This is a genomic window from Salinisphaera sp. Q1T1-3 (genome assembly GCF_003602005.1).
Taxonomy (GTDB): domain Bacteria; phylum Pseudomonadota; class Gammaproteobacteria; order Nevskiales; family Salinisphaeraceae; genus Salinisphaera.
Window position 1 is genome coordinate 1 of record NZ_QZWD01000021.1, and the last position, 56,651, is coordinate 56,651.

The window sequence follows — 56,651 nt, forward strand, 5'->3', positions numbered from 1 at the left end:
CGACCAGTTCGGCCAGCTCCGCCCAGAACACTTCCGAGCTCACCCCGGTGCCCGACAGCGCTGTCTCCATCAGCTCGTAAAGCGGCCGGCCGATCGCCAGCCCGGCCTTGTCGATTCGATCCGTCATTGCCTTGCCTTTTCGTTGGTCACGCATCCTGCGCGACAAAATATCCACACACGCAGTCGCTTGGTGAAATTCGAATTTTTCAGACAGCACCGGAATATAACGAAAGCCCGGTTGGGCGCAAACATGGGACCGGTTCGTCGTTGGCGCTTCAACCGGCCTCGGGCCGTGTTCGAGCCTCCAGCCGCGCGAGAAATGCGCTCATGATCGTGCGATAGAGTGTTTGACCGGCCACGGCATCCTCGATCCCGGCATCGATGCTCGGGTTGTCGTTGATCTCGATGACGCGCAGACCGTCGGCTGTCTGCTTGATATCCACCCCGTACAGCCCGTTGCCGATCAGGCCGGCCGCCCGCACCGCGATCTCGACCACGTCGGTGGGGGCATCGACGACATCGAGCGTACGCGAGTCGCCTTCGGCGATACCGTCTTGCGAACTGTAGTCCACGATCTGCCAGTGGCCGCCGGCCATCAGATACTGGCAGACATAGAGCGGCCGGCCGTCGAGCACGCCGACCCGCCAGTCGAACTCCGTGGGCATGAACTCCTGGGCCAGCGCCAGCTCAGAGTCGTCGAACAGCCGGGCCGCGATCTCGTCGAGTGCGTGCCGGTCATCCGCCTTGAAGACACCCTTGGAGAAAGCGCCCTCGGGAGCCTTGAGCACCATGGGGAATCCGAGCAGCTCGGGCAGCTGATCGACCTCGTCTTCACCGAAGATGTGCGCCCGCGGCGCTGCCACTCGGTGACGTGCCAGAAGCTCGGCGAGATAGACCTTGTTGCTGCAGCGCAGGATCGAGACCGGGTCATCGATGACCACGAGCCCGAGCTGCTCGGCGCGGCGCGCGAATGCATACGTGTGATGATTCAGGCGCGTCGTCTCGCGGATGAACAGCGCATCGAACTCCGCCAGCCGCCCGAAATCCCGCCGTGTGATGCGCTCCACCGCCAGCCCGAGCGCCTGACCGGCCTCGACGAAGGCGTTCAGCGCGGCCGCATTCGACGGGGGCTGTGTCTCGTCCGGATCAACCAGAATCGCCAGATCAAAGCGGGCCTGTCGCCGTCGCTTCGGCGACACCCAGCCGCGTGCCACATAGCCGGCCACGGCTTCGGCCATGAACGTTGCATCCTCGGCCGACAGACTCTTCAGGCCGAGCGCGCGAACCTCGGTGACACGCAGCGCGGCATCGCGCCGGCTCAGCCCGACCTCCATCAACGGCACTGCGAGCTGCTCGAACAGCTTGCGCGCCACCGGCGCGAGCGCTTCGATACGTGCCCGGCCCATGAAGACCCGGAACGTATTCGGCAACGCGGCCTGAGTGGTGGCATCCAGCCGCACGAGATCGTGCGCCAACGCCGGAATCTCGGCGCCATAGAGCATCTTGCGTGACAGATCGGCGAGCGTGGTCACCGACGGCAGCACGCGATGGCCCCGGGCTTCGGCGAGCAACGAGACGTAATACCCCAGACTCTGGTATCGCAGCGAGCGACACAGGTTGATGACCCGAAACTCGTCGTCGCCGTATTTCGGATCGGACAGATAATCATCGGCCAGCACCATCGCGACCGGCGTGGCCTCCGAAGTCCAGTCGCGCCGGGACTCCACCACAATGATCGGCTCAGCCATGCGTATCGTCTTCCTCGAGAGATCGTTGCATCCGGACCCCGTCGGCCGGCCCCGGATAATATGCGACAAGCCGCTGTGTTTCGGTAAAACCCGCCGCCGCGAACAGGCCGCGAGAGGCTGTGTTGGAGACACGTGCCTCGGCGCGCATGACACGACAGCCGCGATTTGCGGCCCGCCGGATCGCATCATGCAACAGGCGGCCGGCCATCCCCTGTCCGCGCGCCTGCGCGGCCACGGCGATCGAGTAAAGACGAGCCACCCGGCTGTTTGCGCGAAACAGGGTGATGCTGCAGGCCGCGATCGGGTCGTCCGCCGCCGGGGTGGCAATGACGCGCAGATCGGCGTTCGCGCGCATCAATAACCAGCGCAGACTGCGACGCGACTGGGCATCGACATCGAAGACAGCCTGCTCGAGTGCCCAGAGGTGATCCAGATCGGCCGGCACGGCACTGCGAATAGCGGAACCGGGACCCGCCGGCGATACGACCGTCACGGATCGATCGCCCATGACAAGACGCACCACCGGTCCGTGGACCGGGCATTCGAGCCCGCAAGCAGCCGGGATGGGCACGCGACTGCCTGTGTGGAACGACGCGTATCGACGCCGCGGATCGTGACAGGCACGTCGGCCTTCGTATTCGTGATCAGAATCCGGACTGTAGCCTAATCGCGCCTCGTCGGCCGGCACGCGGCGGTCGAGCCGGCCCGTGCCGAGGACGAACGCGCGGCCGGCATGATCCGCGCAAACGCCGGTTCGAGACGCGCGACGATTCGACCGCCGAGCGGCGTATGCACGACCCAGGGCACGGTGACCAGCGCCGTGCCGAGTCCGCCGACCAGGTCGTCGGTCAGCCAGTGCGCCCCGGCCACCAGGCGCGGCAGGCAGGCAACGATCGCGATGAGTCCGGCCACGCGGCCGTAATGGCGCCCGGCGAAACACCAGAGGAGATAAACGAATGTGGCAACGACCGTGGCGTGATCGCCGGGAAAACTCGTGTGCGAGGCGTCCTTGGCGCCGAGCCCGTTCGTGTTGTCGAGCAACGTGAACGCAGGCAGCACCAGCGACGGGCTGTCATGCGCCATGCCCTTGAAGATCAGATCGCGTGTGATCGATACGAGACCCACCAGCGCGATACAGACGATGAACGAGGCGGCTGCCCGCCAGGCCGAAGTGCCTCGGCGACCGTAGACAACGAAATGAACAAGCACGCCCAGCATCAATAGTCCGACAAGATAATCGAAGACCTTGAGATTGCCGAACGACCACAGCAGCTGCTGGGTGGGGCTTTGAGCAACCAGTCCGTTCAGGGCATACGCGGTATGGATATCGAGCACGCGCCATAACGCATCGGTCCCGGGTGCGAGATAAGTAGCGAACAACAGAACAGCCAACCCGAGGCTTAGCCCCAGCGCCCGCGGCTGCCATCTTGGCATCACGTCTTTCATGATCGAGAACACCGGCGCCGCCGGCGCATTGCAAAATCGTAATTTAATCTTAATTTTTATTAATGCGATGCACAATACACAATCTAGCCCAGGGCCGTTCCTGTTGACGCATCGGGGCCTGGCCGAAAGTCCGCCCCGCTGCCCCAGACGCGGACCGGGACAGCGCCATCGTCGGCGATGCCGGTCATGCATGCCCGAGTGCGCCCATCGCACACTCGCAATGCCGTGTCACGGTATGTCGCTCGATACGCGAGCCCGGCGGAAACGGGTTATTCTGGACACCGCACTCTCGATCGCGGCCTGCTGCCTGATGTCATTCGCCCGCTCGCTCACTGCCGGCCTGCTCCTGGCTACCATGCTGGTGCTCGCAGGCTGTGCCGGTACGCCGAAAACGCCGACACCGAAACCGACGACGCCAAGCGGCCCGCCGCCGGCGGCCACCGTGATCGTGCCGAGCGACGACAGCGTCCTGGCTCAGGCGGCCATGCAGGCGCTACGCCAGCGCGGCTTCCATCTGACCCGCTATAGCGCCGCGATGACGCGTGGCAGCGACGACTACCGCCTGATGGCTCGCAAGGCCCGATATCGCCTCACCCTGCGTTCGGAATCCATCGGCCGGTGTCGCAACGGCCAGACCAGTCTTCGATACCGGCTGGCGCTGATCGAGAACGCGAACGGCAACGTACCGGTTTCGTTGTCGGGTGCCGATTGCCTGGATGCGATTCGACAGGCACTGACGACCGAACTGGATCGGGACCGAATCCGTGCCGGCCGGGCAACAGCCGGGCCACGCTGACCGACCACAACCACCGCACCGCGCGCCATGCCATGTCGGGACATGCTGCGGAAACGCTCTGAACAACCACCTGCAGCTCGCGCTCGCCAACGACACGGCCAGATCGAATGCCTCGATCAAGGGCCGCCGAGCGCGGCATCCGCGCCAGATGTGGTGAACCCGGTATGACGCTGGCTGATCGTTCGGATGGAAAGCGCGCATACGAGCAGGCATGTGGCCACGACGGCTGAAGACCGCAACGCCATCGAAAATGGACGAAACACAGTTGGCCGCGTCGCAGACAGCCGATGGGGGCATCTGTTCTGGCCCCGGATGAATCCAGATCGGCCGGTCATATGCGGCAACGCAGTATTCGCGCTCTTGAGGCCGCCCCGGATCCGGCGCCGGAGACCACGCGTCGGCAGATCGCTTCCACGCCGGCACAGCGGGCCGACCACATCACGGCTTGGGCGCTCAGCAGGCCGACGCCCCGGGCCTCTCCCTTGTCCGCTCGTGTGTGTCGCGTCAGGCCGTGACTGTTTCACCACGCAGGCTGGACAACAGACCGTCGCGGTAATCCGGGAAGATGAAACGATACGCCGTATCGGTCACGAGACGGGCATTCGACAGGCGACGCGACTCCGACAGGAACGACAGACGCATCGCCGAGAATCGTGTCCGGGCCTCGGCCCAGTCGATACGTGGAGGCGCAGCCACACCGAGTAACTCGGCCAGCGTGTCGTAATACGCGGTGCGCGCGGTGGGCACCCCGTCGCAGACGTTGTAGATTCGATGCGGCCACTGCTCGGTCAGCGCACGCCAGGCGATCGCGGCCAGATCGTCGATATGAATCCGATTGGTCCAGCCGTTCTCGTCAGCGAGTACCGGCTCACCGGCCCGAACCCGATCGACCGGCAGCCGATTCGGGCCGTAGATGCCCGGCGCGCGCAATATCGTCGCACGCGACACCGCTGCCAAGAGGCGCTGTTCGGCGTCCAGACGACGCTGCGCCCGATCGGTGGCCGGCGCGGCCGGCGTGTCCTCGTCGACCCAGGCCCCACCGTGGTCACCGTAGACGCCGGTGGTGCCGATATAGACCCAGTCAGCCGGCGGTGTCTCGGCGAGCCCCAGCACGCGGGCCAGCCGCGTATCGGCCTCACCGGCGCGCGGCGGCGGCGCACTGTAGAGCAGGCGATCCGCAGCGCCGACAAGCGCTGCAAGTTGGTCGTCATCGGTATCGTGATCGAGATCCAGCCGGAAACTCGCCGCACCAACGGCACGCGCCCGCGCCGCGGACTCGGCGCTGCGCACCACGGCACTGACGCGATGGCCGGCGCCAATGGCGCGCGCGGCCACGCGTACTCCCGTATCGCCGCAGCCGATGATCAGCAGATGCGGCGTTGCCACCGTCATGCGCCGTAGGTCACGGTCTCGAGCCCACGGCGATAGACGAGCCGAGCGCGCTCGGCTTCCTGCAGGCGCTCCAGCAGACGACCGAGATCGAGCAGACCGGTCGCACCGAGCTGGCTGGCATACTCGCTGGTCAGATAGTCCCGGGCCTCGTCCAGCTGCTGCCGGGCCAGAAACAGCCGGCCGGCGGCAAGCATCAGCTCGGGCTCGCGACCGTGTTGCGAGATCCAGTCCTGAACGCTGGCCAGCTGGCCCGACTCGTCGCGCGGATTGAGCCGGCCGAACGTCCGCACGAGCTGGCCATCGTAGTGTTTCTTGAGCGTGGCCCGAATCACGTTCGCGGCCTCGTCGTCTTCGCCCATCTGTGACAACGCCCGCGCATAGTGCTCGACAATCTCGGGCCGTGCCCGCAGATCCTTGGGCACGTCGCGCCATGCCGAGGTCAGCGCACCGACATCGGCAGGCTGGGACAGATGATGTCGATAGGCCGCGATCGTCATGACACTCAGCCGTTCCGACGACAGCGAATCGGCGCGCTTGAGCTCGGGCAGCAAGCCGTAAAGCACGCCGTAATCGCCGGTTGCCAGCGCGTGTTCGGCGTAGAGACGGAGCACCCAGGGGTGTTTCGGCTCGAGCTCATGCAAACGTGACAACGTGGCGGACGCTTCGACGTCCTCGCCGGCCGCGATCTGCAGTTCGGCCTGTGTCATCAACACGGCAAGCTCACTGATCGACCGGCTCGCCGAGGCTTTCTGCAGATACGCATCCCGTGCGCTCACATCGTCGCGATAATGCGCCGCTCGGGCTGCGAACAGATGATTCAGGCCGGGCGATTCATTGGCCTCGGCCTTGGCTTCGAGCTCTTTTTCGGCCGTCGACCAGCGGGCCTCGGCCAGATGCACCAGCCCCGTCTGCCAGGCATGCCGGGCCTTGGTGCGCTGGCGCCGATTGCGCAAGCGACGCAGGGTTCGCGGCGCGAACAGGATCGCGACCAGCAGCTGCCAGGCCAGGGCCAGCAGCCACACACCGAGCAGTACGCCGGCGACGGCGAACAGTACGGAGGTCTCGATCTGCCAGCCATTGAAAGAGATCAGGACATAACCCTGATGCTCGTGAAAGACGAGCGACAGGGCGATGCCGATGACGAGAAATACGACGACTCCGAGCAACAGGCGGCGCATTAGCGATCCTCCTGCCCGTCGGCGGTCGTCGACGCATCGGGCGACGCCGTGTCATCAGCCGACGTATCGTCGTTCTGGTCGGAAGCGCTGTCGCTCTTATCCGGTGCGTCGCCGCCCTGGCTGTCGTTGGCGTTGTCGGACGCCCCGTTTTCCGTCGTGCCGGTATTGTCGGCGCCCTCGTTGCCGGCATCACCACGCTGATCGCCGCCCTGCGCATCATCCGGGGCCTGACCTTCACCCGAGTCCGATGCGGCGTTTTCGACGTCCGCCGCCGACGTGCTCTGATCGGATGCGCCCGCGGCGTTCGCGATCCGGCGCATATGCGTCAGGCTGGGCGTGATATCAGGCGCCTGCCAGTCGAGCTGGACATCGGAGAGCGTCTTGAGCGAGGACAACACGGCCTGGGTCGCGCTGTCGTCGGTATCGAAATACTGCCCGATCCAGTCACGGGCCTCCGACAGGCTCTCGTGATAGACCTCACCGTTATGTTCGAGCAGTGCCAGCCGTGCCATGCGCAGTTCGAGCTGTAGATTCTGCACCAGGAAAAACGACTGGTCCGGCGCGATCAGGGCCGGCGCGTTCTGAGTGCCGTTGGCACTGCGCACGGTCACCATGTGCGATAGCGCATTGCCCAGCCGGTCGACCATCCGGTGCCAGTGCCCCTGCCAGTCGATGCCGGCGAAACCAGCCTGGCCACGGCTGCCGTCATCTCCCGCACGGTCGCCGGCCTGACCGGTATTGCCGTTGTGATAGGTCGACGGTACGTCACTATCGGTCGGCAGTTTCGGCACGCGGGCCGCCAGTTGCGACAGCTGTAGTGCGATGCCCTCGATATCCGGATCGGGCAGGGCTTCGAGCGATGCAACCTCGTTGGCAATATCGGCCCGCACCGGGTGCAGCTGTGGATAGCCGGCGTGGGCGATGGCCTGGTCCGCCAGCTTGAGCGCCTGCATGGCGCCCTTGGGATCGTGATAGATGACCAGGCGCTGATTGGCGGCCTCGAGCAACGCCAGAATGCGCTGCTCCACGAACTGTTCGTGGTTGCCGCCAAGCGCTTGCTGGAGCTTGTTGTTCTGGGTCTGGACCTGGTTGAGCGTGTCAGACAGCGACGACAGCTTCTGGCCGCGATCGTCCAGCGTGTTGTCGACCCGGCCGAGCTTTTGCGTCAACTGATCGACCTGATCGTTCATCTGCGAGACCCGCGGGCCAAGCTGCTGCTGCAGATTGTGCTGAACGTTGTCGGTCGCGCTGCCGATTTCGGCATTCAGGGCTGCCATGCGCTGCTGGCTCGCATACCACAGATAACCGGCACCGGCGATGGCCAGCACGGCGACCACCAGTGCGACGGCAGCCACGATGAGCGCGATACGGCTGTTGCCGCGACCACCGCCACTGCCCTGGCCGCCACGCTGGCCGCCACGGCCACCGTGGCCGCCCGTTGCCGCGTCGGACGACGCCGGCTTGCTCGCGGGCTTCGCACCGGCGCCGCTTGTCGCGCTGTCGCTGGCCGCCGGGCTCGTTTGGGTGCCAGACGCCGACGACGTTTTGCGCGAAGCGCTGCCTGAGTGTTCCGAGCCACTGCGCACCGATCCGTTCCCGCTCGACTGCGGGCTCGACGCCGGCTTTTCAGGCTGTTTTTTACCGGCTCCGGCCTTGCTCTGGTCAGGCTTGCTCTGGTCGGTCTTGCTCTGGTCGGTCTTGCTCTGGTCGGTCTTGCTCTGGTCGGTCTTGCTCTGGTCGGTCTTGCTCTGGTCGGTCTTGCTCTGGTCGGTCTTGCCCTGGTCGGTCTTGGCGGGGCTCGCTGCGGGCTTGTTGTCGGCACCTCCCGCGGCCTTCGACGACGATGTCTGCGCCGATGACGACTGCGCCTGCGTGGATGACGTCCCGGCCGGTTTGGCCGCCGGGGTCGTCTTTTGCGAGGCGTCTTCGTTTTTCGATTGGCGGTTGCTGTCCGTGGACTTGTCCTGGCTCATGCGCTTGCGCTTCCCCCGAATGGCGTGGGCTGATCATCGACGAGCCAACCAGGCACGCGTCACCGCGGCCTGCGCACCCGCTGCATCCATGGCATCGATGACGACCGGCGGGTACTGCCAGTCGATGTCACGATCCGTGTGTTGTACCACACGCAGGCTGGGCGCCACGAGCGAAAGCCCGGAAAGACGCTGTTTCCGGGCGCTATCGCAGGCCGATACCAGCGCCTGCCAGGCCGCGCTACTCGTGACGACCAGCACGGTGTGCTCATGCAACAACGCATCCAGTCGGTCGGTATCCAGCGCCACGGCCGCACGCCGATAGAGGGCGACACGCGCGACACGCGCACCGCGTGCCACGAGTCCGTCGGCCAGCGCTTCGCGCCCGCCCTCGCCGGCCAGAATGGCAATTCGTCGCCCGGTCGGCGGCGTTCGATCCAACAGGGCCAGCAATCCTTCGCTGTCGCTGGTCTGCGGGACTTCGACTCGGGTGCCTACGAACGCCGTCAAGGCCGCGGCCGTAGCCTGGCCGACCGCGATCAGCCGGCCCGACGGCGCCCAATCGGGCGCGAGCGCACGCGCACCGGCCACGGCATTCGCAGAGGTGGCAATGACAACGTCGGCCGTTGCGGCCTCGGCCAACCCTTGTTGTGCGGCATCCGCATCGGACGGCGCCCGGATCTCGAGCAGCGGCGCAATCGTGACTCGGGCACCCGCGGCCATCAGCCCATCGGCCCAGGCACTGGCCTGACCGGCCGGACGCGTCAGCCAGACCGCGCAGCCTGTCAGCACATCGCCCACGCGGTTCGATCAGCCCAGTTCGGCGAGGATTCGGTCGGCGCCGGCGGCGAGCAGTCTTTCGGCCAGTCGGTGCCCGATTTCGGCGGCCTCGTCGACCGGTCCGCTGATGGCGTCGCGTACCATCACCGAGCCGTCCGGCTTGCCGACGCACGCGGTCAGGGACAGTGTGCGGCCGTCGTGGGTCGCATGGGCGGCGATCGGTAGATGACAGCTGCCCTCCAGCCGCGCGTTGACCGCACGTTCGGCATCGATACGAATATGCGTGTATTCGTCGTCGAGCCGGGCGATGCGTTCGGCGGTTTCGGTGTCGTCGGCCCGGATCTCGATACCGAGCACCCCCTGGCCGATCGCCGGCAGGCTCTGCTCCGGGGACAACTCGCAGCGGATACGACCCGCCATTTCGAGCCGTTCCAGTCCGGCACAGGCCAGCAGGATGGCGTCGTAATCGCCGGCATCCAGTTTGGCCAGGCGGGTCTGAACATTGCCACGCAGGCTCTGGATTTCCACATCAGGCCGCAGATGCTTGATCATCGCTGCCCGGCGCAGACTGGAGGTGCCCACGACCGCGCCGGCGGGCAACGCCTCCGGGCTGTCGTAATCGTTGGAGACGAACGCATCGAGCGGGCTGGCCGGCGCCAGCACGACGGGCAGCGCGAATCCCGGCGGCAGTTCGGCCGGCACATCCTTCATCGAATGCACGGCCAGATCGGCCTCACCGGCCTCCAGGGCGGCCTCGAGCTCCTTGAGGAAGAGGCCCTTGCCGCCGATCGCCGAGAGCGGCCGATCGGTCACGCGGTCCCCTTCGGTGGTAATCGGCAGCAACACCACCTCGACGTCGGGCAACGCCGTGGCCAGACGGGCCTTGACGTGCTCGGCCTGCCAGAGCGCCAGCTGTGACTGACGCGTGGCGATGCGCAGCGTGCGCGGCTTTCCTGTTTCGGTCATTGAACGCTGTCCCGGTTCGTGAGTTCGTCGGCCAGCAGCGCGCGCACGTCGGCCAGCCGCCGGCGGGAGACCGGAACGGTGTGATGATGGTGTGCGATCGTCAGCGCGGCGCTGCCGTCGTCATTGTATTTGAGACCGGTCACATGTGCCCGGGCGACCAGTGCCTTGCGGTGCACCCGAACGAAGGTTTCGGCCAGCGATTGCTCGAGCTGGGCCAGCGACTGTTCGATGAGCAGTTCGCCGTGCAGATGGAATACCGACGTGTACTTGTGGTCGGCCCAGAAATACATGATGTCGCGAATGGCCACACGTTCGATGCCCTCGCGTGTGCGGGCGCTGACATAGCCACTGGCGGTGCCGATATCGACCTGATCGGCAAGTGCGGCGAACTGCGCACGGCTGGGCTGGCGGGCCCGCATCAAGGCTGCGGCCAGATCGTCGCGACGTACCGGCTTGAGCAGATAACCGGCACAGGCACTGTTATGCGCCGACAGCGCGTGCTCGCTGTGGGCCGTGACGAAGATCACCGCCGGCGGCAGCTCGTTACGGGACAGCTCCCCGGCGATCTCCAGCCCGTCGACGCCGGGCATGTGGACATCGAGCAATACGGCGTCGGGCTTGAGATCCCCGACTTCGGCCAGGGCATCGCGGGCGTTGCCGATCTCGCCGATCACGGAATAGCCCGGAAAGGTTTCCACCATTCGACGCAACCGTTCCCGGGCCAACGGCTCGTCATCCACGATCACCACATTCATGTCATTCATCTCGTCGCTGCGGCACGATCAACAGCACGGTGAACCAGCCTTCATCCTGCACAAAGTCGAGCTGTGCTGCATCGCCGTAAGTCAATGCCAGTCGATTCCGGATATTGGCGATCGCCTGGCGGTGCCCGGGTACGTCCGGCACGCCATACGCCATCGGATTACGCACGCGTACGTGAAGCATGTCGTTGTCCAGCCAGGCCGTCAGCGACACGGTGCCCCCCTCCGGCAACCGTGCCACCCCGTGTCCGATGGCGTTTTCCACCAGCGGCTGGATCGACAACGACGGCAGCCGTGCACGGCGCGCGGCCTCGGAAATGTCTCGCTCGAGGGTCAGACGCTCGCTCAGCCGCAGTTTCTCGATACGGACATAGGCCTCGATCAGCGTCATCTCGTCGGCCAGCGTCACCAACCCCGGCGCGTCGCCGCCCGACAGCCGCGCACGCAGCAGCGCGGCCAGATCCTCGAGCGCGGTCTCGGCCTCAACCGGGCGAACCGCCGTCAGGGCCGCCGCGCTGTTGAGCGCGTTGAACAGGAAATGAGGTTCGATCCGGGCCTGCAAGGCCTCGAGCCGGGCCTGGGTCTCGGTCTCGGCACGCGCCTGCCAGGAAGCGCGCAACCAGAAATAGCGCAGTCCGAGCGCGCCCACCACGCCGCTGATGCCCAGACTCCGCATCACGAACGCCATCGGACTGACGCCTTCGAGCAGGACCCAGAACCCGGTATAGGGCCCGGCCAGGAGCGTGATTTCCGTGATCACGAACGTGATCAGCAACAGACTGATGTAGGACACCAGCATGACCTGCCGGGTACTGAGGTTGGCGGCCTGGCGCCGAATCAGACACAGCGCGGCCGCGCTGACGATGCCGATCCACTGCAGGTAGACCGACAGCAGGAACAGCAGCCGCCACACATCGGCCGAGCGCGAACTGCCGAGCGCGAGAATGATAGCCACCGCTTCGCAGACCGCCAGCACACGCAGGATACGGGCACCGGTACAGAAATCCGGCAGGATCGTGCGGGTGTCGGGAGAAAGCGGCATTGCCGACAGTAATGAAACCGCAACCGTCCGGCGTCAACTCCGGCATTCCCCGGATCCGGGCCATTGCTATACTCGCAAGCCCTTTTTCCATGCACGGTCCGCGCACCGATGAGCACGCAATCGAGCCACCAGACCTGGGGCGGGCGCTTCGCCGAAGGCCCGGATGCCCGCGTCGCCGCATTCACCGAATCGATCTCTTTCGAAGCCCGACTCGCGCCCTACGATATCCAGGGTTCGATCGCCCATGCGCGCATGCTCTCGCACGTGGGTGTTCTGCAGTCGGACGAGTTCGAAACGATTCGTGGCGGCCTCGAGGCCATCGGCGAGCGCATCGCCGTCGGCGACTTCACGTGGGACCCGGCGCTCGAAGACGTGCACATGAATATCGAGGCCCGCCTGACCGAGGACATCGGCGCGCTCGGCAAGAAACTGCACACCGCGCGCTCGCGCAACGACCAGGTGGCCACCGATGTTCGCCTGTGGCTGCGCGCGACGATCGACTCGCTGATCGGCGAGGTCAACCGCCTGCGGCGCGGCCTCATCGGCCTGGCCGACCATCACGCCGAGACCGTCATGCCGGGCTTTACGCATCTGCAGGTCGCCCAGCCGGTCACGTTCGGCCACCACATGCTGGCCTGGCAGGCGATGCTCGCGCGCGACGCAGAGCGGCTCGGCCAGATTCGCGCCCGCGCCAACAAGCTGCCGCTCGGGGCTGCTGCACTGGCCGGCACCACGTTCGCGATCGATCGCGAGATGGTCGCGCAGGAGCTCGGCTTCGACGATGTGATCGACAATTCGCTGGACGCTGTCTCGGATCGCGATTTCGCTATCGACTTCGTCTCGGCGGCCACCACGATCATGATGCATCTGTCGCGTTTTTCCGAGGAACTGATCCTCTGGATGAGCCCGGCCTTCGGCTTCGTCGAGCTGCCGGATCGCTACTGCACGGGCAGTTCGATCATGCCGCAGAAGAAAAACCCCGATGTCGCCGAGCTCACGCGCGGCAAGACCGCCCGTGTCCAGGGTCATCTCACCGCCCTGGTCACCCTGATGAAAGGCCAGCCGCTGGCCTACAACCGGGATAATCAGGAAGACAAGGTGCCGATGTTCGACACCGCCGACACTGTCGGCGCGTGCGTGGCGCTGTTCGCGGATATGATGCCGCACGTCGCAGTCGATGCCGCGGCCTGTCGCAACGCGGCCCGGCGCGGTTTCGCGACCGCCACCGATCTGGCCGATTATCTGGTGCGGGCCGGCGTGGCCTTCCGCGATGCGCATGAAATCGTCGGCAACTGTGTTTCACGTGCGATCCACGAGGATTGCGACCTGGCCGAGCTGACGCTGGCCACGCTGCAGGAATACAGCACGGCAATCGGCGCGGATGTCTACGAGATTCTCACGCTCGACGGCTCGGTGGCCGCGCGCGACCATCTCGGCGGCACGGCCCCATCGCAGGTGCGGGCGGCCGCTGCCCGAGCGCGAGCGACGCTCGGCGACTGAGACCGCTCGACATGACGAACCGACTCCACGTGCTGCTGGCCGATACGGCCATCGCCGAACGCACGGTCATGGCCCTGCGCGAACAAGGTATCGCCGACGAGGCGCTGCACGCCGTTGCCCGTCATGACCCGGACCACCCCCTGCCCGACGCGGGCCTGCTGGAGACCACGGATATCGCCGGGGCGAGCGGCCGCGGCGCCATGGCCGGGGCCGCGACCGGCGCGCTGGCCGGCATGGCCGCATTGGTCTTTCCGCCGCTGGGGCTGATCCTCGGCGGCGCCGGGGTGGCGGCTTCGACGTTGGCCGGTGCCGGCGTCGGTGCATGGATCGCCTCGATGATCGGCGTCAGCGAGTCCTCGGACACGGTTGCCGCCTACGAACAGGCCATCGCCGACGGTCAGGTGCTGCTGTTGATCGACGTGCCCGACGACCAGCAGGCCGCCTTGATCGAGCGCCTCGAAGAGATTGCCCCCGACGCCGACGTCCAGGATGCCGGTGCCATCGACTAGGGCCTGTTGAGGTTTCGTTCGAGCGCCTTTTCGTCGAGAGACCGCCGTGTGTCCTGCAAGGCGCGCACCGTGGCGCGGGCCGGCACACGGCACGACGAAACGGCAGATGGCGAGCCGGTCCCATCCCGACGACCGAGCGCCGGACGCATTGCCAGGATGCGGCCGGCTTCGGCCCGCGAGCCTATCGATCGAACAGATCGGCTCGGCGTCGATACAACGCCGAAATGTCCTCGTCGCCGTGACCGTCGGCCATCAGCGCGTCGTATTCCTCGCGTGTCTGGGCCGCCAGCGGCAGCCGCCCACCGTTGTTCTCGGCCATGTGCAGACAGATGCCGAGGTCCTTGTGGTGATGCTTGAGCTTGAAGCCCGGCTCGTAGACGTCGGCGACCATGGTCTTGCCGCGATGATTGACGAACCAATTACCGGCCGCGCCAGCACCGACGACATCGACGACCTTGTCCAGCGGCAGCTCGACGGCGGCGGCGAAACGCATCGCCTCGCAAACGGCCTGGTTGATGCCGGCGACCATGATCTGGTTCACGGCCTTGGTGGCCTGGCCGGCCCCGACCGGCCCCATGTGCGTTACGCCGCTGCCCATGGCCGACAGCACGTCGTGCACGCGCGCAAAGACCGTTTCATCGGCCCCTACCATGATCGACAGGGTGGCGTTCTTGGCGCCTTCCGTGCCGCCGGAAACCGGCGCATCGACGAAAGCCGCGCCACGGTCGTTGACGCGACGCGCGGCCTCGCGTGCGGTATCGCTGGCAACCGTCGAACAATCGATGACGATGTGATCAGCGGTCAAGGCCGGCGCCAGCGCATCGATCATCTCCAGAACATCGGCATCGGCCGACACGCACAGCACCAGCACCTCGGCCTGCTCGGCGGCCATCGCCGGTTCGGCAACCGCGCTGACATCGTGTTCCTCGGCGAATGCCTCGGCCTTCGCGCCGGTGCGGTTGTAGACCGCGGCGAGCGAGCCGGCCGCCTTGAGATTCGCGGCCATGCCGTAGCCCATGCCACCCAGCCCCAGAAACGCAGTCTTCATGAAAATCGTCCGTCGTTGAGTACGGGCCGATGATAAGGTTTGTGGTCATCCCGCCCCAAGCCGGGCGCTCGATCCGTTCCCGCGTATGACGCGCCTCATCGCTGATCCACTGCCAGGGCCGATGGCTCCGTCGGGGCTCGTCTGAGCCGTGACGCGACGACGCCCTCGCAAGCGAAACGCTTTTCTTGGCACCGGCACGCTGATCGCGCTGGTGGGCGTGGCTGCGGCCGTTGCGCCGCCCTACATCGTGCGGTATGCGCTCGTCGACTATCTCGAATCCCAGGGCCTGAGCGTCGACATCGGTCAGGTCGAGGCCAATCTGCTGACCGGCCATGTCGCGATCGACAACGCCCGGGCGACCGATGGCCAGGGCCACGGCTTCGTCATCGGCCATCTCGGTCTGGATATTCGCTACAGCCCTCTTTTCGATCATCGCGTGGTCGTGCAATCGCTCACGCTATCGGGCGCTCGTCTCGATGTGACGCGGCTACCGGACAACGGCTTTCGCATCGCCGGCATGACATTCGGCAAGTCGTCGAGCAGCCAGACGACGAAGAACGACTGGCAGTTCGGGCTGAACGAGGTCTCGCTCGAGGCGCTGGCGATCCACTATCGGCAGCCGGCGCGCGGCCCGCAGGCCGCGATCGACCAGGTGATCACCCTCAATGCCTCGCAGGCATCCCACATCACCAGCTGGGACACGGATCGCGCGAGCCCGCTACAGGCGAACATCGGGGTCGACGGCGGCAGTATCGCGCTGTCCGGCCATGTCACGCCGTTCGGCAAGACACGCGGCGCCCGGATACACGTGGTAACCCACGATTTCCCGCTCGGGCTGGTCGCACCGCTGGCGCGCTCGGCGGGCATCGACCGGGCCCGCGGGCGTCTCGATACCGATCAGCGCATCACGGTCTCCTACACCGCCGACAAGTCGCTCCATGCCACGACCGAAGGCCGTGTGGCCCTGTCGAAACTCGCGATCGCGCGCGAACGCGGCCTGGATTTGAAAGCCGGCCAACTCGCCTGGCAGGGCCGAGCGCAAATGAACCTGCTGCGCGCCGACGGCAAGCCGGGCGAAATCGATACCACCGGTCGGTTCAGCCTCACCGATCTATCGATGCAGCAGGGCCAGACATTCGATCTGCGCGCGAAACACGCGACCTGGCAAGGCAAGGGCGAGACCACCCTGGACAATCCGTTCCGGCTTTCCACACATGGCACCTACGACGACAGCGGCGTGACACTGAAGGCCGCGCGGCAGATCGCCCTGTCGGCCGACAGCGAACATCTGTCGGGCGATATCGAGATCACGGTCGGCGACGCCAACACCACGATCGTCAGCAACGGCCAATACAATTCGCGCGCGCTGCGCTTCGCTGTGCCGGGCTCACTGTCCACGGCGACCGACAGTCTGGCCTGGGATGGCACCACACAGACCACGCTCACAACGGATGCGACGCGCATCAATACCTACGGCCGCCTCGACGGGAAGAAACTCGATTTCCGGATTCCGGCGACCAGTGACTTCACCGCCGACGATGTTACCTGGCGCGGCGAGACCCACATCGACAGCGGCCAGCTCTTTGTCCACGACGCCGCCGGGCATCTCGTGACCGAACACGCCCGACTGACCATTCCCGACGTGCCGATGGCGTTCAACGCAAAACGCTTCATCTTCGACGGCCGCTACGGCCAGCAGCCGACGGCCGGCGGCGACACGCTCAAGGTCGTGCTCGACGGCAATGCCGTGGCCAGCGCGCTGGATATCATGAACACCCGCATCGGGGCCTCCTGGCTGACGGCGATGGAAAACGATGCCACCGGCATTCACATCGACGGGCTGTCGAACATCCACGTCGATGCCCTCAAGACCAGCGGCATACGTCTGCTGGCCGATACCGACACCGATGCCTCGGTCGTCCAGGCGGTCTCGCTCGATGCCAAGCAGTTCCAGCTCGATGACCTGCTGCACTATTCGCTGAACTCGCTCACGCTCGGCGATGCCATCGTGCATCTACGTCGCGACGACAAGGGCATGGGCGTGATCAGCGAATATCTGGGCGCCACGGCCTCCAAGAAGAACGACACCGCCGCCAGCGACAAGACCGACGACGGCCAGAGCACGGGCGCGGCACCACAGGACGGCGATGGCGCCGACCAAGGCAGTGCCAACCGTGCGACCTATGCAATCAAGCATCTCGGCATCAGCGGCCCGGCCGTGTATTTCACCGATGTCTCGACCGAACCGACCGTGCGACTGCATGGCATGGATCTGAACTTCGTGCTTGACGGGCTCGATACGGCCAGGCCGGATCACGATGCGAATTATCGACTGTCGCTGGATATCGGCGCCTACGGCCATTTCGACAGCGTAGGCAGCATCGCGCCGATGGCATCCGGGGGCATGAACATGGATATCCGGGCCTGGCTGCGCTCGCTGGCCATGCCGCCCCTGTCGGGTTATCTCAATGCCGCGATGGGGCGCAAGATCGGGCGTGGGGCGATCGACGGCACGCTCGATCTGAAAGCCAAGAAAGGCCAGCTCAACGGCAAGCTCGATGCCACCGTGGCCAACTTTCGCCTGGCCAACGACGACGGCAAGACGACCGAGATCGCTCTCGGCATCAACATGGAAAGCGCGCTCGCCCTGATCCGCGGCGAGGATGACGAATTCCACTTCCAGACCAAGATTCTGGGCGATGTCACCAACCCGTACTTCTCGCTCGACAACCTGGTTCGCGAGGCGGTGTTGGCCGGACTGCGCACCGCGCTGCTGTCCACCTATTCGCCGGTCGGCATCCTCAACAAGGCGCGTAATGCCTTTCTGAACCTGTTCCGGTCAGTCGAGGGACGGCCGGCGAAATTCCGCGAGGGCAAGCACTATGTCCGCCCGGAGGACCGCCACTATCTCGGCTTGATCGCCCAGGGCATGGACCGGAATCCGGACTGGACGCTCACGATCCAGGGTCAGGCCACGCCGGCCGATGCCAAGGCGATGTCGCTTTTCCAGGACAGCACCCATCTGAACAGCGCGAACCGGCTGAAGCTGGAGCAACTCGCCCGCCAACGCGAGGAAGCCGTGCGCGATTATCTGGCCGCGCGCGGGGTGAGTCCGAAGCGCATCGTCGGACGCCCACCCCAGGTCATCGAGACAGAAGATGCTGAACCGTTGGTCCGCTTCACGCTCGACAAGCATGCCGATTGACTCCCGGCTCGGCGACACGCCCGGACGCGGTCAGGTGTCGAGAAGGTATGTATACCCGGCCAGACCGGCCTCGAGCAGCGTCTCGCATTCACGATAGTCGCGCGCGGACAGACCGGCGGCCGCCAGTTTGCGCCGATAGGCCGATCGCAGCGTCTCCGGCTCGAAATGCACGTATTCGAGCAGCTCGTCCGCCCGATCGCCGTGCTGGGCTTCGCTCAGATGCCAGCCGCTCGCATCGGTCTCGACGTTGACCACATCGGTATCGCCGAACAGGTTGTGCATGTCGCCGAGATTTTCCTGGTAGGCGCCGACCATGAAGATCCCGATGCGGTAGCTCTCGCCGGGCACCAGCCGATGCAAGGGCAACGTGGTGTCCAGGCCGGCGTCGTCCACGTAGCGGTCGAGACGCCCATCGGAGTCACAGGTCAGATCGCACAGACGCACGCGCTCGGTCGGCCGTTCGTCGAGTCGTGCCAGCGGCATGACCGGAAAGACCTGATCCAGGGCCCAGACATCGGGCACCGACTGGAAGACCGAGAAATTGACGAAATACTTGGTCGCCAGTTTCTCCCGCGCGACGGTCACGGCGGCCCGCTCATCGGCATCGGCAGGCTCGAGTGCGGCCAGCGCGCGATATATGGCGGCCACCTCGTGCTCGACGGCGGCCCGCTCGGCCAGGCCGATCTCTCCGGCGGCAAAGCGTGTCTGAGCGTCGGCGGCAAGTGCCGTCGCCCGGTCGAGCTGAGCGCTGGCCGAGCGCGTGTCGTCGAGCCCGGCCGGCGCGGTCTCGATCGGGGTCTCACTGTCGATGACCTGCGTCAGCAACACCGCGTGATGCGCCGTCAGCGCCCGGCCGGACTCGCTGATGATATCCGGCTCAGGCATATCGTGAGCGGCTGCAACGCGCGCCAGTGCGCCGACTACCAGCCGCGCGTAATCGGCCACGCCGTAGTTCATCGAACAGAACGATTTCGCGCCGCGACCCTCGTAGTCGACGGCCAGCCCGCCGCCGACATCGACGGTATCGATCGGAGCCCCGAGTTCGCGCAGCGAACGATACAGATGCGCGGTCTCGTCCATCGAGCGTGTCAGGGCGGCATGATCGGCGACCTGCGAGCCCATGTGGACGTGCAGCATGCGAACACAGTCCAGATGGCCGGATGCGGCGAGCGTCTCGATGGCGGAGACCGCCTGGCTGGCCGTGAGGCCGAACTTCGATTTCTCGCCGCCGGTGTTCTGCCAGTGCCCGGCGGCCACACTGGCCAGACGCAGACGCAGGCCGAGCTGCGGTCGCAGGCCCAGGGCATCGGCCATCTCGGCGATCGGCGCCAGTTCCGAGGGTTTCTCGACCACGATGAACACACGATGGCCCAGCTGCTGGCCGGCCATCGCCAGACGCAGAAACGCCCGATCCTTGTAGCCGTTGCACACGATGGTGCTGCCGGGACGGGCGAGCGCGAGTACCGCCATCAGTTCCGGCTTGCTGCCGGCTTCCAGGCCCGCCCGCTCGCCGCCAGCCGCCACCAGGCGTTCACACACACTGCGCTGCTGGTTGACCTTGACCGGATAGACGACCGTGTAATCGCCGCCATAATCGCGGGCCGCCCGAGCCGCGCCGAACGCATCCGCCAGGCGTGTGATCCGGTCGGCCAGGATATCGGTGAAGCGCACGAGCACCGGCAGACGCAGGCCCTGTCGCTCGATCTCGTCGGCCAGCGTGTCGAGATCGATCCCGGCGGCCTGATCGGTCGTGCGCATTTCGATGTGGCCGGCGTCGTTGAGGCCGAAATAACCGTCGCCCCAGGTGGCGATGCGATACAGACGACGCGCGTCGTCGAGCGTCCAGCCGGCATCGTCGGTCACGGGAGCGGTATCTGCAATCATCTATACTGTGGCCCTGAAAAAAACGCATGAGACGCAAGGGACGAAAACGCATGGTACGCGATGGCCAGTGGTACACCGAAGCCAGCGACGAGCTGGGCCTGGGCTTTTCGCTGAAGATCCGGGACAAGCTCCATGAGGAGCGCTCGAATTTTCAGACGATCGCGGTCTACGAGACCGAAACCTTCGGTCGGCTGCTGACCATCGACGGTCTGGTCATGCTGACCGACCGCGACAATTTCATCTACCACGAGATGATGACGCACCCGGCGTTGTTTTCCCACGGTCGGGCGCGTCGCGTGGTGATCATCGGCGGCGGCGATTGCGGCACCCTGCGCGAGGTTCTCAAGCACGCTACTGTCGAATCGGCCATGCAGATCGATATCGACGAACGCGTCACACGGGTGGCCGAGCAGTATTTTCCGCGGTTGACCGAGTCCAACGCCGATCCGCGGGCCGAACTTGCCTTCATCGACGGCGTGGCCTGGATGCGCGATGCGCCGGCCAACAGCGTGGACGTCATCATCATCGACAGCACGGATCCCATCGGTCCGGCCGAAGGCCTGTTCAACGCAGCCTTCTACGAACAGTGCCATCACGTGTTGGCCGACGACGGCCTGCTTGTCCAGCAGAGCGAGTCGCCGCTGGTGCACACCACGCTGATCGATGACATGCATGCTGCCATGCAGGGGGCCGGGTTCGCCGCCCCGCAACTCGTCGGTTTTCCGCAACCCAGTTATCCCAGCGGCTGGTGGTCGGCCTCGCTGGCGCCGGCGCGAGCGCGGGCGCTCGCCGAGCCCCCCGCCGCGATACCCTTTCACTGCGATTACTACACCGCCGACATCCATCGCGCAGCCTTTGCCAGGCCGGCGTTTCTCGCCCGCGGCTGAGCGTTGCGCCGTCCCGGCCTCGCTCAGTCGTCGTCCAGAGCCTTGTCGAAGGCCGGCGAGTCATAAAAGGCCCCGATCTGGTCGTCGACGAGACGCGCCAGCAGCCCGGTCTCGTCCAGACCCTCGATGAGGGTCGGCGCCAGCGCCTCGATCTCGTCGGCCAGCGTTTCCCGATCCAGGCCGACGTGACCGGCGAGTTCGGCCAGCGTGTGATCGCCATAGCGAGCGAAGAATTGCCGCACGCTGGTCTGAACCATGACGCCGAGATATTCGGTTTCACGCAGCGATCGCCACACGGCCAGACCGTAATCCACCAGTCGCTGCAGCTCATCGGTATCGATCAGCCCGGCGACGGAGAGCGGCTTGTCGGCGCTCGCGTTCCAGATCTCGTCGGCGATAGCGCGGATGCGCGCTTCATCGAGCGACTCGAGCAGATAGGCTTCACTGCGCGCCAGGGTCTTCGCGGTGTTGTTCTCGATATAGGCACGGACGCGTTTTTCCACCTGCGCCTCGAGCCCCGGCATCCGTCGCGACACCGCGCTCGATGACCCCTTGATCAAACGTGAGACGCCCGGAATCGAGCGGATCGCACCAGAATCCGAAAAAATATAGTCCTTGATGCCCTGGTAGAGCACGTCCGAGGCCAGCGCCGTGTAGACCGGACTGTTCAGGAGCCGCTTGATCAGGCGGCTGCGCAGCGCTTCGAGCGCCACGAACAGCGCCACGCCGTCGTCGTAGAGCGACTGGTCGACGACATCGCGCACCCGGGTGTCCTCGTTGATCTCGTGACGCACGAGATCGTCGGCAATCGCCCCGATCATGCCGGCCAGATGCGTCGGCAGCGGAAAATCGAGCGCCAGGCGGACGGCCGTCTCGCTGATCGTCTCGGCATCGACCACGGCATCCAGGCGGGTGACCTCCGCCCAGTCCCAGACTCGATCGCCGATCCGGCGCGCCCGGGCCGCACCCTCTTCGCCGCGCCACCAAGCGAGTTCAAAGGCCACGTGCGCGTCGCGCAGCCGGGCCCGCAGGCCGTGTCGCTTGCTTTCGTCTGCCTGGCCCATTGCTGACTCGCCGATCGATGATTCGCGGGCAGCTTACCGGGACCGTCGCCGCTTTGCAGCGGGGCTTGCGTAATAGAACGGATGGCGACGGGCAGCGGCGCTGATAGCGTAACGATCAAGGATCAGAAGCCGGACCGCTCTGTTCATCGGACCGGCCGAAACAGGCATTCGCACCAAGGTCAGGACAAACATGGCTACGCAGTGGATCATCGTCGCCGACGCGGCTGCCGCCCGTTTCTTCTCGCGCACGCCTGATGGCGCACTCGAGCGCATCGGCGCCGACTATCACGAGGAGAGCCGTCTTCATGAAGGCGACCTGCGTACCGGTGGCAAGGGCGAAGTGCACGACGCCGGCGGCGCGGGCCAGCGCCAGTCCGATCCGCAGACACGCACCAGTGAAAAGCACGCGGACATATTCGCCAAGCAAGTTGCCGAGAAACTCAAGTCGGCGAGCAACGACAACGCGTTCGACGAACTCGTGCTGGTTGCCGCGCCCTCGTTTCTCGGCCATCTTCGCGACAAGCTCGACAACACCGTCAGCAAGCGCATCGTCGACACGATCGACAAGGACTGGACGCAGCACGACGACGAACAGATCGCCAAGCAGCTGAACACCCAGATCAGAGACTAGTAGGGCGGTGCGGCTGTCGACAGACGGCTCGCACTTCATTCATGTGGCGTACAACAAACCACGTAATATCCAGAGTTGATCGACGCCGCGGTGTCAGACCGAGACCGAGTCGATCTCGCCAAAGTGCATCATAAAAAGGAGGCGCACCATGTTGGGTTGGGCAGTCGTATTCTTCGTTATCGCCATCATTGCCGCTGTGTTCGGCTTCGGTGGTATTGCCGCCGGTGCCGCAGGCATCGCCAAGATCCTGTTCTTCATCTTCCTCGTGCTGTTCGTGCTGGCGCTGATTTCCAACGCCGTACGCGGACGCGGTCCGAAGATATAACCGTCAGACCGCGGCTCGGCCCCAGCGACCGAGCCGCGACACGTCGGGCATGACGCCATGGCAATGCGCACGGTCCGGCCAACGATGCCTCAGCCCGCCGGGCTCAGGATGCTTCGGCGATCGGCTCCTTGCGGGCCGATGCCTCAAGCCAGATTCGAACCAGATGCGCCAGTGAATTGGCCTGCAGTTTCTGCATGATGTGAACGCGATGCGTTTCCACCGTGCGGGCACTGATACCCAGGTCAGCGGCGACTTCCTTGTTGGCCTGGCCCTCGACGATGCCTGAAAGCACCTGTTTTTCGCGTGGCGTCAACGTATCGATCAGGGCCGCGCGCTGTCGCGCATCCCGCTGCAGTCGACCGGCGGCATCAGCAGCGTGCGCCAAGTGATCGAGTCGATTGAGCAGCTGCTCCGGGTCGAAGGGTTTTTCAAGAAAATCCACTGCCCCCAGCCGCATGGATTCCACGGCATGTTCGATATCGCCGTAGGCACTGACAACGATGACATCCACTTCGGCCTGCTGTGTGATCAGCGCACGTTGCAGCGCCAATCCGTTCATATCGATGAGTTTCAGATCGATGATGACGCACCCGGAAACGCCATTCGAGTGGTCGAGAAAGTTCTGACCGCTCGCATAACAGGACACGCCGTAGCCTTCGCCGCCGATCAATGCCTTGAGCGACTCACGAACGCTCGCGTCGTCGTCGACGATATGTATATGAAAGTCTTTTTTCACCCTTTCCCTCAGTATCATTTCGGATCAGACGAACCGAATCACGATCATCCCATCATACTAGAGGCGACAATGCACCCCCGCCTTCCGTCGAGTACCGCATGTCCGAAGCTTCGCACCTGACTCCCGACGAATCGCCCGCCTGTCTCGAGGACGCGCTTGAGACTATCCGTGCCCTGCGTCGCGATAACGAACGCCTCGAACAGCGCGCGGAAACAGCCGAGGCGGATGCACGCGCTTTCCGCGAGCTGGCCGAGCATATTCACGAAGTCTTCTGGATGACCAATGCGCTCGGCGACAAGTTGATTTATATCAGCCCGGCCTACGAGGCGATCTGGGGCCAGACCTGCCAAAGTCTGTATTCCGATCCGGGCCGTCGGCTGGCTTGGGTTCACGACGACGACCGCGAACGGGTCTTGAAAGCCTTCAAGCGAGACGCCCGCGAGGGCCGCTACGACGAGACCTATCGCATTACCCGTCCGGACGGCGAGATCCGCTGGATCCGCGATCGTGCATGGCGTGTCTACGACGACGAACAGGCATTGTACCGGCTTGCCGGCTTCGCCAACGACATCACGAACGAGATCGCAGACAACGATCAACGAGCCGAGCTCGGCGATCGTCTGGCCGTGCGCGAACGCTTCAGCCTTTTTGCGGCAATCGGTGCCGGTGTCGCACACGACATCGGCCAGCCGCTGACCGCCGCCCGAACGCAGCTGGCCCGTACCCATCACGCCGGCCGCCACTCCGGGGCGACCTGGTATGACGCCGTCCTTCAAGCCGACGACGAGATCGAGCGCGCCAGCACGATCGTGCGACACCTGCGCGATTATGCGCGCCACGGTCAACCGAGCATCGATTGGCACCAACTGGATCGAATGCTGGCCGAGGTACAGCGGCTCTACGACAGCGCGCTACGCCGCGAACGTATTCAACTTCGATTGCATATCGCCGACGAGGCCGCCGAGAAACAGATCGCCGTCGATCGCATTTTCCTGCAACAGATACTGCGCAACCTCATTCAGAACGCGATCGATGCGCTTCTGATGGCCGATACTCCGGACCATCAACGGCGCATCGATGTATCCGTGCGCCTGCCGGATCCCTATCACGTAGAGATCTGTGTTTCTGACAACGGCACCGGCATCGAGGACGGCATCGACGCCTTCGCTGCCTTCGATAGCACCAAACTCGACGGCCTGGGCCTGGGACTGCATATCAGCCGCTCGCTCGCCCGCAGCCATGGCGGAGACCTCGAAATCAGTCGCGCCGTCGAGCCCGGCATGCAGACCAAGTTCGTGCTGAATCTGCCCTGTGACGGACGCTCGGCGCCAAGGATTCCGCCGGCCGGCGATATCAGCGTGGCGGATGCATTAGGCGCATGAACACTGCCACGCCCAGCCCGAACGAACCGTTGAGCGCCATGCCGATCGCGACCCGATTGACACTCAACCCGGATACGAGGTCCTCGAGGCTGGCGCCGTGAACGAGCGGCACGATCGACAACGCAACCGCGGTCGGCAGGATCGCGCCCAGGATGATGGCACCAACATAGTAGCCGGCCGCCTCGGCGCGTCGAATCAACAGCCAGAGCAATACCCCCCAAAGCGCTCCCCAGCACGCCATCGAGATGACCGCGGGGATCTCGAACGGCGGCACGGGCGACAGATCCCAGGCCCTGGCCTGCAGATAATCCAGTCGATCGAGCCCCCAGAGCATGCCCTGATGAAACGTCAGGACAGATAGAAAACCGGCGATCAGCGCCTTGATATACGCGAACATCCAACACTCCCGATGAGTCGAACGCGGCGCGCCGGACCGCAGTGCGGCCGCGCGATGCGGACCTGAAGGCTGCCGATTGTACAAACGCTGTCTTCTGCACGCGACGACTGCCTGACCTGGGGCCAGCGCGATCGGGACGATCGAAGCCGATCCGATGAATCTCGCGCCCACCCACCTGCCGACCGACCGGGCCCGGCACGGCGCTCCGTCCACCACGAGCGACCACATGATCGACCGAGTGGCAGACCGCTCGACTCGGATTCGATGCCATGAAAACGCGCCCGATCGGCCCGCCCGACAGCGCGACATCGTCCGATCGACGCGGCACTAAGCCGGTCGGCCGGATAGGCCTTGCTTGTTCAGAGATTGGAAAGGGTGGCTTTTTCTATAATCGGAAGGCTCGCATGGAACATCTGGCGTTTCGTGCCCTCACCGACCTATTTCTGGGAGATTACAATGAGCCATAAATTATCCGCGCTGCTGATCGCCGCCGTTCTCGGCGTGTCGACGCTCGGCCTGTCCGCCTGCGATAGCAACGACGGTCCGGCCGAAAAGGCCGGTGAGAAGGTCGACAACGCGACCGATAACGCCAGCGACGCCGTGGACGATGCCGCGGACAATGCATCGGATGCCATGGACGATGCGGCCGACCAGGCTGACGACGCAACCGACAACAACTGATCGGCGGACGATTTCGTCGCCATCTAGGCCCGGCCTCGTGCCGGGCTTTTTTGTGTCCGGCGAACGCGTCTCGATCGCACCGGACATCGCCATGCGCGACACGGGCCTGTTATTAATCCGGCACCCAAACAGCTGACGACGTCAGCTGTTTTCAACGCCATCGAAAGAAACGCCGGCACTTGTCCGTCTTTTTATCTTCAATGGCTTCACGGCCGTTGGCCGTGGCGCGCGTGCTGTCGCACACGCGCGTTATCAACCCGAAAAATCATCTATTTTTAGGCTGGGTCAATAACACTTCGCCCGTGACGGCGTTGCCGCCCAGAAACCGGCCAGCCAAGGCGTATGGCGCCGGCCTTGGTTATTCCAGGGCCAAGCCAGTGTGGGCCGGCAACGCGGGTGCCGCCTGGTCCGGCAGCCGACCGCATCCGCTGCCCGCGCCCAGGCCTCGCCCCACGGTGCCCGGCGTGCCGATCAGCTCTCGCCTGCCATTGTCTGCATACAGCCTGGATATCGTCGACGCCCAGGCTTGAAAGTGTCAGCACACAGTTGTCGTTCATAAAAAAGGCCGCCCGGGGGCGGCCTTTTCGCTGTCTACGTCCTATCTTGATCAGGCCGCGGGTGCCGGCTCGCGGGCGGGACCACCCCGACCCGAGTACTGGGCCTTCGAGCCCGGTAGCGGACGCCGTGCGGTCTCCGGAATCAGCATGATCGGCACGAGCGCGACCGCGGCGGCGGCCATCAGATAGAAGGCCGGCACCATCTTGCTGCCGGTCTCGCCGATCAGCCACTGGATGAGATAAGGCGCGGTACCGCCGAACAGGGACGTGGAGATGTTGTAGGCGATCGCGAAGCCGCCATAGCGTACCCGGGTCGGAAAGATCGCCGGCAGCGTCGCCGGCATGGTTCCGGCCAGTGAAACCGTCAACAGCCCCAGGATCGCGAGCGCGACCACCACACCGGCGACTGTCGTCGTGCCCATCAGCCAGAACGCCGGATACGACAACAGAATGAACCCGATACAGGTCCCGATCAGCACCGGCTTGCGGCCGACCGTATCCGATAGCCCGCCGAACAGGAAGATCACGCACATCATCACGATCATCGTGATGACAAGAAGACCGGTGGATTCGAGGGAACTCATGTTGAGAACTGACTCGAGATAGCTCGGCAGATATGTCAGGACCGTGTAGTAGGCCACGTTGAGAATGATCACGAGTCCGATGCACAACAGCAGCTGCCGCATGTGACTGGTCACCACTTCGGCGAGCGAGCCGTCGGCCTCACCGGATTCCTTGACCTGCTCGAAGGCCGGACTGTCTTCCAGCTTCAAACGCAGGTACAGGCCGAACAGGCCGAGCGGCGCAGCGATCAGAAACGGAATACGCCAGCCCCAGTCGGCGAATGCCGCATCGCCCATCCCGAGCTGGGTGCCGAGCACCACGATCGCGCCCAGCGAATAGCCGGCGAGCGTGCCGAACTCGAGGAAGCTGGCCAGAAACCCGCGTCGATCGTCCGGCGAGTACTCGCAGATGAAGGTGGCCGCACCACCGTATTCACCGCCGGTCGAAAATCCCTGAACCAGACGCGCGGCGATCAGAAGAATGGGCGCCCAGAGACCGATGGTGGCGAAGCTCGGCAACAGACCGACCACGAAGGTGCCGGCCGACATCATGATAATGGTGGTTGCCAGCACCTTGGAGCGGCCGATCTTGTCGCCGAGCGGACCGAAGAACAAGCCACCGAGCGGGCGCACGAGGAAGGCGACCGCGAACACCGCAAGCGCCGACAATAGCGACGCACTGTCGCTGTGTGAGGGGAAAAAGACCTTGCCGACCGTGCCGGCCATGTAGGCATACACGCTGAAATCGAACCACTCCAGCGCATTGCCCATGCCGGCAGCGGTAACCGCTTTCTTAACGGCATCGGAATCGACAGTGAAACTGTCGTCGGTCGTCGTACTCATTGCCCTTCCCCCGGGGAGACCGGTAACGGATGTTGTTGCATGAACCTAGCACATTGTGTGCCGACACGATGCTTGTCAGCCCGTCTGCAGAGCCTTATGTTGATTCGATCATCAACTCAATCGGGAGCGATCAATGCCCGTACGCAAGGCGAATGCGCAGTGGCAGGGTGATCTGAAGTCCGGCAAGGGCGACATGAAGCTCGAGAGCGGGGCCTATCAGGGTCAGTTCTCTTTCAAGACGCGTTTCGAGGAAGGCACGGGCACCAACCCGGAAGAACTGATCGGCGCGGCCCATGCCGGCTGTTTCTCGATGCAGTTCTCGGCCATGCTGGCCGAGGAAGGCCATGCACCGGATTCGGTGAAGACCGAAGCCAAGGTGCATTTCTCCGTGGACGGCACACCCACGATCGAGAAGATCGAACTGATCACGCGTGGCGTGGTCCCGGGCATGGACGATGCCCAGTTCAAGGAAATCGCCGGCAAGGCCAAGGATGCCTGTCCGGTATCCCGTCTCTACAAGGGCGCCGACATCGTCCTGGACGCCGCACTCGAGGGCTGACCCGACGCCGCGTCACGAACCGACAGAGCCGGGGCATGCCTCGGCTCTGTCGTTTTCAGCCCCGATTCGGGGGCTTTCGCCATCGATTGCAACGATTGCCATTGACTTTGCGATGATCGTCTCAAGGTTTAACGGCTCACAAACGCAAAACGTTGCAAAGAGGCCAACATGCAAGCCCAGCGCGATAACGTCGTCAGCATCCATTACGTCCTGCGCGACAACGACGGCGAGGTCATCGACCAGTCGGCTGAAGGTCAGCCGCTTTCCTACCTGCACGGCCACGACAACATCGTGCCGGGTCTGGAAAAGGCCATCGAAGGCCACGATGAAGGCGCCGAGGTCCAGACGACCGTCGAACCCGAGGAAGGCTACGGCCCCTATCGGGAAGAGCTCGTGCAGAAGGTCAACCGGGAAGCCTTCCAGGGCGTCGACGAGCTGGCGCCGGGCATGAGCTTCCGGGCCGAGTCCGATGCCGGGCCCATGATCGTGACCATCAAGGAAGTCGATGGCGACGAAGTCACGGTTGACGGCAACCACGTGCTCGCAGGCCAGACACTGAACTTCACGGTGAACATCGCCGGCGTGCGCGAAGCCAGCGCCACGGAACTCGAGCACGGCCACGTGCACGACGAGAACACCGACCACGGCTGATTTCGGTCACCCTGCCGGGTGACACGACGCGCGCCGGGCGTGCGTCAGGCGATACAAGCTGTGGGCTAATGGCGGGCGCCAAGGCGCACCGTCGTGGCCTCTGTCGCGCCGGTAACCACGTGCCGGCGCGGCATCGCTACTGATGTCATCGCATCCGGGCCGCCCTGTCGGGGCGGCTTTTTTGTGCCCGATCACCCCATACGTCGCGAGGTGCCGACGTGTCTACTCGCCGACCAGAAGATAAGCCGCAAGCCAGCCTTTTCGGTTATCAGCGGTCTGCACACGTGCCCAGCCATTCTTCGTCTCTTCGACGGTCACGACATCGTTTCGGTGAACCTGGCCAACCACCTTGCCGGCACGGCTCGGCCGTGAACGCAGATTGACGGTGCCCGCCCCCACGCGACGCTTGACCGACTTCGCGGCCGCGCCCTCATCCGAGCCGCCGGCGGTTGCCGTGGGCTGTTTCGAAACGGTCGCCGCGCCTGGCTTCTCGTTGTCCGCAGGCTCCGGTTTCGTTCCCGGCGACGTCTTATCCGCGGCGGCGGCCGAATCCGCGGCGGCAGCCGCAACCTTGGCCCCCGATCCGCTCTCCGTCGCTGAGCGCCTCACCGGGTCGTCATCGCGCGGCGAAGGCGCAGCCGCCTGCTTCGGGCGTGGCGCGGATTCCGTCGGCGCCCCACGCTCCGGCGATGTCGCCATGCGACTGTCGTCATCGCCGCCGCCGGCCAACGGGGCGAGGCTGTCGGCGAGCAGGAAATTGGCCACCCAGCCGATCTCGTAGGTCTTCGGGAACAGGACCTGTGTCCAATCGGCCTCGCGGGCCAGCACCACGACAACGCTGTCACTGTCGGCCTGACGCACGATACGGGCGTTACGATCCGGCTGGTCGCGTACATTTACGTCGTCGGCATTGACGTGTCGCTGCGGTAGATCCTCGACGATACGTGGCAGATTATCGATAGCCGCGCCGTTGCCCGCCGCAGCGGCGCGCGCGGTCCAGAAAGCCGCCTTGCCGGTATTCTGCGGGACCCCGTGCCCTTTCATGTAGAGCACCCCGAGATTGTTCTCCGAGGCTGCCTGCCCGTCCCCGGCGCCGCGCCGAAACCATTGCGCTGCCTTGACGAGATTCTTGTCCACGCCCTTGCCGGCCTCGTACATGATGCCGAGGTTGTGTTCGGCCCGACCGTAGTGTTGTGCCGCGGCTTTCTCGTACCAGCCCCGAGCGGTCGCATAATTCTGGGCGACGCCGATGCCACGGTCATACAGCACGCCCATATTGTACTGTGCCGCCGCATCGCCGCTTTCAGCACGCGGGCGCGTGTCCTCGAGCACCTTCGCGGCCTGTGCCGGCGCCATGGCGTCGGTCTCCGCGTCCGTCGACGATTGCTGTTGCTGTGCCAGCGCGCCGAGCGGCGTGCAGCAAACGACGGTGGCGAACAGCCAGACAACGGACCTGCGCGTCATGTTGATCCTTGATGACAAAGCGGAATAGGCAGCATCGCTACGTTAAACCCGACGCCGCTCGAACGCGAGCCCTGACCCGGCGGCATGACGGCATCGATCCTCCGGAGAGGCCAATAGTCCAGAGCCTGTTAACACGTCCCGCGTGCGCCGCGCCGGCGATCTTTTTTTGAAAGACAAGGCATCGGGCGCATACGGCCGTCATTCTGGCGTCGCGAACGACAACGCCGGATTGCGCAAAAAATGACCGCCGTCCCGTCAGGTTGCGCCCCAAAACCGACCAGGCAAGGCGCATCGCGCCGGCCTTGGTCATGCCAAGATCAAACCGTGCAACCCCGCATGGCCGGTTTTCGGGCGGCAACGCGATCACGTGTGAAGTATTATTAATCCGGCACCAAAACAGCTGACGACGTCAGCTGTTTTCAACGCCATCGAAAAATAAAAGCCGGCACTTGTCCGTCTTTTTATTTTCAATGGCTTCACGGCCGTTGGCCGTGGCGCGCGTGCTTTCGCACACGCGCGTCATCAACCCGAAAAATCATCTATTCTTATGCCGGGTTAATAAAAGGCCTTAAGGTTGCACGGCCCCGCCGATACCGCCGAGGCAGTCCGGGCCGATCTCGGGCGCCAAATTATATGCAATTGACAACGACCGACCTGGCACATAGATTGGCGCTCGTTTAACTGCATTCGGCAGTCATTTCCCAGCCGGCTCGGCCCGCCTCATGCGCAGCGTGTTTTCGACCCCCTATCGGCTCGCATCGACGACGGCGCTCGTCCTTGCCCTCAGTGCCTGCACCGTCGGACCGGATTATCACAAACCGGGCGCCCCCTCCGACGATGCATATCGCATCGATGATCGGACCGCCGGTGACGAGGACGGCCAGTCGGCAACCCGCTCCGACGATCAGGCGGTACCGAAACAGGCTTTCGTCCGCGCCCAGCGTGTGCGCGCGGACTGGTACCGGGTCTTTGAATCCGACAAGCTCGATGCATTGATCGGGCGCGCCATCGCCGATAGCCCGACGCTGGCGGCCGGCCGGGCACGCATCAAGGCCGCGAACGAGGTGGTCAAGCAGAACAAGGCCGCGCTCTATCCCCAGATCAATGTCGGCGCCGGTTATGACCGTCGTCGTGTGACGGGTGCCCAGTTCGGCATCAACGATCCGACGTTCACCAACGTATTCAACTTCTACGATGCCCAGGCGACGGCCAGCTACGATCTCGACCTGTTCGGCAAGACGCGACGTCGTATCGAGGCCGCGGATGCGGCCATGGACGAGCAGCAGTATCGGGTCATCGATACGTACGTCACGCTGATCAACAACATCGTGGCCACCGCCATCGCCGAGGCCGGCCTCAACGAGGCGATCCACACCACTGAACAACTCATCAAGAGCCAGTCTGACGCACTGGCCATCGTCAAGAAGCAGATCGGTTTCGGGGCCGCCATCGAAGCCGATGCGACCCAGATCCGTACGCAGCTGGCCCGCACCCGCGCATCGCTGGAGCCGCTCAAGAAACAGAAGACGCTGGCCACGAACCGTCTGGCGGTACTGGTCGGCAGTGCGCCCGGCACGTTCACGGATCCGGATTTCCGGCTGTCGCAGCTGACCCTACCCCAAACGCTGCCCGCCAGCCTACCCGGCCAGCTGGTGCGTCAGCGCCCGGATATTCTGGCTGCCGAAGCCGCGGTCCACGCCGCCAGCGCGCGTATCGGCGTGGCAACGGCCAATCTGCTGCCCGATCTGACCATCAGCGGCTCCTACAGCCGCCAGGCGCTGACGCCGGCCGATCTCGGTGACCCAGCCAATGCGCTCTACACCCTGGGTGCCCGGCTCGCCGCCCCGGTCTTTGCCGGGGGCCGTCTGCGTGCCGAACGACGCCAGGCCCAGGATCTCTACGTTGCGGCACTGGCTGACTACCGGGCCACGGCCCTGGCTGCATTCGGCGACGTGGCCAATGCGCTGCGTTCGATCGAGGCGGATGCCCGGGCGGTCGATGCACAGCGCACAGCGCTTGATGCAGCACGGGATAATTTGTCCATCGTGCAGACCCAGCTCGCCAATGGCGCCGCGGACTACGTGAACCTCTATACCGCACAGGCCCAGTATCAGAGTGCCGAACTGGATTTCACCGAGGCCCGGGTCACGCGTTATCGCGATACCGCGGATCTGTTTCGCGCACTCGGCGGCGGCTGGTCGCAGCAGTCGGCGGCATCACTGACCCAGGCCACCGGCGCGTCGACGCCGGCCGCGACGACGACAGGCAATTGACCCGCCGCCGGTCGTGGTCGCCGCGGCGCGCGACGCTTGCCGGGCCACGGGGTCGTCGCAACAGATCCGGTCGGCGCGGCGCCCGACCGCCATGCCCCATCAGAGTGCATCGCGACAGGCAGCGGCCAACCGCAGGGCCGATCACATCGGACTTTGGTGGCAAAACAACGCCGTCGACTGGACGACATGCGCCGTAGATTGCCATGATGCGCCTCGTTGTGGCGTCTGTTGCGCAGCCGGCACCGGATTCGAAACCGACGACAAGGCGTGTGCTGAGTACGCGTGTTCCTTTCAATGAAAGGATTTCGGCATTTCGTTTCAACGGCTTCGATAACGCGTTCGGCGACATTCGGCACGACGATTGCATCGGCGGCAGGGAGCCGGTCGGCGGGCGCCGGCCGGAGGAAGACGCCTTTTTGCGATGGGCTGGGAAACTTTTTGCGGTGTATGCCGGTCTAGATCCGGATTCACCACAGTGATCGACGTCGCCTGTGTATTGGAGACAGGGGGATGCGACGTTCATCGAGGGTTTTTGATGCAAGGTAATCGGATGTTGCGCGCGGGCGCGGCCAGTGCGCTGAGCCTGTCCTTATGTGTTTCGGTCGCCAGTGCCGCGCCACCAGCTGCGCAGCCGGGCGTCGGGCTCGGCTCCGCGCGCAGCAGCGCGATGACCGACAACGATCACGAAATGCGCATCGAACCCCTGCAGGACAACCAGATGCAGGCGGCCGCAGCCCTCGGCCTGACCACCACGCCGCAGATTACGCCCTGGGAACAGATCACCATCCATCGCGGCGACACGCTCTCCGGGGCGCTGGCCCGCATCGGCCTCGGGTCCAGTACATGGCGCCCACTGCTTTCGCTGCAGGACACGCGGGCGCTACGCCACCTGCGCCCGGGCGATACCCTCAACATCCGCAAGACTCCGACGGGCCAGCTCGCCGAACTCCGATACAAACTGGATTCCGTTCGCACCCTGACCGTGAACCGCGACGGCGATCGGCTGCAGGCCGCAATTGCCCACGTACCGACACAGACCCGTGAAATCACCGCGTCCGGCACGGTACAGGGATCGCTGGCCCACTCGTTGGCCGACAAGGGCGTGCCGTCGCGCGTGGCCGACGATATGGCCCGTATCTATCGGTATCGACACGACCTGCGTCAGTTGCACAAGGGTGATCAGTTCTCAGTGATCTACCAGGCGACCTATGCCAACGGCGAAGAAGTCGGCATCGGCCCCGTGGTCGCGGCCAGCATCACCTCGGATCACAAGATCTATCGAGCGTTTCGTGCCAAGGGCGCGGACGGCAAGTACGCATATTTCGACGGCGCCGGTCACTCGTTCAAACCCGCCTTCACCCGCAAGCCGGTGGCCTACACACGCATCAGCAGTCCCTTCAACCTGCATCGGATGAACCCGGTCACCCATCACATCCGGCCACACAAGGGCGTGGACATGGCCGCACCGATCGGTGCGCCGATTCATGCAGCCGCCGATGGCGTGGTCAAGTATTCCGGCTGGATGCACGGCTATGGTCGTCTGGTCGAATTGAAGAATATGGACGGCTACAGCACGCGCTATGCGCACATGCACCGCATCCAGAGCGGGTTGCACGTGGGCGAGCACGTTACCAAGGGCCAGGTGATCGGTTACGTCGGCGAATCCGGCGAAGCGACGGGGCCACACCTGCACTTCGAGATCCGGCGTTACGGCGTGGCGCACAATCCGCTCACGATCAAATTGCCGAACGGCCGGAACCTGCCCAAGACGCGGCTGGCAGCGTACAAGCGACGCATTCAGCCCTTGATCGCACGGCTGTCCCCAGCGCCCACGACGCTGCTGGCCAAGACCGCGTCCACGCCGGCCAACGGCAGTGCCTGTCTTGGACGTAACGGATTCCGCAATACCTTGAGCGAGGGCAACGGCTCGGACAATGGCATTCTATGCCTCGTTCGCAGCCCTTCGGTCCGCGCCTGACCGCGGATCGCGCCGAACAGGCGCATCCAAATTTCATCGATCACGTGCCGCCGGTGCGTGATCACACCCGGCGACCGGGTATCTGCGCATCGTTCCATCCATATCATCGCCCCGGCCGCTCATCGTGATGCCAATCGGCCGCGCGTCAGGCGACGCAAGGTGGCGCGCACGGCGGTGCCCTGACCTGTCGTCGTTCCTCGCCGTGCAACGACACAGGCGCACGACCTACGATTGTTTCAATCCCGCGGCGATCTTCAGGTCAATCACAGCCTGACCGGGCAATCGAAACGGCGCCAATCCCGCCGCGCCGTCGCGCGGGCGATCTGCGTATTGATCGGGCATTGCCCTGCGGCATCACGCAGGGCGCGCCGGTCGCCCCGAAGCGCCACTCGGATATAACTGTTTTTCATGACAGTATCGGATTAATATCCGCTGCAGACGGCGCCGAGTCCGAATGTTTAACCGTGACTGAACGCAATGAACCGACTGATCTGCGTATGATGTCGCCAGACTTTGTACGCTGGACGGTCTCGATCGTGCCTTTTCGGCTCGAAATCGATATGTTCAACAATCGTCGAGACCGAGCCCGGCGATCTGCAAGAGGACAATCATCTTGGACGTCATTCGCATCATTCTCTCGATTCTCCTGCCGCCGCTGGGCGTGTTTCTCCAGGTCGGCCTCGGCCTGCAGTTCTGGCTCAACGTCCTGCTGACGATCTTCGGCTACGTGCCCGGCATCATTCATGCCGTGTACATCATCGTCACCCGTAACTGACATCCGGTGAGCAGCTATGGCCGCACGGCGCGGCCGTCGTGTTTGTCGTTGCCCGACTGTGCCCCCACAGCTCATGGGTAATTGATACACACATTCGCAATGAGTGTTATGGCTTTCGATCTTTCGGTTCTCGATCTGGTTCCCGTTCCCAGCGGCACGACACCGTCCGCGGCGATTCGCGACAGCGTGTCTCTGGCACAGCTGGCCGAACGCACGGGCTACCGTCGGTACTGGATCAGTGAACATCACGGCATGCCGGCCATCGCCAGTGCCTCACCGGAAGTGCTGCTCTCGCGTATCGGGGCATTGACCTCGCGCATCCGTATCGGCTCGGGCGGCATCATGCTGCCCAATCATTCGCCGATGCGGGTGGCCGAGCACTTCCGGACACTGGAGGCACTCTATCCGGGCCGGGTCGATCTCGGTCTCGGTCGTGCCCCGGGGTCGGATGCGCGAACCAATCGCGCGCTCGGCGCCGGTTCCGGTGCCCACTTCGGCGACATGCTCACGGAAATGCTGTCACTGGCCGATGGGCGCTATGGCCCCGAACATCCCTATGCCGGCGTTCGAGTGATGCCGGACGACGCCCCGCTACCGCCGATCTGGATTCTCGGCTCATCCGGCGCCAGTGCCCACGTGGCCGGCGCGAGCGGTTTCGGCTACAGCTTTGCCAGTCATTTCAGCCCGGTCGACCCGGCACCGGCGCTCGCCAGCTATCGGGAGACATTCGAAGCCTCGCCCCAATTCGCCGAACCACACACGATTCTCGGCGTATCGGTGATCTGTGCCGAGACGGAGGCCGAGGCCCAGCGCCTGGCGAAGACGGTCGATCTGATGTGGTTGCGTCTGCGCAAGGGCGAGTTCCTGCCATTACCCTCGCCGGAGGAAGCCGCGGCCTATCCCTACACCGCGCCCGAACAGGCAGCGATCGAAGAGAATCGTGCACGCCATATCATCGGCGATCCGGCGCAGGTGGCCGCCCAACTGAGAACGACCGCCGAGCGCACCGGGGCCGACGAGCTGATGATCGTGTCCAATATTCACGATCCGGGCGCCCGGCTGCACTCCTACGCGCTGGTCGCCGAAGCGCTGGCCGCCTCATGATTCACCGCACGCTTCGACCGGTCGTTTCACCACCAAGCTGACACGACCGATCGAAAGCGCGCACAATGATCACGTTCGAACCTGTGTAGACCTATGAAGACTGCGACTTCATCCCAAGATGCGGCTCAACAAGCCCCGGCGCTCGATGCGCAACTCTGCTTTGCGCTTTATACCGCCACCCATCGCTTGACGCGTGCCTACCGCCCGCTGCTGGAGCCGCTCGGCCTGACGTACGTGCAGTATCTGGTGATGCTGGTCCTCTGGGAGGACACCCCGCGCTCCGTGGGTGAGCTGGGCGACGCCCTGTTTCTGGACAGCGGCACGCTCACGCCGCTGCTCAAACGCATGGAGCGCGCCGGGCTGGTGTCACGGCGCCGTGACACCGAGGATGAACGTCGCGTTCTGATCGAGCTTACCGAGGCCGGTACCGCGCTCAAGTCGCGCGCTGCCGCCGTATCCGACGAAATGCTGTGCCGTCTGGAGATGACGACCACCGACGCCAAGCGGATGCGAAGCCAGATCATGCAGTTGGTCCATAACCTCGATCGCTACGACAGTACCAGCGAAGCCTAATCTCCGGGCGGTTTTTAACGGTTTTGACCGTTCAGCTGCGACGTGCGGCAAGCCGTTGGCGTGCGGCCGTGCGTGTCACTCGGTCGGCCGTCATTTCGCGGACGGGTTGTGCGCGCGGCGGCACGCCTGGCTGCAGAACTTGACGTGATGCCAGTCGCGCGCCCATTTCCGGCGCCATTTGAAAGGGCGCGCGCACTGCACGCAGATCTTTTCGGGCAGTTCGCTTTTCTTGCGCATCCGGGCCATGACGATTTTCTACGCGAGCCGGCAAGACGCGGATGCATTGCGGCGGCGCCGACGATCGGCCCTCAGTCGTAGCGCATGATCAACTCACCGTACCGGTATTCGCCGGTATCGATGAAACCCAGCGCCGCGTAGAGTTGGCGCGCGGCGTCGTTGCCCGGCAGAAGACTGATGACGATCGCGGCCTGCGGATATGCTTGGCGGATATGCACCAACGTCGCGGCCAGACCGGCACGGCCATAGCCCCGGCCCTGCCAGGCATGGTCGATCATGAACCGCGGGATGCTGCAGATCCGCTGTTCGGGCAGATATTCGTACATGACGAACCCGACCACGGTCCGGCCGGCGACGATCGCCATGGGCCGACATGCCGGCACGACATAGGCCTCGGCCAGCGAATAGAGATTCGAGGCCAGGTTGGCCGCCTGGGCCGCTTCGAGTCGCAGCGCGATGACGGCCTGCCAGTTGTCCGGGGTGACCGGCGCCAGCGCCACGGGCAGGCGCGGCTCATGCTGCCCGTCAGATCGCTCGTTGCGCTCGGCTGGCATCAGTCGGCATCCGAGAACGCAGAATTATGGAATTCGGCGATTTCGCTGACTTCGGCCATGCCGGGTTCGACCGGCTCGACAGGCGGGCCGCCGGCCATGACCTCGAGCGTGGTACGCGTGCAGCGCGCCAGGGTTTCCGGGTTGTAGCCACCTTCCAGTGCCATGACGAGTCGCCCGTCGCAGTATTCGTCGGCCAGCCGCTGGATGATACCGGTCAGCGTGCTGTAGCCCGCATAGGTCATGGTCAGGCACAGCTCGGTGATATGGGCGTCCATGCCGGCCGAAACCATGATCAGATCCGGACGGAACCACTCGGCGGCCGGCACGAGTATGTCCTCGAAAGCCCGAATCATGGCTCGGTCGCCGGCCTCCCCGGGTAACGGCACGTTGACCGTGGTGCCCTCCCCGAGCCCCTCGCCGACTTCCGATATGTGGCCCGTACCCGGATAGAACGGCGCGGCCCGGTGCGTATCGAAGAACATCACGCTCGGGTCGGCGGCGAATATGTCCTGGGTGCCGTTGCCGTGGTGGGCATCCCAGTCGATGATCAGCACGCGATCGGCATCCCAGTGGGCCTGGGCATGCGCGGCGCCGACCGCGATATTGTTGAATAGACAGAATCCGCGTGCGCGCACAGCGTTGGCGTGATGCCCGGGCGGTCGACACAGCACGAAGGCCGACTCGGCCCGGCGTTCGAATACCGCATCGACGGCGTGGATCACGGAGCCGGCCGCGACTTCGGCCGCCTCCATGCTGCCGGCGGAAATGGCGGTGGTATCCACGTCGAGCCAGGCCTGCTTGCCCGCGAGTTCGTGGAGGCTTTCGATATAGGACGTGGTGTGCACCCGCTGCAGCTGCTCCATCGTGGCCTTGTCGCCGGCAGCGAACCGGACACCGGGCACCGGCTGGGCATGGAGCATCTCGTTGACGGCGATGACGCGCCCCGGATGCTCGGGATAGCTCCACTTGGCCTCGAGCCCCAGGCCGTCGAGAATGCCACGTACGCGGCTGTTCATGCGTCCCGGCAGAAACGGCTCTTCTGCCTGTGGACGATGCGCGAGCACGCGCTCATCGTAGATCACCAGCACATCACGGTCGCCTAGCAAGCATCACCTCCCGTTGGCACATGGCCCAGTCGGTGTCAGCCTACTCCGATCGCACGGGCCGGTCAGCTGCCCGTGGCGGCGCGTTCGGCCTCGCGGGTCTTCATGGCGACCAAGGCCCGCAGGCCGGCCAGCCGGGGCACGGGCACATCGAGCCGCGCGGCGATATCGACGATATTGCCGAGAATCGCGTCGATCTCGAGGGGCCGGCCTGCCCGATGGTCGAGCGCCATGCTGTTGCGATAGGCCGTCATCTGCCGCGTCGCCGCGATGTTGCGCTCGGCCGCATCGTCCGGCATCGGATGACCGTCGGCCGCGGCAACCGCCGCCACCTCGGCCATTACGCCGCGTACAAGGGCTTCTCCACCGGGTACGCCGAGCATCGTATCGGTATCGGTGCCGTCGGCCAGCACGGAAATCGGGTTGAACGGCGCGTTCCAGAGGCTCTTCGCCCAGCGTTCTCGCACGATCGTTTCGCTGATCTTCACATCGATGCCACCGGTTTCGAAAAGCGCCGCGAGCGCGCTGAGCGCCGGGGTCGTGCCGGCCGGCCACGCACCGAGCGTGAGTCGGCCAAAGGCCTGATGCCGGATACGGCCCGGGCCGAGGCGGCTGACACCCACGAAGGCCAGACCACTGAGCAATTCATGATCCGGCAGGGCCGAGGCGATCTCGGGCTCGATATCGATGCCGTTCTCGATCAGCACGACAGTCGTATCCGGGCCGACCCAGGGCGCGATGAGTGACGCGCGGTCGACTGTCGGCAGGACCTTGACGCAACAAACGACGTAATCGGCGCCCGGAACCGGTTCATCGTCCGGTCCATGGACGGCGGCCGGGGCGAACGACAGATCCCCGAGCGGGCTGTCGACGATCAAGCCGTGCTGTCGGACCGTCTCGACATCCGAGCGGAGCACGAGCGCCACGTGCGCGCCGGCACGGTGGGCAATCGCACCGTAGAACCCGCCGACTGCGCCGGCGCCGATCACCACGATCCGCGGCCGGTCTTTTTCGTTGGCCATGAGATACCTCTCGTCAGAGCGTTCGCCGGCGCCACCACGCCGCGCCCGCATGCATTGCGGGCGTCAGCCGGATGATGCAATCGGCGCGCGCAGGTCGATCTCCGCGCCGGCCCCCAGATGGGACAACCGTTCGTTGTCGTGTCGCGTGCAGGTCAGCGGCGTGACCGAGATCGCCCGCTCGCGTATCGCGACCACGTCGGCATGCGGATCGGTCACGGCCTCGATGTCGCGCGTGAACGAGAGCCGATAATCGGCACCGGCCTCGGCGCGTGACATGCGCGTCGCCCGGATCGCCCCGCCGGTCTGTCGCGTGAAACGCAGCCCGCCGATCGTTTCCGGATCGCCGGACGGGAAATTCACGTTCCAGCAGCAGCCGTGCCGGTCACGCAGTGGCCAGAGGCGCTCGAACACCGCCTCGCCCCAGGCCCGGGCCACGGAGAAATCGGGCGTTGTCGGACCGTCGAAGGCCTGGCTGAGCGCCATCGCCGGAATATCGAAATGCGCGCCGGCCAGCGCGGCGCCGACGGTGCCGGAATACATGACCGAGTCCGAGAGATTGCCGCCCCAGTTGACGCCGGACAGCACAAGATCGAACGTCGCCCCGTCCAGCCAGGGCCCGCCGAGCGCGGCCATCACGCAGTCGGCCGGCGTGCCGGTGACCGCATAACGACGCGGGCCGCGCTGGCTGACGGACAGTTCGTCATGAAGCGTCAGCGCCTGCGCCGTGCCGGACCGATTGCCGCTCGGGGCAAAGACCCAGACTTCGGCCGCCAGACGCGCAGCCAGCGTTTCGGCCACGGCCAGGCCGGGCGCGTCGATGCCATCGTCGTTGGTGACGAGCACACGGTTGAGTTCTTTCATGCCGGCGATTGTGACAGCTGCGTCGTGTTTTGGCCGCATCACTTCGTGTCCACGACCAAGCTATGCTATCAATACGGTAGCGTACGGAAACATCGGAAACACCATGCCTCAACTCCCCGACCCCACCAGCGGCCACGTTCGGCTGGATCTCGACGACAGCGTCCTGCATATCCATCTGGCACGTGCCGACAAGCGCAATGCGCTCACGCAGGCGATGTACACCGATCTCACGCAGGCGATCGACTTCGCCGCGCAGGCCACGTCGGTACGCGTTGTGTGTCTCGTCGGCGACGGCGACATGTTCTGTGCCGGCAATGACATCGCCGATTTCGCCGATATCGACCCCGCGGACGGCGCGGCGGGCGTCGACGGACCGGCGCTGACCTTCGTGCGTCATCTGTCGCAGTGCGACAAGCCCGTCGTGGTCGCGGTCCAGGGCCAGGCCACCGGTATCGGCACGACCCTCCTGCTGCATGCCGATCTCGTCGTGGCGGCCGACGATGCCCGTTTTTACACGGCTTTCATCGATCTGGCGCTCGTGCCCGAGGCCGGCTCGTCGACACTCCTGCCGGCCCTGATCGGGCGCCAGCAGGCCAACCGACTGCTACTGGCCGGGGATACACTGAGCGCCGAGGAGGCACTGGCAACGGGCCTGGTCGCGTATGTCGTGCCCCGCGCGTCGCTGTCGGCCAAGACCGCTGAACTGACGGCACGTCTGGCGGCGAAGTCACCGGGCGCGACGGCCGCGACCAAGCAACTCTTGCGCGCCGGACGCGGCGACGCACCGCTGGAGGCCCAGATCGCACGCGAGGCCGAGCTGTTCGGTCAGCGGCTGGCCAGTGACGAAGTCGCGGCCGTCATGCGTCACTTCCTCGACAAGCGCGCCCGTCACTGAATCGCCCGGCCGGCCCCGGCGCGCCCGGTCGAGGGCTGACCGGGCATCGTCACACCCGAGCCGGGGCAATCTTTATAGCCGCGCGCGAGCGCCTGCGTACTCTGCGACCAGACGCGCCACGATGTCGGCGACCGGCTGGATCTCGTCGATGGTGCCCACGCCCTGCCCCGCGCCCCAGATATCCTTCCAGGCCTTGGACGCCGACTCCCCGCCACTGGCAAACGACATATGTGACTTGTCGGCCTCGGGCAGATCGTCGGGATTCAGGCCGGCAGCCGCGATCGAGCCGCGCAGATAGTTGCCATGCACCCCGGTGAACAGGTTCGAATAGACGATATCCGAGGCAGTGGATTCGGTGACCATGCGCTTGTAGTCCTCGACCGCGCCGGCCTCGCGGCTGGCAATGAAACGCGTGCCCATATAGGCGAAATCCGCCCCCATCGCACGCGCGGCCAGCACGTGCTCGCCGCGTGTGATCGCCCCGGACAGCACCAGTGGGCCGTCCCAGAAACGCCGGATCTCCGAAACGAGCGCGAAGGGGCTCAACGTGCCGGCGTGACCGCCGGCCCCGGCACAGACCACGATCAGGCCGTCGACGCCGGCCTCGATCGCTTTTTCGGCATGTCGCACGCTGATCACGTCGTGAAAGACATGGCCACCGTAGTCCCGGGCCGCCGCCACGACCTCGCCCGGTGGCCGTAGGCTCGTGATCATCAACGGCACTCGATGATCCACGCAGACCCCGAGATCGTGATCGAGCCGGTCGTTCGAGCCGTGCACGATCTGGTTGACCGCATACGGGGCGATCGGCGCTTCGGGGTCGGCCTCACGTGCGGCTGCCAGGCCGGACTCGATCCGGCTCAACCAGTCGTCAAGCGCGCTGGCCGGTCGTGCGTTGAGCGCCGGAAACGAACCGACGACCCCGGCCGTACACTGGGCGACGACCAGTTCCGGATTGGACAGGATGAACATCGGTGCCCCGATCACCGGCAGGCGCATCTGGGCATTGAGCGTATCGACGAGCGACATGAACACGATCTCCTCGGTAGTGCGCCGGGGCTTGGCCGGTGCTGTCTTGACGGTCTTCGAGCGCCTTACCATACTCCACCGTATCGAAAAACACAGCCGGTCGGCCCGTCATTGCCGCGGCGTATCCAGGAGTTGGGTGTCATGCGTCAGGCCGTCATCGTATCCACTGCCCGCACGCCGATCGGCCGAGCCTATCGCGGTGCCTTCAACAACACCCAGGCCCAGGCCCTCGGCGGCCACGCCATCGCCCATGCCGTCGCCCGGGCCGGCGTCGATCCCGAGGAAATCGACGATGTGGTCCTCGGCGCGGCCATGCAGCAGGGCACGACGGCGACCAACATCGCCCGTCAGTGCGCGCTGCGGGCCGGGCTGCCGACATCGGTGCCCGGCATGAGTCTGGACCGGCAGTGCGCCTCGGGCCTGATGGGCATCGCGAGCGCGGCCCGCCAGATCGTCGACGACGGCATGAATATCGTCATCGGCGGCGGGCTGGAGTCCATCTCTCTGGTCCAGAATGCACAGTTCAACGGGTCTCGTGCCGCCGATCCATGGCTGGTCGAACGGGTACCCAGCCTGTACATGTCGATGCTCGAGACCGCAGAGATCGTGGCCGAGCGCTATGGCGTCTCGCGCGAGGCACAGGACGAATACGCCTACCAGTCGCAGATGCGAACTGCCGAGGCCCAGCGCGACGGGCGATTCGATGCCGAAATCGTGCCGATGACCACGCACCAGACGATCGTCGATCGCGAAACCGGCGCCGAGCGGGCGGCCGAAGTCACGCTCGATCGAGACGAAGGCAATCGCCCCGAAACCACACGCGCGGGCCTACAGGGCCTGAAGACGGTGTTCTCGGACGGCCAGCAAGTCGCCGACGGGCGCTTCATCACCGCCGGCAACGCCTCGCAGCTCTCCGACGGCGCCGCGGCCTGCGTGCTGATGGAAGCCGCCGATGCCGAACGTCGCGGCCTGGAACCGCTGGGCGCTTATCTCGGCATGGCCGTAGCCGGCTGTGACCCGGACGAAATGGGCATCGGCCCGGTGTTCGCGGTGCCGAAGCTTCTCGCGCGATTCGGCCTCACCGTCGACGATATCGGCCTGTGGGAACTCAACGAAGCATTCGCCAGCCAGTGTCTGTACTGTCGCGACCGACTCGGCATCGATCCGGACAAGTACAACGTCGACGGCGGCGCGATCGCCATCGGCCATCCCTACGGCATGTCCGGTGCACGCATGACCGGCCATGCGCTCATCGAGGGCAAGCGCCGCGGCGCGAAATACGCGATGGTCACGATGTGCGTCGGCGGCGGCATGGGGGCCGCCGGTCTGTTCGAGATTTTCTGACGCGCCCGTCGGTCGGCGAGTCGGCAGACCTGCCGCCACGCCGGCACGACACGATCGCCCCGGCGCCTCGATCCGGGCCGGGCGCCGCGCATCGCGCTGGACTGCCGCATGCCCGGATATGGCATTGCCCGATCGCCTGCCGATCACGCTTGCCTGCCACCGGTGCGGCGGATCATGGCATGCAATATGCACTTACTTTCCCCGACACGCGCCGAGGGCGCGTCATACGCCGGGCGATGCACCGTGTTCGATCAAGCAACGACACGGGACCGCGCGGCGTTCGTATCATCGCATTGGGGGATACATGCATCATTCCGTTATCCGGCGGCGTTCGTCGCCGGTCGCTTATCGCACCGGGCGATCACTGGTCGCGCCCGGCACCTCGCGCGCTGCGCTATGCGCCGTGCTTCTCGGTCTGGCGCCATTGAGCAGCGCTGGGCACAGTCCGGCAATAATGACGACGACGTGGCGCCGGCCGCACCGGCCGACAGCGATGCCGCACCGGCAGCCCCGGCCACAGCGGCGGCCCCAGCGGCGCCGGCTGGCGCGGCCGCCGCCGCACCGGCGACCGCGGCAGCGCCCGCGACGGCAAGCACCGGCGCCGCCACTGCTTCAACGCCCAGCACCGATCTGGGGACGGTCGCCGTGACCGGCACGGCCATCGCCCGCGCCGATGCAGCCACGGCGCTACCGGTCACAGTCATCCAGGCCGACACACTCCGCGAGCAGGGCATCAACTCGACGGAACAGGCGCTGGCCCAGATTCCACAGAACAATTCGGGCTTCGGCGAAGGTTTCGGCACCGGGGTCAACGAACCGGCCGGCGCGAACTTCGCCGACCTGCGAGGCCTGGGGCCGAAACACACGCTTGTGCTGCTCAACGGCCGACGCCTGTCGAATGATGCGATCAACGGCGGCGCGGTTGACATCAACACGATCCCCTTCGGCGCCGTCGAGCGTATCGAGGTCCTGCGTGACGGCGCCTCGGCGCTGTACGGCACCGATGCGGTCGGTGGCGTGATCAACTTCATCACGAAGAAGAATCTGCAGGGCGGTTCGGTCGCCACCGGCTATGAAACGCCGACCCGCGACGGCGGCGGCACGAACAAGAATCTGGAGGTTACCTTCGGCCACGGCGATCTGGACAAGGATCGCTACAACTTCATGGTCACTGGTCAGTATCGACGCCAGGATGCGGTCTCCACACTGGACCGATCCGGCATCATCGATCCCATTCAGGACGGTCGCGGCCAGAAATCGGTGTCGTCCTATCCCTACCCGGCCAATTACAGCCAGGGTTCCAGCCCACTCTACAACCCGCTGCGCAGCGGCGGCTGCGATACGCAGGCACTCACGCCGCGTGACGACAATTCCTGCGGTTTTCTGTATTCGCGTTACGGCAAAGTCGTCAACAAGTCCGACCGGGCCTCGGTCTATGCGCGCGGCGCGTTCAAGATCAACGACACGAACAAGGTCTCGCTCAGTTATCTGTTCGCGCATGACGAGAACACGGTTCAGTCGGCCCCGGGCGGCACGTTCAACACGCCGCCGCTGTCGATCGATGCCTCGCGTTACTTCGGCCCGGGCGGCATGACCGCGCCGGCCGGCATCGATCCGAGCCAGCCGATCGACGTCTACTGGCGTGCGGTGCCCTTCGGTCCACGCCTGACCGATAACACCAACGAAGCCCATCGCGTGGTCCTGGACTTCAGCGGTCGATTCCTCGAACGCATCCACTACGACACCGCGTTCTCCTACAGCCAGAGCTCGACGACGCGCGATTATCGATCGGGCTATTTCGATACGTCCGTGGTGGGCGATGCCTTCGAAAGCGGTGCGATCAATCCGTTCTCGAACGAACCGCTATCGGCCGCTGGCCGCGCGGCGGCTGCCGATGCGGCCATCACGGGTCAGATCGAAGCCGCCAAGGGCCGGACCTACAACTGGGACGGCAAGCTGACGCGCACGATCGGCAACTGGTTCGGCGCAGGCTCCTCGGCGCTGGCACTCGGTGCCCAGTATCGACACGAAGAGCTTTCGCAGTCGGTCAACAACGCGATCGCCCAGGCCGGCCTGGATTCCGGCGGCGGCGTCTCCCCGGCCGACCCGGTCAGCGCCGATCGCGACGTCGAATCGGTCTACGGCGAGCTCAACGTGCCGCTTCTCGACAGCCTGGAGCTGACCGCTGCCGGCCGCTACGACAACTACAGTGACGTCGGCGATACGGTCAATCCGAAAGTCGAGCTGCGCTATCAACCGATCAAGCAGGTGGTGCTGCGCGGCTCCTACAGTGAAGGTTTCTCCGCGCCGACCCTCTATGAACTGTCGGACCCGGTCTCGCGTACCCAGAGTGGCGTGCTCAATGACCCGCTGTATTGCCCCGGCGGCAGCGCGACTCCGGATGCGCCAGGCCGTGTCTGCCGCCAGCAGTTCCTCGTCCAGGGCGGCGGCAACCCGGATCTCGAACCGGAGACGTCCAAGAACTGGACGGCCGGCATCATCGTCCAACCGCTCGACAACCTCTCGGCCACGGTCGATTTCTGGTGGATCGAGCTCCAGAAACAGGTTTCCCAGACGCCGCCCGGCTATGTCCTGGCCAACAATCCGGACGCGGTCGTGCGTGACGACAACGGCTCGATCCTGTACATCAATGACCCCAACGCCAACCTGGGCTCGACCGAGACCAACGGCATTGATCTGGCGTTGAACTACCATGTGGATACCGACTACGGCCGCATCGGTCTGTCGTTCAACGGGACCTATACCGCCAAATACGACTACCAGAACGTACCGGACGGCCAGTATTTCAACGCCGTCGGGCAATACAACGACGGCCAGACGCCGGTGATTCCGAACTGGTCACACACCGTCAAGCTCTCCTGGGCCAAGGCCGGCTGGTCGGGCCAGATTGTCAATCACTACTTCTCGAGCTACACGGACGAGTATCCGGACCTGCACAACGAGGTGAGCCATTACAGCACCTGGGACGTCGCCGGCAGCTACAAGTTCGACAACGGCATCAAGTTCACGGTCGGCTCACGGAACGTGTTCGACACCGATCCGCCGTTCTCGAACCAGCAGGACGTCGGTCAGCCGGGCTACGATGCCCGCTACGCAGATGCGCTCGGACGCACCGTGTATGCGCGTCTGAACTACTCGTTCTAGGGCCTGTTGAGGTTCGTTCGAGCGCCTTTTCGTCGAGAGACCGCAGTGTGTCCGGCAAGGCTCGCAACGCCGTCGGACGTGATTTGCGGCCCAACCCCAAGGTACAAGCGGACTCGCACGAAACCCCAACACGCCCTATGGCCCTGGACACCGCCCCGTCGCTGATTGACGGGGCGGCCTTTTGAACCGCCCGGCAACGAGGTTGCCCGGGCATCGACGGCGCTCGGCGATCGAGCGCCGTCGGCCATATCAGGCGGCGAACCGTATCGCCGGCGCGATCGCAGCACTATTTGCGTGACTTCGTGTCGTACGGGTTCGCACGAACGCCCCGATGGTCAGGTTGAGCCGACCCCGGATCGTCGCGCCTGACGTACGTAATCGGTCAGTGTCCGCGTCACGCGCTGGCGCCAGACAAGGGCCTGCTGGCCACCGAGTTGCTCGGCGAGATCGGCGCTATCGGCCTGAACCTTGTGCCGAACCAGTCCCACCTGCGCATTGCGGAACCGCTGATAGGGATCGTTGCAGCGCGCCTGCGCACGTAGTGCGGCCTGGCGCGGCGGCAAGCGCGTATCACCAACGTAGGGCCGCACGGCCTGACTGGCGCACTGCCAGTAGGCATCGTATGCCTCATTCTTGAGCTTTTCCGGGCTCGCGGCACAACCGCCCAGTCCCAGAGCGAGTGCGCTGATCATCAAGAAGCTGTTTTTCATGGCGGCGATCCAGAGCCTGTTGGCCGGGCAGTGTCGTACGATCGATCGCGGACCGGTCAGTGAGAATCGGGCCGACGAATCGGCGGCATACGCCCGAGTTCCGGGCCGCCGCTGTGTCCGAGCGACGGATGACGCCCGGTCGGGCCGAGTGTACGCGACTGCGGCGTGTTGTCCGACGGCGAAGTTCGGGACGGCGGCTGCATCCACGGACGCGGCGGCGGCTCGGCCGAGGGCTCGACACGATGTTTCAGGCCGTCGTGAATCGGTGGCACACCGGCCGGCGACGTTCGCGATCGATCTCCATCGTCGCCGACACGGGCGCGTTCGATCACCGCCGGGTCCGCTGCGCCAGACGATGTGCTCGGCCGTGGCATCTGGCCGGCGACCACACTCCCCGGGGCGATGGCACCGATCAGCATCAGGACAGCGATTGACGACATCCAATGCCGTGGCCGCAGGAATACGCGTGGCCACGCTCGGTCCGCTGCGTCACGATTCGGCCGCCTGCCCACTGGGCTACGGTCACGCGTTGTCGTCGTGCGGGTCCGCCGGGCCATGACTGGTCTGGTTCTTTTCCTTCTGACTGCCCCGCGTCGGCCGGTCCCGGTCGTCCTGCTGGGACTGCTCGCGCTTTTTCTTGGCATCGTCGGGGTCTGATTCGCGCGGACTCATGGGTATCTCGATTACGCGGGTGTTGAATGGACTATAACGCGGCGCCTCGGGCGAATACAGCCTGGTACGCCCTGGGAAACGATTCCCGTAGCCCGCCTGCGTCTGTAGGCTAGTCGGCTCGATTTGAGCCGACCCCGATCCGCCATGCCCCGCGATGTCTTCTCGTCCACCGGCCACGCCGCCTTTCTGTTCGATATGGACGGCACCGTGCTGACCTCGATCGCGGCCGCCGAGCGGGTCTGGCGAGGCTGGGCCCGTGATCACGGGCTCGACCCGGACGTCTTTCTCCCGACCCTCCACGGCAAACGCGCCATCGATACGGTGCGCGACAGCGGCGTGACCGGCATCGACCCCGAGGCCGAAGCCAAGGCGATTCTCGATGCCGAGGTCGAGGACGTGGCCGGGATCGAGCCCATCGGCGGGGCCCCGGCGTTTCTGGATGCCCTGCCGCCGGCGCGATGGGCGATCGTCACATCGGCGCCGCGTCGCCTGGCCGAGGCCCGCATCGCCGCCGCCGGTCTGCCGATGCCTCGCGTGCTGATCTCCGGCGACGACGTGACGCGCGGCAAGCCAGCCCCGGACCCGTTCCATCTCGGCGCGCGCGAGCTCGGCGTGGCGACCGAGGATTGTCTGATCTTCGAGGACGCGGCGGCCGGTATCGAGGCCGCACAGGCCGCTGGTGCACCGACCATCGTAGTTACGGCCGGGCACCCGGCCCCGCTGGCCGCGGCCGAAGGCCACGTGCGTATCGATCGATACAACGGGCTGACGGTCGAGACCAACGATGACGGCCGGCTCGTGCTTCACCAGCGCTAGGTTTCCAGCCCCGCCAGACCAGTTGTTGGCGGGAAGGGCATGACACCACGCCCCGACGCTGGCGCGCCGGCTGCGTGTAAAACGACGGCGGCGTCCTGCATCGTCGCGCGCGGCGCGCATTTCAGAGCATCAGATTGCCCGGCCGGACATCGAGCTGGCGCAGTCGCTGCGTCAGCAGCCCCGGGAATCGCTTGTACCAGGTGGCGTTCAACGGCGAGGGGTGCGGCAGCGGGTACAGCCGGAATACGGCGTCGCCGTGCGACGGGCTGGTCAACGTCACGTCCAGCGATTGCTCGAATCGATCCGCCGAAGCCCAGAAATCCGCGATGCGATCCCGCTCGGCTCGCGGGCGGTCGATCCCGAACCACAGAAACGCCTCGCGACCGAGCGTGATCAGATCCCGGCCCTGCCAGGCGTCGATCAACAACGTGCGCATCAACGGATGGAAACGACGCTTGATCTTCATGGACCAGGCCTTGTTCCCGGCTGGCTTGTAGGGAACCGTGTTGGCCCAGAAGAAATCCGCACCGACGGCCCGCGAGGTCTCGAAGTCCGGCATCTGTGCATCGTAGAGGTGTTGATGAATCGCGCCGCGCACGAGCTGGCCGCCCGCGCCGATGAACGGCTCGGCGTGACGGACTTCGTCACGGCCCGGATCGCGCCCGAAGAAACCGATGCGGGCATCGGCGCGGCCGAGGCCGATGATCGGCTCCCGGGGATCGGCAGCAAAGCGGTCGTAGACCTCGCGATCGATGCCGTCGATATCGGCGGCGAGTTCACGAAAGGCCTTGCGACGTTCAGGCAATAGAGACACGGCAGCTCGCAGGCGGATGACAAGGCGCACAGGCTAATCAGGCGCCGCAGTCGAGGCAATCCGAGCGAACCGACCATTACATTGACTGATGTTTGATTTACATCGAACGACGGCGTAACGTCGATGCCAGTCCCTACCGGATGATTCAGGCATGCCGCGCTCCTCGACCACTCAGACTTCGCCCCGCTCGGGTCCGTACCTGCCCGATGGCCCAAGCGCCCCCTTTCTTCTTCGCGTCGCGCTGGCCACCCTCGGTCGTGGCAACGCCATGTCGCTGGATGATCGACGCCGACAATACGGGCCCGACTTCACGCTCAAGCTGCCGCTGTTCGGCCGCTCACTGATCGTCAGCGAACCCGCTGAAGTTCGCCAGATCTTCAAGGCCGATCCGGCCGAGCTCGGCAACATGGATCCGAACCTCGGGCGGGTGATGGGCAGCGGATCGCTGTTCAATCTGTCGGGGGATCCGCATCGCTCGCAGCGCAAGCTGCTCACGCCGGCCTTTCATGGCAACCGGCTGGCCGCGTATCGCACCCTGATGCAAGACGAGGCACGCCGGGGCATGGCCGACTGGCCGGTCGACCGCCCTGTGGCGAGCCTGCCGGCGATGAATGCAATCACACTGAACATCATCCTGCGTACGGTCTTCGGGGCCGAGGGCGCGGACCTGGATGTTCTGCGCGATCTGCTCCCGCGCATGGTCAGGCTCGGCTCGATCCTCGCGGCGACCCCCATCCCGGCGTGGGACGGCTTCGGCTATGCGCCCTGGGGCCGGTTTCGTCGCATGCGGGCCGAATACGATGCCATCGTCGGGCGTCTGATCGCGCGCGGCCGCAACGACGAACACGGCGCCGCCGCACGCAGCGATATCCTGTCGATGCTGATCGGCGCGACCTACGACGACGGCAACCCGATGACCGATGACGAGATCGCCGACGAGCTCGTCACCCTGCTCACCGCCGGCCATGAAACAACGGCCACGACGCTGGCCTGGGCGGTCGAGCGCATGCGGCGCCATCCCGATGTGCTGGCGGCCCTGGTCACGGCCGTCGATGCCGACGACGATGAATACCTCGATGCCTTCATCAACGAGGTCCAGCGCACCCGTCCGGTCATTGCGATGACGCTTCGCCGGGTGGAGGTGGACGATTACGTCCTCGGGCCGTGGCGCGTACCGCGCGGGATGCACATCATGGTCGGTATTTCGTTATTGCACACCGATGGCCGGGTGTTTCCCGAGCCATGGCGTTTCGATCCGGAACGATTCCGCGGCGTACGACCGGATCCCTATCAGCTCATTCCCTTCGGGGGCGGTGTGCGTCGTTGCATCGGCGCCGCGTTCGCACACATGGAGCTGCGTATCGTGCTCAAGACACTGCTGGCCGAGCATGTCATCGAACCGACGCACGCCCGCGGCGAGCCCTGGCATTCGCGCGGCGTGGCCTTCGCCCCCGGCCACGGCGGCCGCATCGTCCGGCGGCCGCGAGAGCGACAAACGACGCCCGCCGCCGCGTAAAGCTCGCGTCCGCGGCGACCGGCATTCGACCGTATCGTCGACGTTCCGGGCTGAGACCGGCGACTACTCGCTCGTCTGCTGCGGCGTCGCGCGCGGCGCCAGAAGCCCCGTCACGTAGGCAAACAGGCGGTCGTAGCTGGCTTTCTCCGCAGCACTGAGGAACCCCTGCTGGCGAATCAGCTGGCCGGCCTCGTCCGAGGCGGCCTCGAGCTGAGCGCGCAGGTCATCGGCGGTCCCGGCATCGATCTGTCGGGACGACACGGCCCCTTTGAGACGCGCTTCCAGTTGTTGCACGCGCTGGTTCATCTGCTGTCGGTCGTCCTGATTGACCGCCAGCTGCGTCTCGTCGAAGTGCACTTCGAGGCCCGAGCCGCGAACCAGGCGAATCAAGGCGACCGACGGCGTGAATCGGCCCTGCAACGCTGGTGCCTTGTGCCCGTCCAGCAGCTGGGTATTCACATTCACGGGGCAACCGCTGATGTGGGCGAACTCCTGCAACGCGGTATCCAGCCGCTGCGCGGGCAGGTCGTAATGCGCCGCCGCCGGCTGACAGGCCGCCTCCGCTCGCGCCCCGAACAATAAAATTGCCGTCAGAATGATCAGTCGCGAGATATGACGCATCTTGAAACTCCCGTTCAACGCAGTGTGGTCTGAGTAATCTGGCCGGGGCGACAGGTGTCTTCGACTTCGCCCTCGGGTATCGATGTCTCGATGGCGCTCTGGTGCTTCCAGCCGCCCCGCGCGAACCAGACGGCGGCCAGAATCGCGGTCAGCAGATTCTGTACCGGATACGCGATCCAGATACCGGTCGCGCCCAGGCCGGCGTGCGAGGATAAAAGCCAGGCCAACGGGAACTGCAGCATCCAGAGCGAGACCAGCGCGATCATCATCGCGACTACGGTCTGTCCCGCGCCGCGAAACGCCCCGGTCAACACCTGCTGTGCGCCGATCAGGCCATAACTGACGGCCGTGCATTGCACGAAGAGCGCGCCCTGAGCGATCACCCCGGGCGCCCCGGGCACGAACAGGGCCACGATGGGTTCGGCGAAAACGAAAGCCAATACACCGATGACGGACAATGCAGCAAACGCTGCCCCGGCGGCCAGCCAGGCGGTGCGCTCGGCACGGTCGGCCCGACGCGCGCCGACGTTCTGGCCGACCAGGGCCGAGGTGGCCTGAGACAGCCCGAGCGCCGGAATGATCACGAACGACAGCATACGCGTGCCGATACCGTAAGCCGCCAACGCGTGAGTGCCGAAACCGGCGACCAGAATCGTCATGAGCATCAGCCCGAGTGCCCGGGTCGACTGCTCCACGGCCGACGGGGCGCCGAGCCGCGTCAGCCGCCAGAGCGTGGCCCCGTCCGGCACCAGGTGATGGGCTCGCAGCGCGATGCCGTAGCGGCCGGAAAACAGCATCCCCAATCCGACCGTGGCCGCCAATCCCTGCGTGACGACCGTGGCCAGGGCAGCACCGGACACGCCCATGGCCGGCACCGGCCCCCAGCCCAGGATGAAAAGCGGATCGAGCCCGAAATTGAGGATCACCGTGCCGGTCACGATATACAACGGCGTGTGCGCATCGCCCACACCGCGCATCAATGACTGGAAGATCACATAGGCAAAGAGGAACGGCAGCCCGACAAACGATACCCGCAGATAGGCCGTGGCCAGCGGCAACGTGTCGGCGGCCGCGCCGAGAAAACCGACGATGTCGCCGGCCGCGTACGCACCGACGACCGCCAGCAGCAGCGACAGCGCGATGACGCCGATCAGGGCCTGGGCCGCGACGTGATTGACCTGTGCGCGATCGCCGCGCCCCGTGTACTGAGCCACCAGAATCGTGCCCGCGATCGCCAGACCGAGGCCGAGCGAGATCAGGAAGAAGATCACCGGGAAACTCAGCGAGACGGCGGCCACGGCGGCCGCCCCCAGACGGCCCACCCAGAAGGTATCGATGAGCTGGTAGGCGGTCTGCAACAGATTCGCGAACACAATGGGTACGGCCAGCGCGACCAGTGCGCGCACGATCGAACCCTGTGTCAGATCATCGCGGGGCGTGGGTGCCAAAGCAGGTATCGTCCGTGGGGGGCCGGCATCTCAGCCTAACGCGCCGGACCGAATCGACAAGGGAATGACCGGATCCGGACCGGTGGCGGCACGGCGGCGGATCACGGCCCGCCGCCGACCTCACGCGTGACTTCGATGGCCACCTCGTTGCGTCGCAGAAACGGCACCGTCCACGGGGGATCGTAGAACCAGGCCACCGGTGCGCCGTCCGGCTGCCAGGCGCTGCGGCGCAGATGCTGGCGCAGTATATCGATGTGGCGTTCGACCGCCGTCTGGCTCCGATCGCCCGAAAAACGCAACACGGCATAATCGGCGCCCGGGACCTGATGCAGGCTGATGCGCTCGTCGTCGGGTTTCGGTGCCTCGGCCATGTGTAGCGTGGGCGGCAGGAAAAAGCGGATACGCCAACCGTCTGTCGTTGCCGGCGCCTGACCGACCGGCGCGGTCATCTCGATTCGTTCATCGGCGTCGTTGTCACCGAAGATATAGCCGGCCAGACGCTTGAAACCCGTATCGCGCGCATCGGCGGCCGAGGCGTTTGTCACCTGCGTATCCGCGGTCAGACGCGGCCCATAGTGCCGAATGGCAACCGGGCCGACGGTATCCACCACGTCGAAATGCGGTTGCGGCGTCCCGCCGCGATATCCGAATACCGAGCATCCGGCGACAAGCATGCTGGGCAGCAGACCGAGCAGTGCCAGGAGTCGTTGTCTCATGTCGGACCATTCGAAGACTGATGCCCCCAGTTTAGGGCGTGTCGGCGTGTTGTGGTCGGCAAAACAGGGCCACGCCGCGTCCCTCGGACGGCACGGGGCGCGGGCCGCGGATAGGCGCGCTCGTGCACGGGTATCGCGCTTCGAACCCGGCGCGATCTGCGCGTGAATGGCCTCCGGCGCCCAATGCCGATGCGCGTCGAGGCTCAACGACCGTCATAAGCGGCACCCGCTAACACCCCGCCACACATTCGTTTACGCAGATTTAACGAATTTTGATGCCTCCGGAACGATAAATTACCGATTTATTAATTTGCACATAACAATTACTTTAGCGCTCATCAGTGATCGCGTCGCTCGCCCGGTGGGCGATCCGCGCCCCCCCGGCTTGGAGCGCTTCATGGCCCTACTCAGCAAGACTGTCCGTTTGTTTCTGCAGCACAGCGTACCGCTGGCGCCAGCTCACCCGATCCTGGTTCTGGACGACGACAGCCGAATCGGACGTGGCTCGAAACGCGACTGTCATCGCCACCCCACCGACGACGATCTCTGTATCAAGGTCGCCCGTCGGCCGCATCGACCGGATGCCCAACAACCGAGCATCGTGGAATGGTACTGCGCACAGAGCCTGGACACGCGCCACGTGCCCTACGAACACCGCGCCCGCTGTCACGGCTGGGTCAATACCAATCGCGGGCCGGGTCTGGTCGTCGAGCGTATCCGTAATGCCAACGGCCAGGCATCGCGCACTCTGGCCGAACAGGCTGGTGATACAGGGCTGTCCGAAGAAGAACTGAAACCGTTGTTCGACAGCCTTCACACCTGGGTGATCGAGCACGGCGTACCGGTCACCGATCTGAACAGCGGCAACCTGGTCCTGCGCGAGGTCGATGGGCAGCGCCGGCTGGTGCTCATCGACGGTATTGGCGGCCAGAAGGTCAAGCTCAAGTTCGTGATGTACCGACGCTCGGCCTGGTTCGCGCGACGGCTGAGCCGCAACCGCTGGCCACGGCTGGCCCGCGTGGCCCACGAAGAGATCGCCGCGGCGCGTCGCCTGCCGCAGCAGGCCAACGCCTGACGCGACGGCGCGCGGCCGGCAACACGATTCCCCATACGATCCGGTATCGCGCGCATCCACGGCGCCGTGCACGCCGTGCACAATGGAGCGCTCGTCCAGACAAGGTCAGCTCATGACGCTGTTCCAATTGACCGGGCTGTTGCTGGCCCTGACCGCCCTGTTCGCCTGGCTCAATCGCCGTCTGATCGGCCTGCCGGCAACCATCGGCGTGATGCTGCTGGCGCTGGTGCTGTCGTTGATCGCCCAGGCGCTCGTGCCGCTCGGCGTCGACGTCGCAGGCCCGGCAGGCGAGCTCGTGGCGGCCGTCGATTTCAATCACACGTTGCTGGACGGCATGCTCGGTGCGCTGTTGTTCGCCGGGGCGATGCAGGTCGATGTTCGCGCG

Annotated in this window: 55 protein-coding genes (1 of these 55 running past the window's edge); 25 read left to right on the forward strand and 30 right to left on the reverse strand. The window is 65.1% G+C overall.

Annotated features, from left to right (window positions below):
- Nucleotides 1-275: 275 nt before the first annotated feature.
- From D3260_RS15385 to D3260_RS15395, 3 genes are all read right to left on the reverse strand, one after another.
- Nucleotides 276-1,748: a RimK family protein gene (locus D3260_RS15385; protein ID WP_120099497.1), complete on the reverse strand. Its 1,473-nt coding sequence runs from the start codon at nt 1,746-1,748 to the stop codon at nt 276-278.
- Complete coding sequence (locus D3260_RS15390) at nt 1,741-2,256, reverse strand: GNAT family N-acetyltransferase (RefSeq protein WP_120099549.1); 516 nt, start codon at nt 2,254-2,256, stop codon at nt 1,741-1,743. Before D3260_RS15390 ends, D3260_RS15385 begins: the two co-directional genes overlap by 8 nt.
- Nucleotides 2,257-2,411: 155 nt before the next feature.
- Nucleotides 2,412-3,182 carry a phosphatase PAP2 family protein gene (locus D3260_RS15395; protein WP_158583569.1) on the reverse strand — a complete coding sequence of 257 codons (771 nt, stop codon included), beginning with the start codon at nt 3,180-3,182 and terminating at the stop codon, nt 2,412-2,414.
- A gap of 322 nt (nt 3,183-3,504) precedes the next feature.
- Between D3260_RS15395 and D3260_RS15400 the strand changes: the two genes are divergently transcribed.
- Nucleotides 3,505-3,990 carry a hypothetical protein gene (locus D3260_RS15400; RefSeq protein WP_147418230.1) on the forward strand — a complete coding sequence of 162 codons (486 nt, stop codon included), beginning with the start codon at nt 3,505-3,507 and terminating at the stop codon, nt 3,988-3,990.
- Nucleotides 3,991-4,494: 504 nt separating this feature from the next.
- Here D3260_RS15400 and D3260_RS15405 read toward each other — a convergent pair.
- From D3260_RS15405 to D3260_RS15435, 7 genes are read right to left on the reverse strand one after another with little or no spacing between them, the layout of a single operon-like run.
- The gene (locus D3260_RS15405) at nt 4,495-5,382 is read right to left on the reverse strand and encodes an SDR family oxidoreductase (RefSeq protein ID WP_120099500.1); all 888 of its coding nucleotides are present in this window, start codon (nt 5,380-5,382) and stop codon (nt 4,495-4,497) included.
- Nucleotides 5,379-6,560, reverse strand: coding sequence for a heme biosynthesis HemY N-terminal domain-containing protein (locus tag D3260_RS15410; protein ID WP_120099501.1), 1,182 nt, complete (start codon nt 6,558-6,560; stop codon nt 5,379-5,381). The genes D3260_RS15405 and D3260_RS15410 overlap by 4 nt, the downstream gene beginning before the upstream one ends.
- The gene (locus D3260_RS15415; protein ID WP_120099502.1) at nt 6,560-8,533 is read right to left on the reverse strand and encodes a uroporphyrinogen-III C-methyltransferase; all 1,974 of its coding nucleotides are present in this window, start codon (nt 8,531-8,533) and stop codon (nt 6,560-6,562) included. The genes D3260_RS15410 and D3260_RS15415 overlap by 1 nt, the downstream gene beginning before the upstream one ends.
- 33 nt (nt 8,534-8,566) lie before the next feature.
- Nucleotides 8,567-9,331, reverse strand: coding sequence for a uroporphyrinogen-III synthase (locus D3260_RS15420; protein ID WP_120099503.1), 765 nt, complete (start codon nt 9,329-9,331; stop codon nt 8,567-8,569).
- A gap of 9 nt (nt 9,332-9,340) precedes the next feature.
- Complete coding sequence (hemC, locus tag D3260_RS15425; protein WP_120099504.1) at nt 9,341-10,276, reverse strand: hydroxymethylbilane synthase; 936 nt, start codon at nt 10,274-10,276, stop codon at nt 9,341-9,343.
- Nucleotides 10,273-11,040: a LytTR family DNA-binding domain-containing protein gene (locus D3260_RS15430; RefSeq protein WP_233544105.1), complete on the reverse strand. Its 768-nt coding sequence runs from the start codon at nt 11,038-11,040 to the stop codon at nt 10,273-10,275. Before D3260_RS15430 ends, hemC begins: the two co-directional genes overlap by 4 nt.
- Nucleotides 11,033-12,079, reverse strand: a complete 1,047-nt coding sequence (locus D3260_RS15435) for a sensor histidine kinase (RefSeq protein ID WP_120099506.1) — start codon at nt 12,077-12,079, stop codon at nt 11,033-11,035. The genes D3260_RS15430 and D3260_RS15435 overlap by 8 nt, the downstream gene beginning before the upstream one ends.
- 108 nt (nt 12,080-12,187) lie before the next feature.
- Here D3260_RS15435 and argH point away from each other — a divergent pair, with 108 nt between their 5' ends.
- Together argH and D3260_RS15445 are read left to right on the forward strand one after the other, a co-directional pair.
- Entirely contained in the window at nt 12,188-13,579 is a 1,392-nt protein-coding gene (argH, locus tag D3260_RS15440; RefSeq protein WP_120099507.1) for an argininosuccinate lyase, read from the forward strand.
- 11 nt (nt 13,580-13,590) lie between these two features.
- A complete protein-coding gene (locus tag D3260_RS15445; RefSeq protein ID WP_120099508.1) occupies nt 13,591-14,088 on the forward strand; it encodes a DUF1269 domain-containing protein in 498 nt (165 codons plus the stop codon).
- A 181-nt stretch (nt 14,089-14,269) separates the two neighbouring features.
- On the opposite strand, the gene D3260_RS15450 is transcribed toward D3260_RS15445, so the two are convergent.
- Nucleotides 14,270-15,136: an NAD(P)-dependent oxidoreductase gene (locus D3260_RS15450; protein ID WP_120099509.1), complete on the reverse strand. Its 867-nt coding sequence runs from the start codon at nt 15,134-15,136 to the stop codon at nt 14,270-14,272.
- A gap of 148 nt (nt 15,137-15,284) precedes the next feature.
- On the opposite strand from D3260_RS15450, the gene D3260_RS15455 reads away from it, so the two are divergent.
- Nucleotides 15,285-18,341 carry a DUF748 domain-containing protein gene (locus D3260_RS15455; protein WP_120099510.1) on the forward strand — a complete coding sequence of 1,019 codons (3,057 nt, stop codon included), beginning with the start codon at nt 15,285-15,287 and terminating at the stop codon, nt 18,339-18,341.
- Nucleotides 18,342-18,371: 30 nt separating this feature from the next.
- Here D3260_RS15455 and speA read toward each other — a convergent pair whose 3' ends face one another.
- Complete coding sequence (gene speA, locus D3260_RS15460; RefSeq protein WP_120099511.1) at nt 18,372-20,225, reverse strand: biosynthetic arginine decarboxylase; 1,854 nt, start codon at nt 20,223-20,225, stop codon at nt 18,372-18,374.
- A gap of 50 nt (nt 20,226-20,275) precedes the next feature.
- Here speA and speE point away from each other — a divergent pair, with 50 nt between their 5' ends.
- Entirely contained in the window at nt 20,276-21,112 is an 837-nt protein-coding gene (gene speE / locus D3260_RS15465) for a polyamine aminopropyltransferase (protein WP_120099512.1), read from the forward strand.
- 23 nt (nt 21,113-21,135) lie between these two features.
- On the opposite strand, the gene D3260_RS15470 is transcribed toward speE, so the two are convergent.
- The gene (locus D3260_RS15470) at nt 21,136-22,176 is read right to left on the reverse strand and encodes a hypothetical protein (protein WP_120099513.1); all 1,041 of its coding nucleotides are present in this window, start codon (nt 22,174-22,176) and stop codon (nt 21,136-21,138) included.
- 190 nt (nt 22,177-22,366) lie between these two features.
- Between D3260_RS15470 and D3260_RS15475 the strand changes: the two genes are divergently transcribed.
- Nucleotides 22,367-22,807, forward strand: coding sequence for a host attachment protein (locus D3260_RS15475; RefSeq protein WP_120099514.1), 441 nt, complete (start codon nt 22,367-22,369; stop codon nt 22,805-22,807).
- 148 nt (nt 22,808-22,955) lie between these two features.
- Nucleotides 22,956-23,132 carry a DUF1328 domain-containing protein gene (locus D3260_RS15480; RefSeq protein WP_120099515.1) on the forward strand — a complete coding sequence of 59 codons (177 nt, stop codon included), beginning with the start codon at nt 22,956-22,958 and terminating at the stop codon, nt 23,130-23,132.
- Nucleotides 23,133-23,235: 103 nt separating this feature from the next.
- Here the strand turns inward: D3260_RS15480 and D3260_RS15485 are convergent, their stop codons facing one another.
- Complete coding sequence (locus tag D3260_RS15485) at nt 23,236-23,868, reverse strand: response regulator transcription factor (protein ID WP_158583570.1); 633 nt, start codon at nt 23,866-23,868, stop codon at nt 23,236-23,238.
- Nucleotides 23,869-23,966: 98 nt separating this feature from the next.
- On the opposite strand from D3260_RS15485, the gene D3260_RS15490 reads away from it, so the two are divergent.
- Entirely contained in the window at nt 23,967-25,250 is a 1,284-nt protein-coding gene (locus tag D3260_RS15490) for a sensor histidine kinase (protein ID WP_120099517.1), read from the forward strand.
- On the opposite strand, the gene D3260_RS15495 is transcribed toward D3260_RS15490, so the two are convergent.
- Complete coding sequence (locus D3260_RS15495) at nt 25,222-25,647, reverse strand: hypothetical protein (RefSeq protein WP_120099518.1); 426 nt, start codon at nt 25,645-25,647, stop codon at nt 25,222-25,224. The genes D3260_RS15490 and D3260_RS15495 overlap by 29 nt on opposite strands.
- Before the next feature lie 456 nt (nt 25,648-26,103).
- On the opposite strand from D3260_RS15495, the gene D3260_RS15500 reads away from it, so the two are divergent.
- Nucleotides 26,104-26,328, forward strand: a complete 225-nt coding sequence (locus tag D3260_RS15500) for a hypothetical protein (RefSeq protein ID WP_120099519.1) — start codon at nt 26,104-26,106, stop codon at nt 26,326-26,328.
- 221 nt (nt 26,329-26,549) lie between these two features.
- A complete protein-coding gene (locus D3260_RS17565) occupies nt 26,550-26,858 on the forward strand; it encodes a hypothetical protein (RefSeq protein ID WP_158583571.1) in 309 nt (102 codons plus the stop codon).
- Nucleotides 26,859-26,935: 77 nt separating this feature from the next.
- On the opposite strand, the gene D3260_RS15505 is transcribed toward D3260_RS17565, so the two are convergent.
- On the reverse strand, nt 26,936-28,291 hold the full coding sequence (locus tag D3260_RS15505; RefSeq protein WP_120099520.1) for an MFS transporter: 1,356 nt from the start codon (nt 28,289-28,291) through the stop codon (nt 26,936-26,938).
- Nucleotides 28,292-28,424: 133 nt separating this feature from the next.
- Between D3260_RS15505 and D3260_RS15510 the strand changes: the two genes are divergently transcribed.
- On the forward strand, nt 28,425-28,850 hold the full coding sequence (locus D3260_RS15510) for an OsmC family protein (protein ID WP_120099521.1): 426 nt from the start codon (nt 28,425-28,427) through the stop codon (nt 28,848-28,850).
- Between the two features lie 168 nt (nt 28,851-29,018).
- Entirely contained in the window at nt 29,019-29,501 is a 483-nt protein-coding gene (locus tag D3260_RS15515) for a peptidylprolyl isomerase (protein ID WP_120099522.1), read from the forward strand.
- Between the two features lie 222 nt (nt 29,502-29,723).
- Here D3260_RS15515 and D3260_RS15520 read toward each other — a convergent pair whose 3' ends face one another.
- Nucleotides 29,724-30,965: an SH3 domain-containing protein gene (locus tag D3260_RS15520; protein ID WP_120099523.1), complete on the reverse strand. Its 1,242-nt coding sequence runs from the start codon at nt 30,963-30,965 to the stop codon at nt 29,724-29,726.
- Nucleotides 30,966-31,687: 722 nt separating this feature from the next.
- Between D3260_RS15520 and D3260_RS15525 the strand changes: the two genes are divergently transcribed.
- The 6 genes from D3260_RS15525 to D3260_RS15545 all read left to right on the forward strand — a co-directional run bounded on the left by D3260_RS15525 (nt 31,688) and on the right by D3260_RS15545 (nt 37,668).
- Complete coding sequence (locus tag D3260_RS15525) at nt 31,688-33,238, forward strand: efflux transporter outer membrane subunit (RefSeq protein ID WP_120099524.1); 1,551 nt, start codon at nt 31,688-31,690, stop codon at nt 33,236-33,238.
- 203 nt (nt 33,239-33,441) lie between these two features.
- The gene (locus D3260_RS17380) at nt 33,442-33,717 is read left to right on the forward strand and encodes a hypothetical protein (protein WP_147418233.1); all 276 of its coding nucleotides are present in this window, start codon (nt 33,442-33,444) and stop codon (nt 33,715-33,717) included.
- Nucleotides 33,718-33,773: 56 nt separating this feature from the next.
- Entirely contained in the window at nt 33,774-35,216 is a 1,443-nt protein-coding gene (locus tag D3260_RS15530) for a peptidoglycan DD-metalloendopeptidase family protein (protein ID WP_158583572.1), read from the forward strand.
- Between the two features lie 613 nt (nt 35,217-35,829).
- Nucleotides 35,830-35,991: a YqaE/Pmp3 family membrane protein gene (locus D3260_RS15535; RefSeq protein ID WP_120099526.1), complete on the forward strand. Its 162-nt coding sequence runs from the start codon at nt 35,830-35,832 to the stop codon at nt 35,989-35,991.
- Between the two features lie 108 nt (nt 35,992-36,099).
- Complete coding sequence (locus D3260_RS15540; protein ID WP_120099527.1) at nt 36,100-37,095, forward strand: LLM class flavin-dependent oxidoreductase; 996 nt, start codon at nt 36,100-36,102, stop codon at nt 37,093-37,095.
- A 93-nt stretch (nt 37,096-37,188) separates the two neighbouring features.
- On the forward strand, nt 37,189-37,668 hold the full coding sequence (locus tag D3260_RS15545; RefSeq protein WP_120099528.1) for a MarR family winged helix-turn-helix transcriptional regulator: 480 nt from the start codon (nt 37,189-37,191) through the stop codon (nt 37,666-37,668).
- Between the two features lie 90 nt (nt 37,669-37,758).
- Here the strand turns inward: D3260_RS15545 and D3260_RS15550 are convergent, their stop codons facing one another.
- The 5 genes from D3260_RS15550 to surE all read right to left on the reverse strand — a co-directional run bounded on the left by D3260_RS15550 (nt 37,759) and on the right by surE (nt 41,445).
- Nucleotides 37,759-37,914 (reverse strand): DUF2256 domain-containing protein, encoded by a 156-nt coding sequence (locus D3260_RS15550; RefSeq protein WP_120099529.1) that lies wholly within the window; start codon nt 37,912-37,914, stop codon nt 37,759-37,761.
- 62 nt (nt 37,915-37,976) lie between these two features.
- On the reverse strand, nt 37,977-38,459 hold the full coding sequence (locus D3260_RS15555; RefSeq protein ID WP_120099530.1) for a GNAT family N-acetyltransferase: 483 nt from the start codon (nt 38,457-38,459) through the stop codon (nt 37,977-37,979).
- On the reverse strand, nt 38,459-39,565 hold the full coding sequence (locus tag D3260_RS15560; protein WP_199671546.1) for a histone deacetylase: 1,107 nt from the start codon (nt 39,563-39,565) through the stop codon (nt 38,459-38,461). The genes D3260_RS15555 and D3260_RS15560 overlap by 1 nt, the downstream gene beginning before the upstream one ends.
- A gap of 62 nt (nt 39,566-39,627) precedes the next feature.
- Nucleotides 39,628-40,584 (reverse strand): ketopantoate reductase family protein, encoded by a 957-nt coding sequence (locus D3260_RS15565; RefSeq protein WP_120099551.1) that lies wholly within the window; start codon nt 40,582-40,584, stop codon nt 39,628-39,630.
- 63 nt (nt 40,585-40,647) lie between these two features.
- Nucleotides 40,648-41,445, reverse strand: coding sequence for a 5'/3'-nucleotidase SurE (gene surE, locus D3260_RS15570; protein ID WP_120099531.1), 798 nt, complete (start codon nt 41,443-41,445; stop codon nt 40,648-40,650).
- Between the two features lie 103 nt (nt 41,446-41,548).
- Here surE and D3260_RS15575 point away from each other — a divergent pair, with 103 nt between their 5' ends.
- Nucleotides 41,549-42,340, forward strand: coding sequence for an enoyl-CoA hydratase/isomerase family protein (locus D3260_RS15575; protein WP_120099532.1), 792 nt, complete (start codon nt 41,549-41,551; stop codon nt 42,338-42,340).
- Between the two features lie 72 nt (nt 42,341-42,412).
- Here the strand turns inward: D3260_RS15575 and D3260_RS15580 are convergent, their stop codons facing one another.
- Nucleotides 42,413-43,369, reverse strand: coding sequence for a nitronate monooxygenase family protein (locus D3260_RS15580; RefSeq protein WP_120099552.1), 957 nt, complete (start codon nt 43,367-43,369; stop codon nt 42,413-42,415).
- A gap of 141 nt (nt 43,370-43,510) precedes the next feature.
- On the opposite strand from D3260_RS15580, the gene D3260_RS15585 reads away from it, so the two are divergent.
- Together D3260_RS15585 and D3260_RS15590 are read left to right on the forward strand one after the other, a co-directional pair.
- Nucleotides 43,511-44,713 carry an acetyl-CoA C-acyltransferase gene (locus D3260_RS15585; RefSeq protein ID WP_120099553.1) on the forward strand — a complete coding sequence of 401 codons (1,203 nt, stop codon included), beginning with the start codon at nt 43,511-43,513 and terminating at the stop codon, nt 44,711-44,713.
- Nucleotides 44,714-45,109: 396 nt separating this feature from the next.
- Nucleotides 45,110-47,878 carry a TonB-dependent receptor gene (locus D3260_RS15590; RefSeq protein ID WP_120099533.1) on the forward strand — a complete coding sequence of 923 codons (2,769 nt, stop codon included), beginning with the start codon at nt 45,110-45,112 and terminating at the stop codon, nt 47,876-47,878.
- Between the two features lie 335 nt (nt 47,879-48,213).
- On the opposite strand, the gene D3260_RS15595 is transcribed toward D3260_RS15590, so the two are convergent.
- The 3 genes from D3260_RS15595 to D3260_RS17570 form a co-directional block, all read right to left on the reverse strand.
- Nucleotides 48,214-48,588 carry a hypothetical protein gene (locus D3260_RS15595; protein ID WP_120099534.1) on the reverse strand — a complete coding sequence of 125 codons (375 nt, stop codon included), beginning with the start codon at nt 48,586-48,588 and terminating at the stop codon, nt 48,214-48,216.
- A gap of 56 nt (nt 48,589-48,644) precedes the next feature.
- Complete coding sequence (locus D3260_RS15600) at nt 48,645-49,028, reverse strand: hypothetical protein (protein WP_147418235.1); 384 nt, start codon at nt 49,026-49,028, stop codon at nt 48,645-48,647.
- A gap of 82 nt (nt 49,029-49,110) precedes the next feature.
- Nucleotides 49,111-49,260, reverse strand: a complete 150-nt coding sequence (locus tag D3260_RS17570) for a hypothetical protein (RefSeq protein ID WP_158583573.1) — start codon at nt 49,258-49,260, stop codon at nt 49,111-49,113.
- A gap of 144 nt (nt 49,261-49,404) precedes the next feature.
- On the opposite strand from D3260_RS17570, the gene D3260_RS15605 reads away from it, so the two are divergent.
- The gene (locus D3260_RS15605) at nt 49,405-50,076 is read left to right on the forward strand and encodes an HAD-IA family hydrolase (protein ID WP_120099536.1); all 672 of its coding nucleotides are present in this window, start codon (nt 49,405-49,407) and stop codon (nt 50,074-50,076) included.
- Between the two features lie 121 nt (nt 50,077-50,197).
- Here D3260_RS15605 and D3260_RS15610 read toward each other — a convergent pair whose 3' ends face one another.
- Nucleotides 50,198-50,890 (reverse strand): uracil-DNA glycosylase family protein, encoded by a 693-nt coding sequence (locus D3260_RS15610; protein WP_120099554.1) that lies wholly within the window; start codon nt 50,888-50,890, stop codon nt 50,198-50,200.
- A gap of 151 nt (nt 50,891-51,041) precedes the next feature.
- Between D3260_RS15610 and D3260_RS15615 the strand changes: the two genes are divergently transcribed.
- Nucleotides 51,042-52,406, forward strand: a complete 1,365-nt coding sequence (locus D3260_RS15615; protein WP_120099537.1) for a cytochrome P450 — start codon at nt 51,042-51,044, stop codon at nt 52,404-52,406.
- Between the two features lie 63 nt (nt 52,407-52,469).
- Here D3260_RS15615 and D3260_RS15620 read toward each other — a convergent pair whose 3' ends face one another.
- The 3 genes from D3260_RS15620 to D3260_RS15630 form a co-directional block, all read right to left on the reverse strand.
- Complete coding sequence (locus D3260_RS15620) at nt 52,470-53,027, reverse strand: STN domain-containing protein (RefSeq protein ID WP_120099538.1); 558 nt, start codon at nt 53,025-53,027, stop codon at nt 52,470-52,472.
- Nucleotides 53,028-53,041: 14 nt separating this feature from the next.
- A complete protein-coding gene (locus D3260_RS15625) occupies nt 53,042-54,475 on the reverse strand; it encodes an MATE family efflux transporter (RefSeq protein ID WP_233544107.1) in 1,434 nt (477 codons plus the stop codon).
- A gap of 101 nt (nt 54,476-54,576) precedes the next feature.
- Nucleotides 54,577-55,191: a heme-binding protein gene (locus D3260_RS15630; protein WP_199671547.1), complete on the reverse strand. Its 615-nt coding sequence runs from the start codon at nt 55,189-55,191 to the stop codon at nt 54,577-54,579.
- Nucleotides 55,192-55,588: 397 nt separating this feature from the next.
- Here D3260_RS15630 and D3260_RS15635 point away from each other — a divergent pair, with 397 nt between their 5' ends.
- Both D3260_RS15635 and D3260_RS15640 read left to right on the forward strand, forming a co-directional pair.
- Nucleotides 55,589-56,266 (forward strand): YrbL family protein, encoded by a 678-nt coding sequence (locus D3260_RS15635; RefSeq protein ID WP_158583574.1) that lies wholly within the window; start codon nt 55,589-55,591, stop codon nt 56,264-56,266.
- Between the two features lie 112 nt (nt 56,267-56,378).
- On the forward strand, nt 56,379-56,651 hold the 5' portion of the coding sequence (locus D3260_RS15640) for a sodium:proton antiporter (protein WP_120099556.1). The gene runs 987 nt beyond the window's last position; the window shows 273 of its 1,260 coding nt (coding positions 1-273); its start codon is at nt 56,379-56,381; its stop codon lies beyond the right edge, outside the window.

Excerpts from the sequence above, each read along its gene's own strand:
- D3260_RS17570 (WP_158583573.1), bottom strand. The coding sequence starts at position 49,260 with ATGAGTCCGCGCGAATCAGACCCCGACGATGCCAAGAAAAAGCGCGAG.
- D3260_RS15390 (WP_120099549.1), bottom strand. The coding sequence starts at position 2,256 with ATGGGCGATCGATCCGTGACGGTCGTATCGCCGGCGGGTCCCGGTTCC.
- D3260_RS15515 (WP_120099522.1), top strand. The coding sequence starts at position 29,019 with ATGCAAGCCCAGCGCGATAACGTCGTCAGCATCCATTACGTCCTGCGC.
- speA (WP_120099511.1), bottom strand. The coding sequence starts at position 20,225 with ATGATTGCAGATACCGCTCCCGTGACCGACGATGCCGGCTGGACGCTC.
- D3260_RS15500 (WP_120099519.1), top strand. The coding sequence starts at position 26,104 with ATGAGCCATAAATTATCCGCGCTGCTGATCGCCGCCGTTCTCGGCGTG.
- D3260_RS15530 (WP_158583572.1), top strand. The coding sequence starts at position 33,774 with ATGCAAGGTAATCGGATGTTGCGCGCGGGCGCGGCCAGTGCGCTGAGC.
- D3260_RS15615 (WP_120099537.1), top strand. The coding sequence starts at position 51,042 with ATGCCGCGCTCCTCGACCACTCAGACTTCGCCCCGCTCGGGTCCGTAC.
- D3260_RS15575 (WP_120099532.1), top strand. The coding sequence starts at position 41,549 with ATGCCTCAACTCCCCGACCCCACCAGCGGCCACGTTCGGCTGGATCTC.
- D3260_RS15595 (WP_120099534.1), bottom strand. The coding sequence starts at position 48,588 with ATGAAAAACAGCTTCTTGATGATCAGCGCACTCGCTCTGGGACTGGGC.
- D3260_RS15445 (WP_120099508.1), top strand. The coding sequence starts at position 13,591 with ATGACGAACCGACTCCACGTGCTGCTGGCCGATACGGCCATCGCCGAA.
- D3260_RS15540 (WP_120099527.1), top strand. The coding sequence starts at position 36,100 with ATGGCTTTCGATCTTTCGGTTCTCGATCTGGTTCCCGTTCCCAGCGGC.
- surE (WP_120099531.1), bottom strand. The coding sequence starts at position 41,445 with ATGAAAGAACTCAACCGTGTGCTCGTCACCAACGACGATGGCATCGAC.
- D3260_RS15630 (WP_199671547.1), bottom strand. The coding sequence starts at position 55,191 with ATGAGACAACGACTCCTGGCACTGCTCGGTCTGCTGCCCAGCATGCTT.
- D3260_RS15580 (WP_120099552.1), bottom strand. The coding sequence starts at position 43,369 with ATGTCGCTCGTCGATACGCTCAATGCCCAGATGCGCCTGCCGGTGATC.
- D3260_RS15525 (WP_120099524.1), top strand. The coding sequence starts at position 31,688 with ATGCGCAGCGTGTTTTCGACCCCCTATCGGCTCGCATCGACGACGGCG.
- D3260_RS15590 (WP_120099533.1), top strand. The coding sequence starts at position 45,110 with ATGCGCCGTGCTTCTCGGTCTGGCGCCATTGAGCAGCGCTGGGCACAG.
- D3260_RS15430 (WP_233544105.1), bottom strand. The coding sequence starts at position 11,040 with ATGAATGACATGAATGTGGTGATCGTGGATGACGAGCCGTTGGCCCGG.
- D3260_RS15565 (WP_120099551.1), bottom strand. The coding sequence starts at position 40,584 with ATGGCCAACGAAAAAGACCGGCCGCGGATCGTGGTGATCGGCGCCGGC.
- D3260_RS15505 (WP_120099520.1), bottom strand. The coding sequence starts at position 28,291 with ATGAGTACGACGACCGACGACAGTTTCACTGTCGATTCCGATGCCGTT.
- D3260_RS15620 (WP_120099538.1), bottom strand. The coding sequence starts at position 53,027 with ATGCGTCATATCTCGCGACTGATCATTCTGACGGCAATTTTATTGTTC.
- D3260_RS15600 (WP_147418235.1), bottom strand. The coding sequence starts at position 49,028 with ATGTCGTCAATCGCTGTCCTGATGCTGATCGGTGCCATCGCCCCGGGG.
- D3260_RS15385 (WP_120099497.1), bottom strand. The coding sequence starts at position 1,748 with ATGGCTGAGCCGATCATTGTGGTGGAGTCCCGGCGCGACTGGACTTCG.
- D3260_RS15520 (WP_120099523.1), bottom strand. The coding sequence starts at position 30,965 with ATGACGCGCAGGTCCGTTGTCTGGCTGTTCGCCACCGTCGTTTGCTGC.
- D3260_RS15550 (WP_120099529.1), bottom strand. The coding sequence starts at position 37,914 with ATGGCCCGGATGCGCAAGAAAAGCGAACTGCCCGAAAAGATCTGCGTG.
- speE (WP_120099512.1), top strand. The coding sequence starts at position 20,276 with ATGGTACGCGATGGCCAGTGGTACACCGAAGCCAGCGACGAGCTGGGC.
- D3260_RS15495 (WP_120099518.1), bottom strand. The coding sequence starts at position 25,647 with ATGTTCGCGTATATCAAGGCGCTGATCGCCGGTTTTCTATCTGTCCTG.
- hemC (WP_120099504.1), bottom strand. The coding sequence starts at position 10,276 with ATGACCGAAACAGGAAAGCCGCGCACGCTGCGCATCGCCACGCGTCAG.
- D3260_RS15605 (WP_120099536.1), top strand. The coding sequence starts at position 49,405 with ATGCCCCGCGATGTCTTCTCGTCCACCGGCCACGCCGCCTTTCTGTTC.
- D3260_RS15435 (WP_120099506.1), bottom strand. The coding sequence starts at position 12,079 with ATGCCGCTTTCTCCCGACACCCGCACGATCCTGCCGGATTTCTGTACC.
- D3260_RS15555 (WP_120099530.1), bottom strand. The coding sequence starts at position 38,459 with ATGCCAGCCGAGCGCAACGAGCGATCTGACGGGCAGCATGAGCCGCGC.
- argH (WP_120099507.1), top strand. The coding sequence starts at position 12,188 with ATGAGCACGCAATCGAGCCACCAGACCTGGGGCGGGCGCTTCGCCGAA.
- D3260_RS15470 (WP_120099513.1), bottom strand. The coding sequence starts at position 22,176 with ATGGGCCAGGCAGACGAAAGCAAGCGACACGGCCTGCGGGCCCGGCTG.
- D3260_RS15635 (WP_158583574.1), top strand. The coding sequence starts at position 55,589 with ATGGCCCTACTCAGCAAGACTGTCCGTTTGTTTCTGCAGCACAGCGTA.
- D3260_RS15410 (WP_120099501.1), bottom strand. The coding sequence starts at position 6,560 with ATGCGCCGCCTGTTGCTCGGAGTCGTCGTATTTCTCGTCATCGGCATC.
- D3260_RS15415 (WP_120099502.1), bottom strand. The coding sequence starts at position 8,533 with ATGAGCCAGGACAAGTCCACGGACAGCAACCGCCAATCGAAAAACGAA.
- D3260_RS15450 (WP_120099509.1), bottom strand. The coding sequence starts at position 15,136 with ATGAAGACTGCGTTTCTGGGGCTGGGTGGCATGGGCTACGGCATGGCC.
- D3260_RS15480 (WP_120099515.1), top strand. The coding sequence starts at position 22,956 with ATGTTGGGTTGGGCAGTCGTATTCTTCGTTATCGCCATCATTGCCGCT.
- D3260_RS17380 (WP_147418233.1), top strand. The coding sequence starts at position 33,442 with ATGATGCGCCTCGTTGTGGCGTCTGTTGCGCAGCCGGCACCGGATTCG.
- D3260_RS15395 (WP_158583569.1), bottom strand. The coding sequence starts at position 3,182 with ATGCCAAGATGGCAGCCGCGGGCGCTGGGGCTAAGCCTCGGGTTGGCT.
- D3260_RS15545 (WP_120099528.1), top strand. The coding sequence starts at position 37,189 with ATGAAGACTGCGACTTCATCCCAAGATGCGGCTCAACAAGCCCCGGCG.
- D3260_RS15585 (WP_120099553.1), top strand. The coding sequence starts at position 43,511 with ATGCGTCAGGCCGTCATCGTATCCACTGCCCGCACGCCGATCGGCCGA.
- D3260_RS15510 (WP_120099521.1), top strand. The coding sequence starts at position 28,425 with ATGCCCGTACGCAAGGCGAATGCGCAGTGGCAGGGTGATCTGAAGTCC.
- D3260_RS15490 (WP_120099517.1), top strand. The coding sequence starts at position 23,967 with ATGTCCGAAGCTTCGCACCTGACTCCCGACGAATCGCCCGCCTGTCTC.
- D3260_RS15400 (WP_147418230.1), top strand. The coding sequence starts at position 3,505 with ATGTCATTCGCCCGCTCGCTCACTGCCGGCCTGCTCCTGGCTACCATG.
- D3260_RS15475 (WP_120099514.1), top strand. The coding sequence starts at position 22,367 with ATGGCTACGCAGTGGATCATCGTCGCCGACGCGGCTGCCGCCCGTTTC.
- D3260_RS15405 (WP_120099500.1), bottom strand. The coding sequence starts at position 5,382 with ATGACGGTGGCAACGCCGCATCTGCTGATCATCGGCTGCGGCGATACG.